Origin of the sequence: Acidovorax bellezanensis, assembly GCF_025421555.1 — a bacterium.
Classification (GTDB): Bacteria; Pseudomonadota; Gammaproteobacteria; order Burkholderiales; family Burkholderiaceae_C; genus Comamonas; species Comamonas bellezanensis.
Map to the genome: position 1 here is coordinate 517,089 of NZ_JAODYH010000001.1, position 56,429 is coordinate 573,517.

A 56,429-nucleotide genomic window follows, 5' to 3' on the forward strand; every position below is an offset into this window, starting at 1 on the left:
CCAGCCCGCTTCCCTCGAATCTGGCCCCCTACTAGCCCCCACGGCCGGTGCGGCACAGCGCGTTCTGGTGTTCGATGCCTGCCATGTCGGCGTGGTGCTGCGGGCGGTGTTGTTCGTGCAAAGCGTGGTCGCCACGGCCACGCTTTTTGGCGCTTCTTCGGCCCTGGATTGGCTGCTGCGCATGGCCTGGGTCACGGGCGGCGCGCTGCCGGGCACGCTGCTGTGGCTGATCGCGGCCTGCGGCCTCAAGCGCCTGCTGCAGCGCTTGAAGCCCCAGGCCCAGTATGCCGCCGGCATGCTGCTGGGCGCGCTGTGCGGCCTCTATGCCTGCGCCATGCTGTGGCTGGTGGGCGATGGGCTCTCCGCGCCCTGGCTGGCCAGCGCGGTGAGCGGCGCGCTGCTGGCCGCCCTGCTGGTCACGGCCTTGCTGCTGCGCGCGCGCGCACGCACGCCGGCCGCCACCACCGCCCGGCTGGCGGAGTTGCAATCGCGCATTCGCCCGCATTTTCTGTTCAACACGCTCAACAGCGCGATCGCGCTGGTGCGCGCCGAGCCCGCCAAGGCAGAAGCCCTGCTCGAAGACCTCAGCGACCTGTTCCGCTACGCGCTGGCCGACCCCCAGGGCAGCGCCACGCTGGACGAGGAAATCACGCTGGCCCAGCGCTACCTGGCGATCGAGCAGGTGCGCTTCGGCACGCGCCTGCAACTGCAGTGGCAGCTCGACCCCGCGGCCGGCGCCGCCCGACTGCCGCCGCTGCTGCTGCAGCCGCTGGTGGAAAACGCCATCCGCCATGGGGTGGAGCCCAGCGCGCCGGGTGGCACGCTGCAGATCACCACGCAACTGCGCCACCACCGGGTGCTGATCACCATCGTCAACAGCCTGCCGCCGGCCAGCGGACCGTCCACGCACGGCCACGGCATGGCGCTGCGCAATGTGCGCGAACGCCTGGGCCTGTTGCACGATCTGCAGGCCGAATTCAGCGCCGGCAGCCGCCAGGGCAGCTATGTCGTGCGCATCGCCCTGCCGCTGGAGAACCCTGCGTGAACGCCCCCTTGCACATCCTGCTGGTCGATGACGAAGCCCTGGCCCGCAGCCGCCTGCAGACGCTGTTGGCCGATGCGGCTGCTGCGGCCGGTGCCGGGACCGCGCCGGGCGAACCGGCCCTGCCGCCGCTGGTCGTGCAGCAAGCCGACTGCGCCGATGCGGCCTGGGCGCTGCTGCAGACGCAGCCCATCGCCCTGGTGCTGCTCGACATCCATATGCCGGGCCTGGACGGCCTGTCGCTGGCCGCGCGCATGCGCAGCCTGCCGCGGCCGCCAGCCCTGGTGTTCGTCACCGCCGACGGCCTGCACGCCGTCAACGCCTTCGAGCTGGATGCGCTGGACTATCTGACCAAGCCGGTGCGCCTGGCCCGGCTGCAGCAAACCCTGGCCAAGGTGCTGCGGCTGCACAAGCCTGTCCCCGCCGACGAGCCCCCCACGCCAGCCGCCGCGCTGCTGATCCTGGACCGCGGCCGCACCGAGCGCGTGCTGCTCACCGAAGTGCTGTACTTCAAGGCCGAGCTGAAATACGTGACCGTGCGCACCGCCGCGCAAAGCTACATCCTCGACAGCGCGCTCAACGAACTGGAGACCCAGCACGCCGCGCACTTCCTGCGCATCCACCGCAATGCCCTGGTCGCACGCCGGGCCCTGCGCGCGCTGGAAAAATATTTCGACCCCGAAGAAGGCGAAGGCTGGGCCGTGCGCCTGCATGGCATCCACGAACCGCTGGCCGTGTCACGCCGCCAGCTCGCCGGCGTGCGCGCGGCGCTGCGCGACTCGACAGATCCATAACGCCCGCTCCAGTGCTTGAAACCGGCGCGCCCCAGCTCAGGGGCAGCGAGCAAGGGCCGCCCCGCAGCGAGGCTGCCGTCCCCCTCCACCGAAGGATGAGAGGGGGAAGCGGCGTGAGCCGCTCAGGGGGTGCTCTTAGTGTGAATGCGCCATGCCGCTGACCAGGGTCACCAACACCATGCCGCCCACCAGCCAGGCCACCTGGGCCACGGTCTCGCGCGCTGTCAGGCGTTTTTGCAGTTGGGGAATCAGGTCGGCCAGCGCCACATAGACAAAGCTGCTCGATGCCAGCACCAGGAAATACGGCAGCCAGTCCTGCAACTGACCGACGAGGAAATAGCCGGCGATGCCGCCCAGGGCCGTGACGGCGCCCGCCAGCGAGACCTTGACCAGCGCCACGCGGCGGTTGGCGCTGGAATGGCCCAGCACCACCAGATCGCCGATGTGGTGCGGCACTTCGTGGGCCAGCACGGAAGCGGCCGCGATCACGCCCAGCCGCATGTCGGCCAGAAAGGCCGAGGCAATCAGCACGCCGTCGCCAAAGCAGTGCACGCTGTCGCCCGTGAGCACGGCCCAGCCGCCGCCGGGCTTGCCGTGGCTGTGAACGGGTTCACGCCCGTGTTCATGCCCATGGCCTGCATGCTGGTCATGGCCGTGCTCATGGCCGTGGTGCCACAGTTCGGCCTTGCTGAGCAGAAAGAAGAACACCACGCCGATCAGCAGGGTGAGAAACAGGTCCTGGGCGCTGGCTTCGCTGTTGAACGCTTCGGGCAGCAGGTGCATGAAGGCCGTAGCCAGCAAGGCCCCAGCAGCCAGGCTCAGCAGACGCTGGGGCATCATGCCGCCGTTCTTTCCCGAAACTCCTACGCCCATAAGTAGCGCAGCCACCCACACACTGCCAATACCGGCGGCCAGGGTGGCCAGAATGATTGCTATCAATGTCATAGCTATTTTTGCTTTATCGATGGGCCCAAAAGGCCGATCCACCGCATTTTCGCAGAAGACGCGTTTGCCGGCCGGAACGGACACAAAAGTGCCGCCGGCATGGCGCCTGCGGGCCGGTTGCAGTCAGTGCTTTATGGTGCCAGGCACCACCCGCAGCCCATGCCACTGGCGTGCCCCAGCAAGGGGGCAGCGAGGAAGGGCCGCACCTGGGCGGCCCCCCCGCACCGAGGCTGCCGTCCCTGGCCGGGCGCCCCCTCCACCGAAGGATGAGAGGGGGAAGACGGGGCGCGCCTAGCGCGCAGCGGCTCAGGGGGTGCTTTATTTCAGTGCGCCTGATCCCAGTTCAGGCCCACGCCGACTTCCGCCAGCAACGGGACCTTGAGCTCGGCGACGCCGGCCATCAGGCGCGGGATCTCGGTCCTGAGCCAGGCTTCGTCTTCCTGCGGCAGCTCGAACACCAGTTCATCGTGCACCTGCATGATGACCTTGATCGCTGGCTTGTGCGCGTCCAGCTCGGCCTGCACCGCCACCATCGCCATCTTGATCAGGTCGGCGGCCGTGCCCTGCATGGGCGCATTGATCGCCTGGCGTTCGGCGCCCTTCTTGCGCGGGCCGTTGCCGCCGTTGATATCGGGCAGATACAGGCGCCGGCCCAGAACGGTCTCGACATAGCCATGGGCGCGCGCGAACTCCACGGTCTCGTCCATGTAGCGCTTGACGCCGGGATAGCGCTGGAAATAGCGGTCGATATAGGCGGCGGCGGCCTTGGTCTCTATGCCCAGGTTCTTGGCCAGGCCGAAGCTGCTCATGCCGTAGATCAGACCGAAGTTGATCACCTTGGCATAGCGGCGCTGCTCGCTGCTGACCTGGTCCACGTCGACCGCGAACACTTCGGCGGCCGTGGCCCGGTGCACGTCGCGGCCTTCCTGGAAAGCCAGCAGCAGCGACTCGTCGCCCGACAGGTGGGCCATGATACGCAGTTCGATCTGCGAATAGTCGGCGCTGGCGATCAAGCGGCCCGCGGGCGCGATGAAGGCTTCGCGCACACGCCGGCCTTCGGGCGTGCGGATGGGAATGTTCTGCAGATTCGGGTCGTTGCTCGACAGCCGGCCCGTGACAGCCACGGCCTGGGCGTAGTGGGTGTGGACCCGGCCCGTGGTCGGCTGCGCCAGCTGGGCCAGCTTGTCGGTATACGTTCCCTTGAGCTTGGACAGGCTGCGGTGCTCAAGCAGCTTGGCCGGCAGCGGGTAGTCGGCGGCGAGCTTTTCCAGCACTTCCTCGTCGGTGCTGCGCGCGCCGGTGGCGGTCTTCTTCACCACGGGCATGCCCAGCTTGTCGAAGAAGATTTCACCCAGTTGCTTGGGGCTGGCCAGGTTGAACGGCTGGCCAGCGATCTCGTAGGCTTCGTTTTCCAGCTGCACGATGCGCTGGCCCAGCTCGTTGCTTTGCTTGGCCAGCGTGGCCGCGTCGATCAGCACGCCGTTGCGCTCGATGCGAAACAGCGCTTCGCTGGTCTGCAGCTCCAGTTCGTAGACGCCGCGCAGCGCCGGCAGGGCTTGCAGCTGCGGCCACAGCACGCGGTGCACGTCCAGCGTCTGGTCCGAGTCTTCGCAGGAATAGGCCGCGGCCTTGTCGACCGGCACCTGGGCGAACGGGATCTGGTGCACGCCCTTGCCGCACAGGTCTTCGTAGCTGATGCCCGTGCGCTGGGTGTGGCGCAGCGCCAGGCTGGACAGGCCGTGCGGGCGATGGACTTCGAGCACATAGCTTTGCAGCATGGTGTCGTGCGCATAGCCTTGCACATGGATGCCGTGGTTGGCGAACACATGGCGGTCGTACTTGATGTGCTGGCCCAGCTTGGGACGGCTGGCGTCTTCCAGCCAGGGCTTGAGGCGCGCCAGCACTTCCTCCAGAGGCAGCTGCTCGGGCGCATCGGGGCCCGCATGCGCCAGGGGAATATAGGCGGCGGCACCCGGCTCCACGCTGAAGCTGATGCCCACGATCTGGGCGCGTATTTCGTCCAGCGACGTGGTTTCGGTATCCAGCGCCGTCAGCTCGGCCGCCTGTATCCTGGCCAGCCAGGCATCGAAGCTGGCCCAGGTCAGGATCACGTCATAGCGCAGATGGGATTGCTGGGCCGCTTCGGCCTCGGCCGTGGCCTCGGCCGACTCCTGCAACTCCGCGAACATGTCGCCCGTGTCCTGGTCGGCGCGCGGCTTGGCGGCCTTGGGCTTGGCCGCGGCTTCGGTCTTGGGCGCGGGCTCGGCTTTGCCGTTCGCCAGGGCCATCGCCAGGCCCTTGAAGCCGTAGTCCATGTAGAAATCGTGCAGCGCCGCGTTTTCCGGCTCGCGCCAGGCCAGGCCGTCGAGCGACGGCAGGCCCACCACATGCTCGACCAGATCGCAGTCGGTCTTGATGGTCACCAGCTGGCGGCCCGTGGGCAGCCAGTCGCGGCTGTCGCGCAGGTTCTGCCCGGCCACGCCCTTGATTTCATCGGCACGCGCCAGCAAGGCGTCGAGCGAACCGTATTCGTTGAGCCACTTGGCGGCGGTCTTGGGACCGACCTTGGGCACGCCGGGCACGTTGTCCACGGTGTCGCCGACCAGGGTCTGGAAATCGACCATCAGCGCAGGCGGCACGCCAAACTCGGCCGTCACGCCGGCCACGTCGCGCACCTTGCCGTTCATGGTGTCGATGATGGTGATGTGCTCATTGACCAGCTGGCTCAAGTCCTTGTCGCCGCTGGAAACCACCACCTTCACGCCCTGCTGCGCCGCGGCATGGGCCAGGGTGCCGATCACATCGTCGGCTTCCACCCCTTTGACGGCCAGCACCGGCCAGCCCAGCATGCGCACCACGGCGTGGATGGGCTCGATCTGCGCGCGCAAATCGTCGGGCATGGGCGAACGCTGCGCCTTGTACTCGGGATAGATGGCGTCGCGGAAGGTCGGCCCGCTGGTATCGAACACGCAGACCGCGTAATCGGCCGGCACTTCTTTTTTCAGGGCCTGCAGCATGTTGATCATGCCGCGGATCGCGCCAGTGGCGGCACTCGACGGGTCGCCGGGCTTTGCCCGCAGGTCGGGCATGGCGTGGTAGGCGCGGTAGAGATAGCTGGAGCCATCTACCAGCACCAGGGTCTTGGAATTGCTCATGCCAGGATTGTGCACGGGCCCTAGCCCCTGTCATCCATTGATTTCCCCACGCGATCCGATTTATGACAAGCCCTACAATCTCCTTATGCGCGCCGCCCCACTCCTCCTCCTCATCAGCTTGGCTGCCAGCCCGGTGCTGGCCCAGAATCCCCCTGCCAATGCCGTCCAGGCCGCGCCCAGCGCGCCCGAACAGCGCGCGCCACAGGGTGACAAGAACAACCAGCGCGTGGAACGCATCCGCGTGGAGGACGAAGGCAGCCGCGTCGATGAAGTGCGCATTGGCGGTCAAACGCAAAGCATCACCGTCACGCCCAAGGTCGGCGACATGCCCGCCTACGAAGTCCAGCCCAGTGACGGTGCGCGCAACCGCAACCGCAACAGCTCGGACACCACGGGCCCGCGGGTGTGGAACATACGCAAGTTCTGAGCCTCCCAACGCTCCCCCCTTTCTTCCTCTTCTTTCCTGCGCCGCCCTCGGGGCGCGCACTTCGCCATGGCCGTTTTTACCGAAGTCTCCGATAAAGAGGCGCGCGATCTGCTGCGCCACCTGCCGCTGGGCCAGTTCCAGAGCCTGCGCGGCATCCAGGGCGGCATTGAAAACACCAACTACTTCCTGACGACCGATCAGGGTGAGTGGGTGCTCACACTCTTCGAGCGCCTGACGGCCGAGCAACTGCCGTTTTATCTGCACCTGATGAAGCACCTGGCGCACGCCGGCATTCCCGTGCCCGACCCGCAGGCGCACAAGCAAAGCGGCGACATCCTGCTGCGCGTGTGCGGCAAGCCCGCGGCCGTGGTCAACCGCCTGCGCGGCAGCAGCCAGCTCGCGCCCGCACCCGTGCACTGCGCGGCCGTCGGCGAAATGCTGGCGCGCATGCACCTGGCCGCTCGCGACTTCAACCGCCAGCAGCCCAATCTGCGCGGCCTGCCCTGGTGGAATGAAACCGCGCCCGTGGTGCTGCCCCATCTGGACAGCGACCTGGTCGATCTGCTGCAGTCCGAACTCGCCTACCAGAACCATGTCGCGGCCTCCTCGGCCTATGCGGCGCTGCCGCGCGGCCCCATCCACGCCGACCTGTTCCGCGACAACGTGATGTTCGACGGCGAGCAGCTCACGGGCTTTTTCGACTTCTACTTCGCGGGCATAGACAGCTGGCTGTTCGACCTGGCGGTCTGTCTCAACGACTGGTGCATAGACCACGCCACGGGAGCCCACGACGCGGCGCGTGCCCAGGCCATGATCGCCGCCTACCAGAGCGTGCGGCCGCTCACGGCTGCCGAGCGCCAGCTGCTCAATGCCCAGCTGCGCGCGGGCGCACTGCGCTTCTGGATTTCGCGCCTGTGGGACTTTTACCTGCCGCGCGAAGCCGCGCTGCTCACGCCCCACGATCCAGCCCATTTCGAACGCGTGCTGCGCCAGCGCATCGCGCATCCGCTGCAATTGGCTTGAGACAGGCCGCGGGATTTCAGCGCCAGGCAATGCAGACCTGGGTGCGGGCTGACGGCGGCCTGCAGCCAGCCTGGGCTGCCGTCCTGGAGCCGTGATCCTGCCCTTGTGTTCAGAGGTCAAAAAAGCCTGCGTTACAGTAACGCTATTGGCGCCTTCACGCGCCTGCTTCTGCTCCCCCAGGACTTTGACCATTTCATGAAACTCCAGATTGTTCCCGCCAGCACCGGCGTCCTATGGGTCAAGCTCGGCATCCAGACATTCTGGCGCCAGCCCATGGCACTGGCCGCGCTGTTCTTCCTGGCCATGGCCTGCATGTCGCTGGTCACGATTGTTCCCTTCGTCGGCCCGGCCCTGGCCCTGGCCTTGCTGCCCTGCTCTTCGCTGGCGATGATGGTCGCGGCCGCCGAAGCCACCCAGGGCCGCTTTCCCAACCCGTCCCTGCTGCTGGTGGCCTTTCGCTCCGGTACCGAGCGCAGGCGCGCCATGCTCACGCTGGGCGTGCTGTATGCCGTCAGCTTCCTGGCCATCATGGGCCTGTCGGCACTGATAGACGGCGGCACCTTTGCCAACGTCTATCTGGGTGGCGAGCCCATGGGCCGCGAAATCGCCGAAGACCCGGACTTCCAGACCGCCATGTGGTTCTCGATGGCGCTGTACATCCCGCTGTCGCTGATGTTCTGGCACGCGCCCGGGCTGATCCACTGGCATGGCATTCCTCCGGTCAAAGCCCTGTTTTTCAGCGGCATCGCCTGCCTGCGCAACTGGCGCGCCTATCTGGTGTTCGGCATCTGCTGGATGACGGTCTTTCTGGGCACCGGCCTGGTGCTGGCCCTGGTGACCGGCGTGCTGGCCAGCCTGATCGGCGCCATTGCTGGCGGCATCATGGTCGGGGCGGCCATGGTGCTGGCGGCCATGTTCTTCACTTCGGTGGTGTTCACTTTCCGCGACAGTTTTTCCGCTCCCGACGGGTCTGCGGAAGATCCCCTGGACCTGCCCGAGTAAGAACTGCGCACGCTCCTACACAACCCGGCCTATTGCGCCGGGTTTTTTGTTTTTCAAATGCCTGTCACATTGTGTTTCTAGTATTCGCTGCAGGAAGCGGGCAAGCCGACCGCTCCACCGCTTGGCGGACCGACCTGCCCTTTTGGCACGCGGCCTGCTCTTCGCAGCCATCTTCTGGAAAATACAATGTCCCACACGACGACGCCCACCCGCCGCAAAGCCCTGCAATTTCTGGCCGGCATCCCCATGCTGCCCCTTGGCGCCGGCGCCACGACCGCGCTGCTGACCGCCTGCGGCGGCGATGACGAGAGCAACAACAACCCCGTCGTCAAGCCACCCGTCAGCAAGAACTACGTGTCGGCCACCTTCACCTCGATGGCCGCCCCCACGCTGGCCAACCCCGCCGCCATGGCCACCATGACCGTGGGCTCGCAGCTCAAAGTGAAATTCGACGACAACAGCGAACAAAGCTACGACCTGGGCTACCAGCCCTTCTTCACCACCGGCGACATGGTCAGCGACGGCAAGGGCGGCCAGCTGCTCGCCGGCGGTTACTACGACATCTACAACAACAAGATCATCGACAAGACGGTGCCCGGCAGCGAGCGCCATTTCTTCTCCGACTCGCCCGACGGCACTTCGCTGCTGACCGTGCCTAACGCCAAGGTCGACGGCGTCAAGGGCAAGCCCGTGTTCGCCGTGGTGCAGTTCGAATACGCCACCTGGGCCCAGGACGGCAAGACCGACATGTACGGCAAGCTGCCCTCGCCCATCGCCGTGCTCACGCTGGACCAGGACCAGACCACGGGCAAGCTCAGCCTCGTGAAGTACCACAACGTCGACACCTCCAAGGTCCACGGTCTGTGGATCACCTGCGGCGCCAGCCTCTCGCCATGGGGCACGCACCTGTCGAGCGAAGAGTACGAACCCGATGCGTTCGCATCCTCCAACGCCCAGCTGCAGGCTTTCAGCCAGAACCTGTACGGCGACCCAGCCAAGGCCAACCCCTACCACTACGGCCACATGCCCGAAGTGACCGTGAACCCCGACGGCACGGCCAGCATCAAGAAGCATTACTGCATGGGTCGCATCTCGCACGAGCTGGTCCAGGTCATGCCCGACCAGCGCACGGCACTGATGGGTGACGACGCCACCAACAGCGGCTACTTCGTCTTCGTGGCCGACCGTGAAAAAGACCTGTCCTCGGGCACGCTGTACGCCGCCAAGGTCGGCGCGGGCTTCTCCGTCGACCCGGCCGCCAACAGCGCCGCGCCACTGAGCTGGATCAAGCTCGGCTCGGCCACCAGCGCCGAAATCGAACTCCTGGCCAACACGCTCAAGCCTTCCGACATCATGGAAGTGGTGACCGCGGATCCCGCCGATGTCACTTTCACCAAGATCGTCTTCAGCGGCAAGGTCCAGTGGATCCGCATCAAGCCCGGCATGGAAAAGGCCGCAGCCTTCCTCGAAACCCACCGCTACGCCGCCTTTGTCGGCGCCAGCATGGGCTTCACCAAGATGGAAGGCACGACCGTCAACATCAAGGACAAGGTCGCCTACTCGGCACTGCAGAACGTGCAGTCCTCGATGGTCGCGGGCCACGTCGCCAACGTGCCAAGCGTCTCGGTGCCCAAGCAATTGCTGGCCGGCGTGGTCATGGCGCTGAACCTCAAGGGTGGCCAGAAGGACACCGCCAGCGGTGCCATCAACAGCGAATGGATGCCCGTGGACACCAAGCCCCTGCTGGCCGGCGAGGACATCCCCGCCGACGCACTGGGCAACACCGGCAACCCCAACAAGATCTGCAACCCCGACAACCTCAAGTTCTCGGAAAAGATGCGCACCCTGTTCATCGGCGAGGACAGCGGCCAGCACGTGAACAACTTCCTGTGGGCCTACAACATCGACACCAAGACGCTGTCGCGCCTGATGTCCATCCCCGCAGGCGGCGAATCCACGGGCCTGCATGCCGTGGACGAGATCAACGGCTGGACCTACATCGCCAGCAACTTCCAGCACGCCGGTGACTGGGGCGGCATCCACAACGTGGTCAAGGACACGCTGGATCCGCTGATCAAGGCCAACTACAAGGGCAAGTTCGCCGCCGCCGTGGGCTACCTGACGGCCACGCCCTCGCAGATGAAGCTGGGCTGATCGCAGCCCTGCTGACCGCAGCCCGGCTGATCGCAGCCCGGCTGATCCCCTTCATGCATGCCAACGGCATGCCTTTGCATCCCCAAAGGCGAGACCCATGTCTCGCCTTTTTTGCGTCCTGCCGCAACGCGGCCATGGGCCCAGGAAAACAACAAGCTCCCGATGTAACAAGGCCGTCATACCCCCTGGCTAGGCTCAGGGCACGTCGACACAACACCACCAAAAACACAAGACGTATTCACCCAATACTCAAAGGATTGAAATGTCTTATTTGACGGATGCAGCTCGCGCCGCCTCACGCGAAGCCCATGGCGAAGTCACGGTTCCTGGCCAGATGTTCGACGCCATCGTCGCCGCCAATCCGGCGCGCCGTACGCTGTTCAAGAACACCATGGCCTTGTCCATGCTGTCGATCTTTGGCGCCAGCGCTCTGACCGCCTGTGGTGGTGACAACGACAATACGCCCCCTGCGCCCGACGGCGGCGGCACGGGCGGCGGCAACAATGGCGGCGGCAGCGAAGTCCCTGCCGGTCCGGATTACTCCGTGACCTTCACGCCCCTGGGCAACAAGATCGTGGCCGACACCGTCACCGTGCCCCAAGGCTACGTGGCGGAAATCCTCTACTCGGCCGGCGACCAGTGCGTCATCGGCTCGGTCGGCTACAGCGGCCTCCCCCAGGTGCATCCCGCCACCGAACTGCAGGCCGGCTCGCAGCACGACGGCATGCACTACTTCGCGATCCCGGGCGTCGACCCCAACAAGCGCGGCCTGCTGGCCATCAACCACGAAAACCTGGATTCCAAGATCCTGGGCTTCACCGGCGGCAAGTACAGCGCGGCCACGGCGACCGACGTAGAAAAGAAAACCGCCCTGTCCACGGTCGGCGTCTCGGTCATCGAAGTCGAGCGCGATGCCAGCGGCAAGTGGTCGGTCAAACCGTCGGCCTACAACAAGCGCTACTCGGGCAACACCGAATACAAGGTCAGCGGCCCGGCGGCAGCGGTGGTCGGCGCGTCCGTCATCGGCACGCTGAACAACTGCGCCAGCGGCCCCACCCCTTGGGGCACCTACCTGACCTGCGAAGAAAGCACCGACAACTACCTGGACCCGACGCAGGCGGAAGAAGGCTACGGCTGGGTCGTGGAAATCGACCCCCTCAACCAGATGGGCACGCCCACCAAGCGCACCGCCATGGGTCGTTTCGATCACGAAAACACCGCCTACATGCTCGATGACGCCAACCGCGTGGCGTTCTACATGGGCGACGACGGCACGCCCGGCTGCATCTACAAGTTCGTGCCCCGCAAGGCCTATGACCCCGCCAACCGCGCCGCCAACTTCGGTCTGCTGGACGACGGCACGCTGTATGTGGCCCGCTTCAACGGCGATGGCACGGGCAACTGGATAGAACTCACGCAAGGCAAGAACGGTCTGGTCGCGGGTGCCACCGATCCGGGCAACTTCACCCAGCTGGCCACCGGCACCGTCATTTCCGGCACGCTGGTGGACTTCAACACCCAAGCCGACGTGCTGATCAAGACCAAAGCCGCTGCGCGCGTGGCCGGCGGCACGCTGATGGACCGCCCGGAGTGGATCACGGTGGGTGGCGACAAAACCATCTACTGCACCCTGACGAACAACAGCAGCCGCAAGCGCACCGATGCCGCGAATCCGCGCACCAGCAACCGGCACGGCCATATCGTGCGCTGGACCGAAACCGGCAACTCGCCGCTGGCAACGACGTTCAACTGGTCGCTGCTGCTGCTGGCCGGCGATCCGTCGATCGCCGCCGCGAACGAGAAGGGCAACATCGTCGGTCACACCTTCTCCAGCCCGGACGGAATCCGCGTCGACCCGCAAAACCGCCTGTGGGTACAAACCGATGCCGGCACGGGCAGCAGCACCACCAGCATCTTCGGCAACAACTCGATGTACTACGTCGACCAGGCCACCGGCGAATCCAAGCGCTTCCTGGTCGGTCCGGTGGGATGCGAGATCACCGGCATCGGCTACACACCCGATCTGACGGCGTTCTTCATCAACATCCAGCACCCCGAAGGCGCATGGTCGACGACCGCCGGCTGGCCCGCGCGCTCGGCCACCGTGGTGGTGCGTCGCACCGATGGCAAGCCGGTAGGCGCCTGATCACCAAGGCAGCGGCCTAGCCGTTGCCAGGTACACGGGAGGGGTTCGGCGAACCCCTCTCCCGCTTGCGCCAGTCACTGCTTGCGGCGCAGCGCCGCCAGGTGGGCCCGGTCGTCGGCGCTGGAAAACAGCACCGCCAGCACAATCCCCACCGCCGCGCCCAGCATGGTCTCCATGACCCGCTCGACGGGCAGACTGCCCGACAGCGGCGCGGGCGAAGCCAGCACGGTCATCAGCAGCGCCATCGGCGTCACGGTGATCTGCCCCAGCGCATAGTTGATGCCGATGATCACTTCGGTGGTGAACTGGAACAGCACGATGGCCAGCACCATGGCCCACAGCGGCGGATGCTGGGCCAGGATCAGCCAGACCAGGCAGGCCCCGACCAGGGTGCCGACCATGCGCTGCAAGGCCCGGCTCATGGTCACATGCAGATTGCTGCCCTGCATCACGGCCGTCGCACCGATGGCCGCCCAGGCCGGATGATGCCAGCCGGCTGCCCAGGCAATCCCCCCCGCCAGTGCCGCACCCGCGGTGATGCGCCCGGCCGCGATCCACTGGTGGGACGCTGGCGGAACAAGGGTCGGCGGCAGTCGCAGCTGAAGCAACTCCTGCGAGCGCAGACCGTCCGTGAGCCAGCACACCAGCCAGGCGACCAGGCCGCCCGCGGCGGTGGCCAGCATGCGCGCAGCCATGGTCTGCCAATGGTCCACGGGGTGCAGGGCCGCGCCGGCCGCGAAGACGATGATCACCGCGCCCGGCAGGCCAATACTCCAACGGCTCACGACCACCGTGCAGGCACCGGCGACCAGCGCCAGCACCAGCACCAGCGCCCAGTCCGGCGCGCCGAACAGCGAAGCCACCGAAGGAAAGAACACGCCCAGCGTCAGCAGCCCCGCGCAGATGGCCACGATGCGGCGGCGCCGCGGCAAGGGGGCGAAGCGTCCGAACAGCGAGGCCAGCGCGCCCAGCGCCGGAAAGCCCACCAGCTCGGGCCAGGGCGACAGCAGCGTCAGCACCACGGCGCACAGCACCGCCAGACTGCACTGCGCGCCGGCAATCAGCGCAATCCTCAGCGACACCGGCGGCGCCAGGGCCACACTGTCCTGCAACTGGCTGCGATCGAACAGATGCAGGGCCGCCCGCGCCATCGAAGCCCCGGTCCCGCCGGCGGCAGCTGCCTTGTCCTTGTCGTCGCTCATGGCATGCCTTGCATCAACGAAATGCCAACACTAGTCGACGATGGTGAGCTTGGCAATCGCCAGCGCCAGCCATTTGGTGCCATGGCGCGGGAAGTTCACCTGGGCGCGCGCGTCGTCGCCCGTGCCTTCGATGGCCAGCACCTTGCCTTCGCCGAACTTGTTGTGGAACACGGCGATGCCCGCACGCAGGCCATGGCTGGGCGCGGCCTTTTGCGGCGGCACGGGGGGGCTGGCAAAGGTTTCCGTCTTGGCGCCAAAGCCGCCGCGGCTGCCGCCGTAACCACCACCGCCATAACCTCCCGAGGACTGCGGCGTGAACGTGCCGAAGCCCTGCTGCTTGGGCGTGATCCACTTGAGCGCCTCTTCGGGCAGTTCGTCGAAGAAGCGGCTCTTCATGTGAAAGCGCGTCTGGCCGTGCAGCATGCGCGTCTGCGAATGGCTCAGGTACAGGCGCTTGCGCGCACGTGTGATCGCCACGTACATCAGGCGGCGTTCTTCTTCCAGGCCGCCGCTGTCGCTCATCGCGTTCTCGTGGGGGAACAGGCCTTCTTCCATGCCGCCGATGAACACCGCGTCGAACTCCAGGCCCTTGGATGCATGCACCGTCATCAACTGCACCGCGTCCTGGCCGGCCTGGGCCTGGTTGTCGCCGGCTTCGAGCGCCGCGTGCGTCAGGAAGGCCACCAGCGGCGACAGGGTCTCGCCGGTATCGATGTCGATGATGCCCGCGGCCGGCTGCGATCCAGGCAGCACCTGGTCGAGCATGGGTTGCGTGGGATCGATGCCCTGGCTCACCGGGCTCTGGCGCAGGGCCTGGCCGTGCTCGTCCAGCGGCAAGGCCACGGCATCGCGGCCAAAGCCTTCCTGGGTCACGAAGCTTTCGCCCGCGTTCACCAGTTCCTGCAAGTTCTCTATGCGGTCCGCGCCTTCCTTTTCGTTGCGGTAATGCTCGAGCAGGCCGCTTTCCTCGAGCACGGCCTCGATGATCAGCCGCAGATTCTTGCCCTGGGTCTGCTCGCGCAGCACTTCGATCTTGGCGACGAAAGCGCCCAGATTCGCGCCCGCCTTGCCGGGCACGGCCGTCACGGCGTCGCTGAGCGAGCAGCCCGCCGAGCGCGCCGCATCCTGCAGCACTTCCACGGTGCGCGCACCAATGCCGCGCGGCGGGAAGTTCACCGCGCGCATGAAGCTGGTGTTGTCGTGCGGGTTCTCCAGCAGGCGCAGATAGGCCAGCGCATGCTTGATTTCCGCGCGCTCGAAAAAGCGCAGGCCGCCATACACGCGATAGGCCACGCCGGCGTTGAACAGCGCGGTTTCTATGACGCGGCTTTGCGCATTGCTGCGGTACAGGATGGCGATCTGCTGGCGCTCGAAGCCGTCGTTCTTCACCAGCTGACGGATCTCCTCGACCATCCACTGCGCTTCGGCCAGGTCGTTGTGGGCCTCGTAGACGCGCACCGGCTCGCCCGGGCCCTGCGTGGTGCGCAGGTTCTTGCCCAGGCGGCGGCTGTTGTGGCTGATCAGTGCATTCGCCGAGTCCAGGATATTGCTGAAACTGCGGTAGTTCTGCTCGAGCTTGATCTGGCGCTGCACGTCGAACTCGCGCACGAAGTCCGCCATATTGCCCACGCGCGCGCCGCGGAATGCGTAAATGCTCTGGTCGTCGTCACCCACGGCGATCACCGAGCCCTGGGTGCGCATCTGGCCGCCGACTTCGTCGCCCGCGAGCTGCTTGAGCCAGGCGTATTGCAGGCGGTTGGTGTCCTGAAACTCGTCGACCAGAATGTGCTGAAAGCGCCGCTGGTAATGCGCGCGCAGATGCGGCTGATCGCGCAGCAGCTCGAAGCTGCGCAGCATCAGCTCGCCGAAATCGACCACGCCTTCGCGCTGGCATTGCTCTTCGTAGAGCTGGTAGAACTCGACCTTCTTGCGCGTATCGGGGTCCTTGACGGCGACATCGCCGGGCCGCTGGCCCTCTTCCTTGCAGCCTGCGATGAAGTACTGCAGTTGCTTGGGCGGAAAGCGCTCGTCGTCCACCCCGTGCTGTTTGCACAGCCGCTTGACGGCCGACAGCTGGTCCTGCATGTCCAGGATCTGGAAGGCCTGGGGCAGACCCGCCGCCTGGTGGTGGGCGCGCAGCAGGCGATTGCACAGGCCGTGGAAAGTGCCTATCCACATGCCGCGCACGTTCACCGGCAGCATGGCCGACAACCGCGCCGTCATTTCCTTGGCCGCCTTGTTGGTGAAAGTCACGGCCAGGATGCCGGCCGGCGTGGCCTGCCCGGTCTGCAACAGCCAGGCAATGCGCGTGGTCAGCACCCGGGTCTTGCCCGATCCCGCGCCGGCCAGGATCAGCGCATGGCCTGCGGGCAGGGTCACGGCCGCCAGTTGCTCCTCATTGAGGTCGGCAAGCAAGGGGGAGGCGGGCGCAGCGACGGGCGCGCTGCTGGAAAGCAGGTCAAGAGGAAACATGCGTCGATTGTAGAAAGCCCGCCAGGCTCCGGGGCACATCGCCACCAAAAGCCTTGCGCCAGCGGCCAACACATCTGGCATGGCTTCCAGGGGCATTCCCCCGACGCGGACAGAGCGGGTAGAATCAATCACCGGGCCCAAGTTTCTTGTGGTCCGGTTTTTTTTGCCTGCTCCGCGCGGGCCAGGGAGGGCGCCGCGTGCGCCAGCGCCCGCAAACCGGCCTCCAAGCCAAGCGCCCCATCGCCGCAGAAATCGTTCTGCAGCGACCCTTTATGGAGCTTGGAATCTCATGGAAATTTTCGACTACGACAACATTCTTCTGCTTCCCCGCAAGTGCTCGGTGGAAAGCCGTTCGGAGTGTGATGCCAGCGTGACGCTGGGCAGTCGTTCGTTTCGCATCCCGGCCGTTCCGGCCAACATGAAGACTGTCGTCGACGAATCCATCTGCACCTGGCTGGCGCAGAACGGCTACTTCTACGTGATGCACCGGTTTGACCTGGACAACCTGCGCTTCGTCCAGGACATGCATGCCAAGGGCTGCTTCGCCTCGATCTCGCTGGGCGTCAAGCAGGCCGACTACGCCACCGTCGACCGCTTCGTCGCCGAAGGCCTGGTGCCCGAGTACATCACCATCGACATCGCCCACGGCCATGCCGACAGCGTGAAGAACATGCTGGCCTACCTGAAGGAAAAGATGCCGCAGTCCTTCGTGATCGCCGGCAACGTCGGCACGCCCGAAGCCGTGATCGACCTGGAAAACTGGGGCGCAGACGCCACCAAGGTCGGCATCGGCCCGGGCAAGGTCTGCATCACCAAGCTCAAGACCGGCTTCGGCACGGGCGGCTGGCAGCTGTCGGCGCTCAAGTGGTGCGCGCGCGTGGCCACCAAGCCCATCATTGCCGACGGGGGCATTCGCAGCCACGGCGACATCGCCAAGAGCGTGCGCTTTGGCGCCAGCATGGTCATGATCGGCTCGCTGTTTGCCGGCCACGAAGAATCGCCTGGCACCACCGTGGTGGTCGACGGCGAGACCTTCAAGGAGTACTACGGCTCGGCTTCGGACTTCAACAAGGGCGAGTACAAGCACGTCGAAGGCAAGCGCATCCTCGAACCCGTCAAGGGCAAGCTGGCCGACACGCTGATCGAAATGGAGCAGGACATCCAGAGCTCGATCAGCTACTCCGGCGGCAAGAAGCTGATGGACATCCGCAAGGTCAACTATGTGACCCTGGGCGGCGACAACGCGGGTGAACACCTGCTGATGTAAGAGTCCGCACAAGGCCTGCTGCAAGCTCGGTGACAGCTTCCAGGCCCACTCCGGGGCGATGATAGAGCCCCGGGGTTTTCCCATGCCCCATCACCTCTTAGGATGCTTGGCGACATGCGCACCACCCCCCTGAAAATTGCTGTTCTAGGCATTGGCATGATGGGCCTGCCCATGGCCCGCCGCCTGTGCCAGGCCGGCCACGAAGTCCATGCCTGGAACCGCACCCACGCCCGCGCAGAACCCCTGGCCGCCGACGGTGCCCGGCTCCATGACAGCGCCGCCGCTGCCGTGGCCACGGCCGACATCACCCTGAGCCTGCTGGAAAACGGCCCGGCCGTGGAAGACGTGCTGTTTGCCCAGGGCGTGGCCGCAGCCATGTTGCCCGGCAGCCTGTTCATCGACATGGCCTCGATCCAGCCCAGCGAAGCCCGCGACCATGCGGCGCGGCTGGGCGAGCGTGGCGTGGCCCATGTCGACGCGCCCGTGTCGGGCGGCACCGTCGGCGCGCAAGCCGGCACGCTGGCCATCATGGCGGGCGGCAAAACCGCCGATTTCGACCGCGCGCAAACGGTCTTTGCCTGCCTGGGCCATGCCACCCATGTCGGCCCGCACGGCGCCGGCCAGCTCGCCAAACTGGCCAACCAGATGATTGTCGGCATCACCATAGGCGCCGTCGCCGAAGCCTTGCTGATGGCCTCCAAGGGCGGCGCCGACATGGCCAAGGTGCACGAAGCCATCAGCGGCGGCTTTGCCCAAAGCCGCATCCTGCAATTGCACGGCCAACGCATGCTGGAGCGCGATTTCGCCCCGCGGGGACGCATGACGGTGCAGCTCAAGGACATGCGCAACGCCCTTTCCACGGCCAAGGAAATCGGCTTCGATGCGCCCATCACCGGCCTGTTCGAACAGCTCTACGCCGAAAGCATTGCCCACGGACTGGGCGATCTGGACCACAGCGGCCTGTTCGTCGAACTGGCCAGCCGCAACGCCATGGCCTAACTTTTTTCCTGCAACCCATCAAAAAATGGTGCATAATCCAGCTCTCGCTTGCAACGCAAGAGAGAAAGTGGGTTCTTAGCTCAGCTGGTAGAGCAGCGGACTCTTAATCCGTAGGTCGAGTGTTCGAATCACTCAGGACCCACCACTTTTTTCAGCGCATTGATTGAAAAATCATTGCAAAACGTTTTGGATGTCCAAAGCCTGCCTCCAAGCAGGCTTTGATCTTTCAAGATGGGTTCTTAGCTCAGCTGGTAGAGCAGCGGACTCTTAATCCGTAGGTCGAGTGTTCGAATCACTCAGGACCCACCACTTTCAATTCAGTGGTCTAACAAAATAATTGGGTTCTTAGCTCAGCTGGTAGAGCAGCGGACTCTTAATCCGTAGGTCGAGTGTTCGAATCACTCAGGACCCACCAATCCAAAAAGCCCACTTCGCAAGAAGTGGGCTTTTTCTTTGCCCCATCCCAAGCCACGCTCCCGCAGGAGACTGCGGGCAAGCGCAGGGGGTCACTAGAATACAGAGCTTGTTGGCGCCACAGGCCTGCATTCTTCCGCCCGCCACCACCACCCTCTCGCCACCCCACCATGCACCCCCAAGCCAAAGAACTCTGGCACGCACCGCGCTGGACCCTGTCCGTCCTGCTGGCCCTGCTGGGCATGCTCGGTCCGTTCTCCATCGACACCTATCTGCCCGCGTTCGCCGGCATCGCCAAGGCCTTGGGGGCCACGCCCGTGGAAATGCAGCAAACGCTGTCGGCCTACCTGTTCGGCTTTGCGTTCATGAGCCTGTTCCACGGCGCGCTGGCCGACAGCTTTGGCCGCCGCCCCGTGGTGCTGTGGGGACTGGCCGTTTTCACGCTGGCATCGGCCGGCTGCGCACTGTCGCAGAACATCAGCCAGCTGGTGTTTTTCCGCGCGCTGCAAGGCCTGTCCACGGGCGCCGGCATCGTGGTCTCGCGCGCCGTGATCCGCGACATGTTTTCACCCGCCGAAGCCCAGAAGGTGATGAGCCAGGTGACGATCTTCTTCGGCGCCGCCCCGGCCATCGCGCCGCTGACCGGCGGCTGGCTGCTGGTGCTTGCGGGCTGGCACAGCATTTTCTGGTTCCTGGCGCTGATCGGCGTGCTGCTGTGGGGCATCAACTACCGGCTGCTGCCCGAAACCCTGCACCCCGAACTGCGCCAGCCTTTCGAGACCCGGCATTTGCTGCGCGGCTACTGGCAGCTGGGATCCAGCCCGCGCTTCGTGCTGCTGGCCCTGGCCAGCGGCGTGCCGTTCAACGGCATGTTTCTTTACGTCATGGCCGCGCCGGCATTTCTGGGCGACCTCCTGGGGCTCGCCCCCACGCAGTTCTTCTGGCTGTTCCTGCTGGTCATTTCAGGCATCATGACCGGCGCCTGGCTCAGCGGCCGCCTGGCCGGCCGCATCCCACCCAAGCGGCAGATACGCCACGGCTTCATGATCATGCTGCCGGTATCCCTGCTCAATGTGCTGGCCAGCGCCCTGCTGCCCGCCCACGTCAGCTGGGCCCTGCTGCCCATAGGGCTGTTTGCGCTGGGCTGGGCGCTGATGGTGCCGGTGGTGACCTTGCTGGTGCTGGACCTGTACCCCGAACGCCGCGGCATGGCATCCTCGCTGCAAGCCTTTGTCGGTGCAGTCGCCAACGGCCTGGTCGCCGGCCTGCTCGCCCCGCTGGTCATGCACTCCACCTTCTGGCTGGCAGTCGCCTCCCTGAGCTTGATGCTGGTCGGACTAGGCTCCTGGGTCTACCTGCACTGGCGCTGGCCCGATATCGGGCGGCACAGCGCTGAATAAAGGCCCCCACGCTTGCTCGCTACGCGTAGCTGCGCTGCCCCCCAAGGGGGCCGTCCGCCGCCTTGGGGCGGCCCGGCGGCGGCGGGCATGCTCTAGCAGCGCACTCCGCAGGCGTTGCCGACCCAAGGCAGCCATCCATCCGTTGCAGGCACCCCAACGCAAAACGCACTGCCAGGGCAGTGCGTTTTTTCATCAAGGAAGCCGCCAGAGACTCACACTCCGGCGCCACCCAGATCAGGCTTGGAGCTGGCTCTTGCCGGCATTGCGGGCTTGCATGAGCTTGCCCAGTCCCACCACCACCACCACGCCCGCCGCGGCAGCAGCGTAATGCAGCCAGGGGTGGGCCATGGTGTAGCCGCGCAGCAGATTGTCATTGACGATGGTTTCACCACCGACCCAGCCAATCAGCGCAGCACCCAGGGTCACGATGACGGGGAAGCGCTCCATGAGCTTGATCATCAGCGTCGAGCCAAAGACCACCAAGGGAATGCTGATGGCCAAGCCCAGGATCAACAGAACCATATTGCCTTGCGCTGTTGCAGCCACGGCAATCACGTTGTCCAGGCTCATCACCAGGTCGGCGATCAGGATGGTGCGAATGGCAGCCATCATCGAGCCCGTGCCCTTGCTTTCGCCGTCACCATCTTCTTCGCCGGTCAGCAGCTGGTAGCCGATCCACAGCAGCAACACGCCGCCGATCACTTGCAGGAACGACAGCTCCAGCAGCTTGGCGGCCACCACCGTCAGCGCGATACGCAAGACCACGGCAGCGCCGGAGCCGAACATGACGGCTTTCTTCTGCTGCTCGGGAGGGAGCGAACGGGCTGCCAGGGCAATGACAACTGCGTTGTCGCCGGACAGAATGATATTGATCCAGATGATCTTGACGAGGCCGATCCAAAAGTCGGCTGTGCTGAGAAATTCCATTGCTACTCCACTGTTATGAATACAAAACGCCGCATGGACGCGGCGCTTCTTTTTATGAGTAGCGGCAGTGTAGGGCGGAAAGCATCCGCTTGCCGTCCGTAATACTGCGTAAATTTCTACGTAATACTACGCGCCGCACCTACAAGCAGACGTAAAAAAACCGGCCCAAAAGGGCCGGTTGATTCATGCGCAGCGCTGCAGATCAGCGGGCTGGGCGTGCGGGACGCTTGCGGGCGTCATGCGGAGTGAACGAAGGCTTGCCGCCAGGACCGCCGGCAGGCTTGCCAGCGTAGGCAGGACGTGCGCCGTATTCACGTGCCGGAGCACGGTCACCGCCGCCGAAGCCGCCGCGATCACCGCCGCGGTTGTCAGCAAATGCGGGCTTGCGGGGAGCAAAGCCTTCGCCATCACGGCGAGGAGCACCACCAAAGCCTTCGCCACGAGGAGCAAAGCCACGGTCGTCACGGGGAGCAGCAGCGCGGGGGGCGCCAAAGCCGCCGGCGCCACGGTCACCGCCGCCACCGAAGCCGCCGCGATCACCACCACGATCGCCGCCGCCGAAGCCGCCACGATCACCACCACGGTCGCCGCCGCCGAAGCCGCCGCGATCACCGCCGCCGCCGAAGCCGCCACGGTCGCCGCCACCGCCGAAGCTGCGACCGCGATCACCGCCGCCGAAGCCGCCACCGCCGCCGCCGAAGCTGCGACCGCCGCCACCGCCGCCGCCGAAGCCACCGCTGCGGCCACGTGGGGAGTAATCACGACCGCCGCCACCGCCGCCACGACCGGCATCGGAGCGACCGCCCTGGGGCGCCCGCTGCGTAGGCTCCAGACCAGGCACCACTTCCGAAGTGAACTGCTGGCGGGTGAAAGCTTCGATGTCGAAAATGCGGCGACGATCGCGGAATTCCGCAAACGTCACGGCCAGACCCGAGCGACCGGCACGACCGGTACGGCCAATGCGGTGGGTGTAGTCTTCGGCCTTCATGGGAAGACCGTAGTTGAACACGTGGGTGATGGTGGGCACGTCGATACCGCGTGCGGCCACATCGGTAGCCACCAGGATTTGCACCTGGCCGCCACGCAGTGCCTGCAGGCGGCGATTGCGCAAGCCTTGGCTCAGCGCGCCGTGCAATGCAACAGCCGAGAAGCCTTCTTGCTGCAGATCGGTAGCCAGACCGTCGCACTCCACCTGGGTGGAAGCGAACACGATGGCTTGGTTGATCGTGGTGTCACGCAGCCAGTGGTCCAGCAGCTTGCGCTTGTGCTGGGCGTTGTCAGCCCAGAACAGCACCTGCTTGATGCTGGAGTGCTTTTCTTGCGGCGAGTCGATCTGGATCTTCTTGACGCCAGCGCCGTTGTCATGCATCACACGCATGGCCAGCTGCTGAATGCGCGACGCGAACGTGGCGCTGAACATCATGGTCTGCTGGCGCTGGGCCGTCATCTGATTGACTTCAGCCAGGTCGTCCGAGAAGCCCAGGTCGAGCATGCGGTCAGCTTCGTCAACGACCAGGAACTGGACCTTGTCGAGCTTGATCTGCATGGAACGCTGCAGGTCCAGCAGACGGCCAGGCGTGGCCACCACCAGATTGGCGTTTTGCAGCTTGGCAATTTGCAGCTGGTAAGGGATACCGCCGACCACATTGGCAACGCGCAGACCACGGCAATGCTTGACCAGCTCGATGGCGTCTTGCGCCACCTGTTGGGCCAGCTCACGCGTGGGGCACAGGATCAGGGCGCCAGGAGCGGCAGCCTTGAAGTTGCGGGGGTTGGTCGGGTCCTTGCGCTTGCGCTTGGGAGCTGGCTCGCCATTGGCGGCAGCTTCAGCCACGGCACGCTCGAATTCGGCGCGGCCTTCGGCTTCCATTTCGGCTTGCTGTTCCAGCAGCGTGTGCAGCACAGGCAGCAGGAAAGCAGCAGTCTTGCCCGAACCGGTCTGGCTCGACACCATCAGGTCCACGAAGGCAGTGGCGTTCGCGCCCTTGTTCATGGCCAGAGGAATGGCCTTGGCTTGCACAGCGGTAGGCTGGGTGTAGCCCAGATCGGCAACGGCCTGCACCAGTTCAGGAGCCAGTCCCAGCAGCACAAAGCCATTGGGCTTTTGTTCCACTTCAACTTCAGGCAGGTCAGCGTCGGTTTCGGCGATGATGGATGCGGCGTCTGCAACGATGGCAGCGTCGTCAGCAGCAGGATGCGCTGCGTTCAAAATGGAATGGTCCAAAGAAGATTCTGCAGCGGCGACGGCGCCCTGCTCAATAATGTTGTCGTTCATTTGTTTCTCACGCTGAAGCGCCACCGACAAGGTATCTGCGGTGCTTCAATGACGGTTAAAAAACATCAACCGTCAAACGAGGCCGGCTCAGAGATGAGGCGGCTGGGCATAAATTGCTTTGCCGTGCATGGTGCACGGATCAAAAGCGGGGCCCGGTGAGTGATGGGAGATGCGCAAATTACCCCAAGGGGTAGGGGCAAGCTGCGAATTATGACACGAAGCCCCAGGTAAAGGCAAACGAACCCCAGGGATTACCCGACGTTGGCCAAGGCCATCTTCTGATTCAGTGGCCCATGGCGCCGTTCGCATCATTCACAGCCTGGGAACCTGACGCGCTCCAGGCCAGGGACACCAAGCAAGGGCCGCCCCGCAGCGACGGTGTCGTCCCCCAGCGAGGGACGACCCCTGCCGCGCAGGCCGCTCAGGGGGTGCTTCCAATCACGCCGCCTGCAGCTCCAGGGCCAGGAAATGCGCGCGGTAGTGGATCAGTTCATCGATGGACTCATGCACGTCAGCCAGCGCCGTGTGGCGTTGCGCTTTCTTGAACGATGCGCAGACGGCGGGCTTCCAGCGGCGCGCCAGTTCCTTGAAGGTGCTCACATCCACGTTTCTATAGTGGAAAAACGCTTCGAGCTTGGGCATGTAATTGACCAGGAAGCGCCGATCCTGGCCGATGCTGTTGCCGCACAGCGGCACCTTGCCCTTGGGCACGTAGCGCGACAGAAAGGCAATCAGCTCGCGCTCGGCCTGGGCTTCGGTCACTTCCGACGCCTTGACGCGCTCGATCAGGCCGCTGCGCCCGTGCGTGCCCTTGTTCCAGGCATCCATGCCATTGAGCAACTCGTCACTCTGGTGGATGGCGAAGACCGGACCTTCGATGCGAATCGACAGGTCGGAGTTGGTGACCACCACGGCAATCTCGATCACCCTGTCGGTCTCGGGCTTGAGCCCGGTCATTTCACAGTCAAGCCAGACGAGATTTAAATCGGATTTCGCGAGCACGGGAGGGTTGGAGCAGAGGGCGTCAGACATGGCGCAAATTGTCGCCTACACTGCGCTGACATGCTTTCCCACGACCCCTTTTCACCCTCGCTGCTACTGACTCTGGGCTTTGCCGCCGCGCTGACCCTGCAATTGCTGGTACGCCTGTGGCTGGTGTCGCGCCAGGTGCGCCACGTGGCCCGCCACCGGGCCCAGGTGCCCGCGGCGTTCGCCCAGCACATTTCACTGCAAGCCCACCAGAAGGCCGCCGACTACACGCTGGCCAAGTCCCGCACCGGCCTGCTGGACCTGGGCTTGTCCACCGCCATGCTGCTGGCCTGGACCTTGCTCGGCGGCCTGGACGCCCTGAACCAGGTCCTGCTCGAATGGCTGGGCCAGGGCCTGCACCAGCAGCTCGCCCTGCTCGCCGCCTTTTCCCTGATCTCCGGCCTCGCCGGTCTGCCGCTGTCGCTGTACCAGACCTTTGTCGTCGAACAGCGCTTTGGCTTCAACAAGCTCACTGCGCGCCTGTGGCTCATGGACCTGCTCAAGTCGTCGCTGGTGGCGGCCGTGATCGGCCTGCCGCTGGCCGCCCTCATCCTGTGGCTCATGGCTTCGGCCGGGGCGCTGTGGTGGCTGTGGGCCTGGGGCGTCTGGGCCGGCTTCAACCTGCTGCTGATGTGGCTCTACCCGACCTTGATCGCCCCGCTGTTCAACCGCTTCGAGCCCCTCAAGGACGAGACCATCCGCGAACGCGTGACGGCGCTGATGCAGCGCTGCGGCTTCGCGGCCAAAGGCCTGTTCGTGATGGACGGCAGCCGCCGCTCGGCCCATGCCAATGCCTACTTCACCGGCTTCGGCGCGGCCAAGCGGGTAGTGTTCTACGACACCCTGCTCAAGCAGCTATCGCCCGCCGAAGTCGAAGCCGTGCTGGCCCACGAACTGGGCCACTTCAAGCACCGCCACATCGCCAAACGGCTGGTCGCGCTGTTCGCGCTGAGCCTGGCCGGCCTGGCGCTGCTGGGCTGGCTGTCGCAGCAGCTGTGGTTCTACACCGGCCTGGGCGTACGCCCCAGCCTGGACATGGTGCTGGCGAGCAGCAGCGGCATGGCCGGCAACGAAGCACTGGCCCTGCTGCTGTTCCTGCTGGTCGCGCCGGTCTTCAGCTTCTTTCTGGCGCCGGTGATGTCGTATTTCTCGCGCCGCGATGAATTCCAGGCCGACGCCTACGCCGCGAGCCAGGCCGACGGCAGCCAGCTGGCCTCGGCCCTGCTGACGCTGTACCAGGACAACGCTGCTACGCTCACCCCCGACCCGGCCTACGTCGCCTTCCACTATTCGCACCCACCGGCCATAGAGCGCCTTGCGCGCCTGCCGGCGCCCGCTCCCGCACTGGCCCCCACCGCACCATGACTACTTCTCCACTCAAGCAACAGGACTGGTCCGCCCAGCCACGCCGCGCCCTTTCGGCCACCCAGCTGGTGTCCCAGCTCGCCCAGACCGAAGGCTGGAAACTGTCCGGCGACGGCCAGGCCGTGGCCATAGAAAAGACGTTCTCCTTTGTGAACTATTACGAAACCATGGCCTTCGTCAATGCCGTGGCGCTGATCGCCCACCAGCAAGACCACCACCCGGAGCTGCTGGTGCAATACAACCGTTGCACGGTTCGCCTCAACACCCACGACGTGGGCGGCATTTCAGCCACGGACTTCGATTGCGCGCGCCGCATCGATGCCTTGCTCGCATGACCGAATCCACCGCCCGCCCCGAAGGCCTGGTTGTGGCCAGCCACGGCCGCCATTGCGTGATCGAAGCACCCGACGGCTCGCGCCGCATCTGCCATCCACGCGGCAAGAAAAGCCAGGCCGTGGTCGGCGACCATGTGCGCTGGATCATGCCGGCCGCCGGCCAGGGCGATGAAGGCACGATTGAAAAAGTCCTGCCCCGCCGCAACCTGTTCTACCGCCAGGACGAGATCCGCACCAAGTCGTTCGCGGCCAACATCGACCAGGTACTGATCCTGATCGCCGCCGACCCGGTGTTCTCCGAAAGCCAGCTCGCGCGCGCGCTGATCGCCGCCGAAGCCTCGCACATCACGCCGCTGATCGCCCTCAACAAGAGCGATCTGGTCGAGCCCTTTGCCCGCGCCTGGGAACGCCTGCTGCCCTACCGCCGCATGCGCCACGGCAGCGACCAACCCAATTACGGCGTGCTGCCGCTGTCGCTCACCGAGTCCAGCGAAACCGACCGCGCGGCGCTGATGCAGCACCTCAAGGGCAAGGCCACGCTGGTGCTCGGCCCTTCAGGCTCGGGCAAGAGCACGCTGATCAATCTGCTGGTGCCGGGCGCACGCGCGCAGACCGGCGAAATCTCCCAGGCACTGAATTCAGGCAAGCACACCACGACCAGCACCACCTGGTACTGGGTCGATGAAGAGCGCGAGACCGCACTGCTCGACTCACCGGGCTTCCAGGAATTCGGCCTGCACCACATAGGCCCCATGGACCTGGCACGCTGCATGCCCGACATCGGCGCGCGCGCGGCCGACTGCAAGTTCTACAACTGCACCCACCTGCACGAACCCGGCTGCGCCGTGATGGCCGAAGTCGACGCCAAGGACAGCCCCCACCACATCAGCGCCAACCGCTACCGCATCTACCGCGATCTGTTCGAGGAACTGAGCGTGGGGCCGAAGTACTGAGTTCGGTTTTCGACCACAAAAAAACCCCGCAATGCGGGGTTTTTTTGATGGTGCCAGAGCGCAACTTCAGCCCAGCAGCCGCGCCAGCGTCAACAAGGCCAGCAGCAGCAGCCAGACCACCACCGAGCGCCAGACCAGCCCCACCACGCTGCGCAGGTGGCTCAGCTCGGGAGCCCGGCCAGGCGTGGAGTCGCTGTCATCGACATCGGCCTCGCCGTCAAAGCCCGACACGATGGGCGCATCTTCGCGGGCCTTGAGGGCTTCGCCGCCAAGCCGGACGTTGATTGCGCCGGCCGTCGCGGCCAGCAGCACGCCGTCGTTGTCGTTGGGAAAGCGCTGGGCATGGAAGCGCCAGCCGTCAATGGCTTCCTCGAAGCTGCCCACCACCGCAAAGCTCAAGGCCGTCAGCCGCGCGGGCAGCCAGTCAATCCACATCCAGGCCTGGCGCGCGGCGCTTTGCAGGCGCTCGCTCACCGGCTGGGCGCCCATATAGCCCTTGCGCGACCAGTAGCGCGAGACAAACTCCGCCGAGCGGTACAGGACCGCGCCCATGGGACCCAGGCCCAGCGCCGCCAGCACCGAGTACCAGAACAGCACGCCAAACACATGGCGGTGCGCGGCCAACACCGAATATTCGATCACGTGGCGCACCACCTGGCTGCGCGGCACTTCGGTCGTGTCCACCTGCTGCCACTGCGCCAGCTCTTCGCGCGCCGTGTATTCGTCCCCGGCATCCAGCGCATCGCGGATGCGCGTGAAGTGGTGGCTGAACTGGCGAAAGCCCAGCGTCACATACAGCACGGCCACGTTCCAGACCAGGGCCAGCGGCCAGCCCACGGCCCACATCAGCAGGCAATGCACGCCCAGCACCAGCAGCGCGGGCGCCAGCACCGCCAGGCACCAGGCTACCCAGCCGTGGTGGGACTTGCCGGCATCAAAGTTGCGACGTACGGAGACCGCCCAGGCACGCAATCCGGCATGGACGACGTTGCTGCGGGCCAGCGGGCGTGCCTGCTCGATCAGCAAGGCAAACAGGATGGCGAAGAAACTCATGCCAACATCATACTTTGCATGCATGACACATGCGCAAGCCACCGCCGCCACGGTCCATTGCGCGCTCACCATGCCCGCGAGGTATGTAACTGGCGCGCCCCAGCCCAGGGGCAGCGAGGAAGGGCCGCCCCGCACCGAGGCTGCCGTCCCCCTTAGGGGGAAGCGGAGGTCCGCCTCTGCGGCGCAGCCGCACAGGGGGGGGCTTCAAGCCCTCATGAATCGGTAGAAGTTGCGCAGCATGCCTGCCGTCGCGCCCCAGATGTAGTGCTGCTTGTCGCCCGCCTGATAGGGCATGGAAAACCATTCACGCAGACCTTCGGGCCTTTGCAGCGCATGGCGTTGGTGGTGGGCCGGGTCGAGCACAAAGGCCAGCGGCACTTCGAACAGATCGGCCACTTCATGGGGATTGGGCTGGTAGCGGACCTGGGGCTGCACCAGGGCGACCACCGGCGTCACGACAAAACCGGTGCCGGTGACATAGGGCGGCAGGCTGCCCAGCACTTCCGCCAGCGCCGGGTCCAGGCCGACTTCTTCCTGCGCCTCGCGCAAGGCCGTGGCAGCGGCATCCACATCCTCGGGGTCGCGCTTGCCGCCGGGAAACGCCACCTGCCCCGAATGCGTGGACAAGTGCTGGGTGCGCTCGGTCAGCAGCAGCATGGGTTCGTCGCGCAACACGATGGCGATCAGCACGGCGGCTTCGGCCGATGCATGGCCCGTGCCGATGCGCTCGCGCTCGATTTCAGGCGACCACAGCGGCGGAGCGGCAAAGCGGTGGCGCAAGGCGTCTGCCGTCAGCGCGCTGGCCGGCACGGCCGGCAGGTGGGCGTCCACGCCCAGCACGGGCACCGTGCGGGGATCAAAGCCCGGCGCCAGGGCGGCGGGACGGGGTGAGGACTGGGCCTGATGGATGACGGAAGAGGTGTGCACAGCAAACAATGGGCGTAAAAATGCCCCCTAACTGCTTTTCAACTTGGGGCGGCCCGGCCATAAAAAAAGCCGCTACAGCGAACTGTAGCGGCTTTTTTGGCGAAACGTTGAGGCGTTTTGGCGAAACGCCTAAGCGTCTCAAGCGGCCGTTGCGGGCGCCACTGCGGCTGCAGCAGGAGCTGCTGCCGTCTTGCGAGCTGGCAGCTTTTCCTTGATACGTGCCGACTTGCCGCTGCGCTCGCGCAGGTAGTACAGCTTGGCACGACGCACATCACCACGGCGCTTGACTTCAATGCCGGCGATCAGCGGGCTGTAGGTTTGGAACGTACGTTCCACGCCTTCGCCGCTGGAGATCTTGCGAACAGTGAAGCCGCTGTTGAGGCCGCGGTTGCGCTTGGCAATCACGACGCCTTCGTAGGCCTGCACACGCTTGCGCGCGCCTTCAACCACGTTCACGCTCACGATGACGGTGTCACCGGGGGAGAACACGGGGATGGTCTTGTTCAAGCGGGCGATTTCTTCCTGCTCAAGAGTCTGAATCAGATTCATGGTTACATCCAACGATCTTGTCCGCGCCACAATTGGCAAGCGCCGGGATTGGCACTGTATGGCTGCACGCGTTGCCACGAAGGCTCCATGCGTGCAGCGGCCGGCAGAGGATCGACAGCCCCCGATTATAGCCCGGACGCTTTTTTCGCCAAAACCGCCTCATCCTTGCGGGTCAAGTGGCCGGCCTCGCGCGCCTTTTCCAGCAGGTCCGGCCGGTGGCGGGCCGTGATCTCCAGACTCTGGTCCCGCCGCCAGCGCTCGATGTGCGCGTGGTGGCCCGACAACAGAATCGCCGGCACTTCCTGGCCCTGCCAGCTTTCGGGGCGGGTGTAATGCGGGCAATCGAGCAAGCCGTTGAGGCTGGGGTTGAAGCTGTCGAGCTGGTGGCTGCCTTCGTCGTTGAGCACGCCGGGTTGCAGCCGCGTGACCGCGTCCAGCAGCGCCATGGCCGCGATCTCGCCGCCCGACAACACGAAGTCGCCCAGGCTGATCTGCGCGGACACATGGGTGTCGATGAAGCGCTGGTCTATGCCCTCGTAGCGTCCGCACAGCAAGATCGCACCCGGGCTTTGCGCCCAGCGCTCGACGGCCGTATGGTTGAGCGTCTGGCCCACGGGCGAGAACAGCACCAGCGGCACCTGCTCGGCCGGATCTTCGGCGCGGTCGGCGCGGATCGCATCCAGACAGGCCTGCAGCGGCTCGACCATCATCACCATGCCGGGGCCGCCGCCAAACGGGCGGTCGTCAACCCGGCGGTAATTGCCTTCGGCGTAGTCGCGTGGATTCCACAGCCGCACCGCGACCTGGCCCGACGCATAGGCGCGGCGCGTGACGCCGCTGGCCAGGAACGGCGCGAACAGTTCCGGAAACAAGGTAATGATGTCAAAGCGCACGGCTACAGACCTTCCTCTGCCGTGCAAATCGCGGCAGCGCAAACAATGGTCGGGCCATCAGTAATCCGTTTGCCAATCGACGGTGATCCGGCGTTCGGTCAATTCGACCTTGTCCACATAGGCCGATACGAAGGGGATCATGCGCTCCAGCGCTTTGCCCTCTTCCTCGTAGGCGATCACCAGCACGGTCTGCGGCCCGGTGGACATCAAGTCCTTGACCTGACCCAGGACCACGCCTTCGCGGTTGACCACATCCAGGCCCAGCAGATCCACCCAGTAGTACTCGTCTTCCGCGGCTTGGGGAAACGCGGTGCGCGAGACAAAAATGCGCGCGCCCTTGAGCGACTGGGCCGCATCGCGGTCGTTCACGCCGTCCACCGTGGCCACCAGCGAGCCCGAATGCTCGCGCGACTGCTTGACTTCCAGCAGCACGGTGCCGGTGAAAGTGCGCGCGCCGCGCTCCGACGGTTGCAAGAACCACTGCTTGGACGTCAGCAGCACTTCAGGGTCGGCGCTGAACGCCTGCACCTTGAACCAGCCCTTGACGCCCCAGGCTTCCCCAATGCGGCCGACCTCGACGGCATCGGCGGGCAATTGGGCAGGTTGGAAAACAGGAAGAAGGGCCATGGTGCAGACAGGAGAAAAATTAAGCAATAAAAAAAGGCGGGTTCCGTCAGCATAAGCAAACGGAACCCGCCTTCAGGGAAGCGTCAGATTAAGCAGCTGCCTTGGAGGCTTGCTTGATCAGGCGGTCCACCGTAGGCGACGATTGTGCGCCCACGCTCTTCCAGTACGTCAGACGGTCTTGTGCAATGCGCAGACCTTCTTCGCCGCCACGTGCCGTGGGGTTGTAGAAACCCAGACGCTCGATGAAAGCGCCGTCACGACGTGTGCGCTTGTCAGCCACAACGATGTTGTAGAACGGGCGGGCTTTGGAGCCGCCGCGGGAAAGTCGAATGACGACCATGATTTATCCTTTGGGTGGTTGCAGCAACTGCTGCAATGTTTTTGCTACGTTTGAGACACGCGACATGGCCACCCGGCCAGCGACACGCAGCAAAGCTCACGATTATATCGACTTCTTTGACATATGCCTAATATCCGCCCCAGCACCGTTGCCGACATCCCCGCCATCACCGCCATTTACCGCCACCACGTGCTCCACGGCACCGGCACTTTCGAAGTCGATCCGCCCAGCGAGCAGGACATGCTCGCACGCCGCGCCGATGTGCTCGCGCGCGGCCTGCCCTATCTGGTGGCCGAAGGAGAAGACGGGCAGATCCTGGGCTTCACCTACGCCAACTGGTTCAAGCCCCGGCCAGCCTACCGCTTCTCGGCCGAAGACTCGATCTACATCGCCGACTCGGCCCGCGGCCAGGGCCTGGGCCGCAAGCTGCTGGATGCGCTGAGCCAGCAGGCCGAGGCCGCGGGCGTGCGCAAGCTGCTGGCGGTGATCGGTGACTCGGCCAATGCCGGCTCCATCGGCGTGCACCGCGCGGCGGGCTTCACCGAGATCGGCGTGATGCGCTCGGTCGGCTGGAAGTTCGACCGCTGGCTGGACATCGTGCTGATGGAGAAATCCCTGGGCGACGGCGACACCACGCCGCCCGTGGCGCCCCAGTAGTCTCCCGCTAGGCGCCCCCGGCTTTCGTGCGAATAATGGGGGCATGAAAAGCAAGACCCTGGCCGCCTGGTTGGCCTTTATCGGCGGGCCTTTGGGCCTGCACCGTTTTTACCTTTACGGCCTCGGCGACTTGCTCGGCTGGCTGCTGCCCTTGCCCACGGCGCTGGGCATCTACGGCATTCAGCGCGTCCAGGCCCTGGGCCAGGACGACCAGCTCAGCTGGTTGCTGATCCCCTTGCTGGGCTTCACCCTCGCCGGCTGCGCGCTGCGCGCCATCCTCTACGGCCTCACGCCGGTCGAGATCTGGAATGCCCGCTTCAACCCACGTGCTCCCACCGATGCGCGCCCCGGCCGCACCCACTGGGGCACGATATTTGCCATTGCCATGTCGCTGATGCTCGGCGCCACCGTGCTCATGGCCAGCCTGGCCTACAGCTTCCAGCACTATTTCGAGTTCCAGATCGAGGAAGCGCGCAAGATTTCGCAACCGCTGGATTGACCCATGAAAAAAGCCGTCGCCCCAGAGGGGTCGACGGCTTTTGCATGGATGCAGAAGCTGATCAGAAGATCTGCAGGCTGATCCAGTAAGCAATCGCTGCCACAAAAGCGCTGGCCGGAATCGTCAGCACCCAGGCCCAGATGATGTTGCCGGCCACACCCCAACGCACGGCGCTGGCGCGCTGGGTCGAGCCCACACCGACGATGGCGCCGGTGATGGTGTGCGTGGTCGACACGGGCACGCCCATGGCCGTCGCGATGAACAGCGTCAGGGCGCCGCCGCTTTCGGCGCAGAAACCGCCCACGGGCTTGAGCTTGGTGATCTTCTGGCCCATGGTCTTCACGATGCGCCAGCCACCGAACATGGTGCCCAGGCCGATGGCGATGTAGCAGCTGATGATGGTCCAGGTCGGCGGTGCCGAGTCAGTCACATTGGCGTAGCCCGTGGCGATCAGCAGCAACCAGATGATGCCGATGGTCTTTTGCGCATCGTTGCCGCCGTGGCCCAGGCTGTAGGCGCCGGCCGAAACCAGCTGCAGGCGGCGGAACCACTTGTCCACCTTGTTGGGCCTTGCCCGCCGGCAAATCCAGGCGACCAGCACCATCATCAGCGAACCCAGCAGGTAACCCAGCAGGGGCGACACGAAAATGAAGGCCACGGTCTTCCAGATGCCGCTGGCGATCAGCGCGCCCGAGCCCGCCTTGGAAATCACCGCGCCCACGATGCCGCCAATCAGCGCATGCGAGGAGCTGCTGGGGATGCCGTAGTACCAGGTGATCAAATTCCAGGCGATGGCGCCCACGAGCGCGCCGAACACCACATGGGTGTCGACGATGCCCGGCTGCACAATGCCCTTGCCCACGGTGGCGGCCACGCTCAGGTGAAAGACAAAAATAGCGACCACATTGAAAAATGCGGCGAACACCACGGCCTGCGCTGGCTTGAGCACGCCGGTGGAGACAACGGTGGCAATCGAGTTGGCAGCATCGTGGAAGCCGTTCATGAAATCGAACAGCAAAGCCAACACCACCAGCAAGACCACCACCCAGAGGGCGGCTTGTACGGTTTCCATTACGTCAAGACTCCGCGCCGGATCAGGAATTCTCGAGGACGATGCCCTCGATCAGATTGGCCACATCTTCACACTTGTCGGTGATGGTTTCCAGCAGCTCGTAGATCGCCTTGAGCTTGATCACTTCGCGCACATCGGGCTCTTCGCGGAACAGCTTGCTCATGGCCGCGCGCATCACGCGGTCGGCGTCGGACTCGAGGCGGTCGATTTCCTCACAGGTCTTGAGCGCGGCTTCGGCCGTGTTGGCGTCGGAGATGCGGTCCAGCATCTTGACGGCATCGCGCACACGCTCGCAGCACTTGACGCTCAGATCCGTCAGGCGCGTGATTTCTTCCGTCATATGACGCACGTCATACAGCGCCATGGTCTCTGCCGAGTCCTGGATCAGGTCGGCCACGTCGTCCATGGTGTTGATCAGGGAGTGAATTTGCTCACGGTCCAGCGGCGTGATGAAGGTCTTGTGCAAGGCCTTGTTCACATCATGCGTCACCCGGTCGGCTGCGCGCTCGGCGTTGTCCACGTCCTGGTTGTACTTGTCACGCAGGTGGGGATCGTTGTAGTTCGCAACCAGCTGCGAGAACGCATGCGCCGCTTCGACGATGCGGTCGGCGTGCTGGTTGAACATTTCGAAAAAATTACCTTCGCGCGGCAAAAGCTTGGCAAATATCATGGGAGTTCCTTACCAGGAGTTCTGATTGGGACGCTGGCGACACATGACAGTCACACGCAAGAATGCTGGGAAAAGTGTGCCGGCGTAAACCGGGCGAAGTGTACTCTGGCCGTCGCATATCCCAGGCCATCGGCCACGCCGACAACGGCCTGGGCCGCCGGCAAACGCCGGGCCGCGCATGGCCGGGTCCGCAAAACCACGGCCGGCTGCGGCCCGCGCCGCTGTGTGCAAAAACGCAACATACCTGCAAAAAAATCCGCCCGGATACCCGGGTGGCGCCTGGTAAAAACCCTAAACGCGGCCGACTGTCACCCAAGCCCGTTGGGCGCGGGATTCCGGCAATCAAAAAGTCACACCACGGCGGCGACCCGAACGGGTCTCGGCTCAGTCCTGCGCTTTCTTCTGCCGCGCCGCGGTGTTGAGGGCGCGCAGTTCATCGAGCTTCTGGCCGATCTTGATTTCCAGTCCGCGCGGCGCGGGCTGGTAAAAGCCCGGAGCGTCCATGCCGTCGGGCAGGTAGCTCTCGCCCGCCGCAAACGCGCCGTCTTCATCGTGCGCGTAGCGGTAGCCCTTGCCCCAGTCCATCTGCTTCATGAGCTTGGTCGGCGCGTTGCGCAGGTGCATGGGCACGGGACGGGTGGAGTCGGCCTTCACCAGCGCCTTGGCCTGGTTGTAGGCTTTGTAGACCGCATTCGATTTGGGCGCCACCGCCAGATAGATCACGCACTCGGCCAGGGCCAGCTCGCCTTCGGGACTGCCCAGGCGCTCGTAGACTTCGGTCGCGTCCAGCGCCAGGCGCAGCGCACGCGGATCGGCCAGGCCGATGTCTTCGGCCGCCATGCGCACCAAGCGCCGCGCCATGTACAGCGGGTCCGCACCACCGTCGAGCATGCGCACCAGCCAGTACAGCGCCGCGTCCGGGTCGGAGCCGCGCACCGACTTGTGCAGCGCGCTGATCGTGTCGTAGAACTGCTCGCCACCCTTGTCGTAGCGGCGCATGCGCTCGCCCAGCAGCTGGACCAGCCATTCATCGCTGATTTCAGCGCGCTGCTCCTGCGCCGCCGCCATGTCCAGCGTCTCCAGCGTATTGAGCAGGCGGCGGGCATCGCCATCGGCATAGGCCACCAGGCGCTCCAGCGCGGCGTCCTCAATCGCCGGCAGCGCATTCTGGGCCTGGGCCAAGGCCACGATCTGCTTGAGGTCCTCGGTGTTCAGCGGCTGCAGCACATACACCGCGGCGCGCGACAGCAGCGCCGAGTTGACTTCGAACGAGGGGTTTTCGGTGGTCGCGCCGATGAACGTGAACAGGCCGCTTTCCACATGCGGCAGGAAGGCATCCTGCTGACTCTTGTTGAAACGGTGCACTTCATCGACGAACACGATGGTGCGCTGCTGCATCAGCCCGTCACGCGCGATCTGCGCCTGTTCGACGGCTTCGCGGATGTCCTTGACCCCGCCCAGCACGGCGCTGATGGAAATGAACTGCGCATCGAAGGCATCGGCCATGAGCCGCGCGATGGTGGTCTTGCCCACGCCGGGCGGCCCCCAGAGAATGCAGCTGTGCGGACGGCCCGACTCGAATGCCAGGCGCAGCGGCATGCCAGGCCCGAGCACATGCTGCTGGCCTATGACTTCGCCCAGCGTGCGCGGACGCAGCCGCTCGGCCAGGGGTTGTTGGTGGGAAAGAGTGATTTTGGAAGCAGCAGCGTGGACCATGGCAGTCGGGTAAGCGCCAACAGGGCGCACTGCAAAGCTTAGCCGCTTGGCGCGGCCCCGGCGCGCAAACCCGTGGCGATGCCCCCAAACCGTGCGCGGTCTGCAGCCAATTCCCGCGGATTTGCGCCCGCCGCCCAGAGCCCAGGCCGCAAACCCTACACCGGGCGTGAGACCTTGCTTACAACGTCCCGCGCGGCATCCCCCTAAAATTCGCCCCTTTCACGTACACCCGCGCTGCGCTGCTTCGCCAGCGCGCGCCGCCCAGGCCCGTCGCACACCACCCACGGCCGGCCCGGGCCCACTTCCCTTTCCCGATCTATGCAGACCCTCCAAACGCGCGATCTGATCGCCCTAGGCTTCATGACTTTTGCGCTATTTCTCGGCGCTGGCAACATCATCTTCCCCCCCATGGTCGGCCTGGCCGCGGGCGAGCACCTCTGGAGCGCAGCCCTGGGCTTCCTGCTCACCGGCGTGGGACTGCCGCTGCTGACCGTAGTGGCGCTGGCGCGCGTGGGTGGCGGCATCGATGCCATCACCGCCCCCATGGGCCGCATCGCCGGCCTGCTGCTGGGCGTCGCCGTCTACCTGACCATAGGCCCGCTGTTCGCCACGCCGCGTACCGCCACCGTCTCGTTCGAGATGGGCGTGGCGCCGTTCACCGGCCATGGCTCGGGCGCGTTGCTGGCTTACTCCGCGGTCTATTTCGGACTGGTCATGCTGCTGGCGCTGTACCCGGGCAAGTTGATCGACACCATAGGCAAGCTCATCACGCCGGTGCTGATCCTCGCACTGGTGGTGCTGGGCGGCGCGGCCTTTGTGCTGCCGGCCGGCAGCCTGCTGGCCAGCGCCGCTCCTTCGTCGCCCGCCGCACTGGCCGCTGGCTTTGTCCAGGGCTACCAGACCATGGATGCGCTGGGTGCACTGGTGTTCGGCATCGTGATCGTCACCGCCATCAAGGACACCGGCATCACGGACGCCCGCCTGCAGACCCGCTATGCGGTGATTGCCGGCGTGATCGCCGCCATCGGCCTGGGCCTGGTCTATGTCTCGCTGATGTATCTGGGCGCGCACAGCGGCTCCATGGTGCCGGACGCCACCACCGGCGTGCAAGTCCTGACCACCTACGTGCAGCACACTTTCGGCGCTCCGGGCAGCCTGCTGCTGGCCGGCGTCATCCTGCTGGCCTGCCTGACCACGGGCGTGGGCCTGGTCAGCGCTTGCAGCGTCTACTTCAGCCGCATCGTGCCCGGCATCTCCTACCGCACCATGGTGGTGATCCTGAGCCTGGTCAGCATGCTGATCTCCAACCAGGGCCTGGAGCAGTTGATCGTCGTGGCCGTGCCGGTGCTTGAAGCCATCTACCCCATGGCCATTGCCCTGGTCGCGATGAGCCTGCTGTCGTCCCAGTGGAAGTCGGCACCGCGCGTGTTCATGCCGGTGATGCTGGTCGCGCTGGTCTTCGGCCTGCTCAACGCCGCCCACTCCATCCATCCGACCGGCTGGACCTCGGCCTGGCTGCTGCAACTGCCCGGCGCCGCCATGGGACTGGGCTGGCTGCTGCCCGTGGCGGCCACCCTGCTGGCCTGCGCCCTGCTCGACCGCCTGCAGCCCGTGCGCGCCTGAAGCCGCCGCAACAAAAAAAGCCTTGCAACGTCACCGCTGCAAGGCTTTTTCATTGAGGAAGTCAGGCGCTGTTCAGGGCGCGAGCACGTCGGCGCCCTTGGGGGCTACAAATTTGAACATCTCCGCCGGCAGGCTGGCACTGGTTTTCAGGCCGGTGAAGCGGATCAGCGAGCGCTGGCCGAAGCTATCGAGCATGTCGATGGCCGCCAGTTGATCGCCGGCAAAGCCCACGCGCACGCTTTGCAGCTGGCCGTCCTTGGCCTTGGGCAAGGCCAGCACCCACTGCATGCCGTCCTGGTCAGGCGCGGACTGCAGATCGAAGTCGGCGCGCAGCGCCTGCACATTGGCGGCCGATGCCAGGATTGCCGCGGGCGTGGCATCCAGCACCTGGGCCTGCGGACGGCGGGTGACCTGGTTCAGGTCGGCGTCGTACAGCCACAGCGTCTTGCCGTCGGCCACGATCAACTGCTCGAAAGGCTTGCGGTACTCGAACTTGAAGCGCCCCGGGCGCTGGAAGGCGAACTCGCCGCTCGATGTCTTGCTGCGCGCGGCCTGGCCGTCCTTGCCCGGCAACGTCACGGTCTGGGTGAATTCGGCCCGGCCGGCTTGCGCGCCCTGCATGAAAGCTTCCAGGCTTTTGAGCCCGTCGGCGCTGGCCAGTTGGGCACAGGCGGCCAACAAAATACTCGTCACTAATCGCTTCATAGACTCTCCATCCGGGGGTGTTGCCAGCCCACAGGCTTACTCATTGCGTGCGGGCACCAGCACTTCGCGCTGTCCGCTGGTCGTCAGCGAACTGACCAGACCGGCTTTTTCCATATCTTCCAGCAAACGCGCCGAGCGGTTGTAACCAATGCGCAGCTTGCGTTGCACATACGAGATGCTGGCCTTGCGGTCCTTGAGGACCACTTCCACTGCTTGGTCGTACATGGGGTCTTTTTCGCCGTTTTCACCCCCCTCGCCACCGACTTCGCCATCTCCATCCACGGTGCCGCCTTCGAGCACGCCTTCGATGTAGTCCGGCTCGCCCTGTTCCTTGAGGTAGCTGACGACCCGGTGCACCTCTTCGTCGCTGACAAAGGCGCCGTGCACACGAATGGGCAGGCCGGTACCGCTGGCCATGTAAAGCATGTCCCCCATGCCCAGCAAGGCTTCGGCGCCCATCTGGTCGAGCACGGTGCGGCTGTCGATCTTGCTGCTGACCTGGAAAGCAATCCGGGTCGGGATGTTGGCCTTGATCAGGCCGGTGATCACGTCCACGCTGGGGCGCTGGGTAGCCAGGATCAGGTGGATGCCCGCGGCCCGTGCCTTTTGCGCCAGGCGCGCGATCAGCTCTTCGATCTTCTTGCCTACGACCATCATCAAGTCGGCCAGCTCGTCGATCACGATGACGATGTGCGGCAGGCGATCAAGCGGCTCGGGCGATTCTGGCGTCAGGCTGAAAGGGTTGTAGATGAAGCTTTCCTTGGCCTTGGCTTCATCGATTTTTGCGTTGTAGCCCGCGAGGTTGCGCACGCCCAGCTTGCTCATCAGCTTGTAGCGGCGCTCCATCTCGGCCACGCACCAGGTCAGGCCGTTGGCCGCCTGCTTCATGTCGGTGACCACCGGGCACAGCAGATGGGGAATGCCTTCGTAGACCGACATTTCCAGCATCTTGGGGTCGATCATCAGCAATCGCACATCCCGCGCTTCGGCCTTGTAGAGCAGCGACAGGATCATGGCGTTGATGCCCACCGACTTGCCCGAGCCGGTGGTGCCGGCCACCAGCACGTGCGGCATCTTGGCCAGGTCGGCGACCACGGGGTTGCCCACGATGTCCTTGCCCAGACCCATGGTCAGCATGCTCTTGGCGTCGTTGTAGACCTTGGAGCCCAGCACTTCGGACAGGCGGATGGACTGGCGCTTGGCATTGGGCAGCTCCAGCGCCATGAAATTCTTGCCGGGGATGGTTTCCACCACCCGCACCGACACCAGCGACAGCGAGCGCGCCAGGTCCTTGCCCAGGCCCACCACCTGCGAGCCCTTGACGCCGGTCGCGGGCTCGATTTCGTAGCGCGTGATCACCGGGCCGGGCATGGCCGCCACGACCCGCACTTCCACGCCGAAATCCTTGAGCTTCTTCTCGATCATCCGGCTGGTCATTTCCAGCGTGTCGGCCGAGACGGTTTCCTGGCGCTGCAGCGCGGCGTCGAGCAGATCGACCTGCGGCAGCTTGGTGTCGGGCAGTTCGTGGAACAGGGGTTTTTGCTTTTCCTTGATCACGCGCTCGCTGGGAGCGGCCGCCGACTCGAACACCGGCTCGATGATCTTCACGGGCTTGGGATGACTTTCCACGCTTTCCGTGCGCTCTTCTTCCACGTCCTCTTCACGGGCCCGGGCGGCCTTGCGGCCCACGGCCACATCCTTGGCCTTTTCGCGCTGGGCCCGGCTGACGCGGACCATGGAATCGATGCGTCCGCCCAGGCGCTCTGCGAGCTGCCCCCAGGAAAAGCCGAACACCAGCGACGCGCCCAGCACCAGCAGCACAATTCCGGCCAGGGCCGAGCCGGTAAAGCCCAGCCACTGCATGCCATGGAGCCCGCACAGATAGCCCACCACGCCGCCGGCGTGGCCGGGCAGCAGGGATTCAAAACGGTACATGCGCGACCATTCCAGCGCCGTGCTGGCCAACACCAACAGCGCCAGGCCGCCCCAGAAACGAACGCGCCGGCGCCACAGCGGCTCGGCCGGCTCCACGCCGCCACGCGTCCAGCGCAACAGCGAGCCCAGCCAGTTCATGACCGCGGCCAGCACCAGCCACCAGACGGAAAAACCAAAGCCGAAGTAACTGGTGTCCGCCAGCCAGGCGCCCGAGCGCCCGACCCAGTTGTTCACCCAGGGTCCCTGGACCGAGCCCGAAGTCGACCAGGCTGCGTCCTGCGGCGAGTAGCTCAGCAGGGCCAGCAGCAGAAACACCAGCGCCAACAGCCCCACAATGAGGCTGACTTCGTGGCCAAAGCGGGCCAGTCCGGCACGGGGGGCTGATTTGCCCGAAGAATTCAGGGCATTCAATGAGTAAGTCATACGCAGGCGGGAGCTTACCGCACCGCCCGCCTGCGCACAGGAAATGGCCGTCGCCCAGCGGCCACACACTTGCAACAAGACGTTCCCGAATGCAGTGGCTTGATGATTTTTTACAATGTCGGTGATTGATCGCCTGCCAGGACGGGAACCCTGTGCGCAAGGGATACTCCATCTATCCGTCCTATTGATGAACCTCCGCATGCCCGCTGTCGGCATGCCTTTTCGTGATTGCATCCATGTCTACTACCCAACACGCCCACGTTCTGATCCTCGGTTCCGGCCCTGCCGGCTATTCCGCAGCCATCTATGCCGCCCGCGCGAACCTCAAGCCCCTGCTGGTGACCGGCATGGCCCAAGGCGGCCAACTGATGACGACGACCGACGTGGACAACTGGCCCGCCGATGTGATGGGCGTGCAAGGACCCGAACTGATGCAGCGCTTCCAGGAGCATGCCGAGCGCTTCCAGACGCAAATCGTTTTCGACCACATCAACAAAGTGGATTTCAGCAAGCGCCCGTTCACGCTGACCGGCGACTCCGGCACCTACACCTGTGACGCGCTGATCATCGCCACCGGCGCCTCCGCCAAATACCTGGGCCTGCCTTCCGAACAGGCCTTCATGGGCCGCGGCGTCTCGGGCTGCGCCACCTGCGACGGCTTCTTCTACCGCGACCAGCCGGTCTGCGTGGTCGGCGGCGGCAACACCGCCGTCGAAGAAGCCCTGTACCTGTCCAACATCGCCAGCAAGGTCACGCTGGTGCACCGCCGCGACAAGTTCAAGGCCGAGCCCATCCTGGTGGACAAGCTGCACGAGAAGGTCAAGACCGGCAAGATCGAACTCAAGACCCATTTCACGCTGGACGAAGTGCTGGGCGACCAGTCGGGCGTGAACGGCATCCGCCTCAAGAGCACGCAGGACGGCCACACCGAAGACATCGCCCTGCAAGGCTGCTTCATCGCCATCGGCCACTCGCCCAACACCGAGATCTTCCAGGGCCAGCTGGAAATGGAAAACGGCTACATCGTGACCCAGGGCGGCCTCAAGGGCTTTGCCACGCAGACCAGCGTGCCCGGCGTGTTCGCCGCCGGCGACGTGCAGGACCATGTCTACCGCCAGGCCATCACCAGCGCCGGCACGGGCTGCATGGCCGCGCTCGATGCCCAGCGTTTTCTTGAACAGGAATAAGGTTTTTCCAGCCTTCCCTATAATCGCAGGCTTTGCTGAATTTGAGCGCCTCCCCGCAAGGGTTGTGCACCGGCTTGCCGGGAGTTCCAGCACGGGTTACCGCCACCCGAATTCTGGCGAGGTGAGGTCATAGGCACAAGCTGCTCTGCAGTGTTTCGGTGTCTATGGCTGTTAAAACTATCGGAGTGTCCTCATGGCACGCGTATGTGATGTAACGGGCAAGAAGCCCATGGTGGGAAACAATGTTTCCCACGCCAACAACAAGACCAAGCGTCGTTTCTTGCCTAACCTGCAATACCGTCGTTTCTGGGTGGAAACCGAGAACCGTTGGGTGCGCCTGCGCGTTTCCGGCGCCGCTCTGCGTCTGATCGACAAGAACGGTATCGACTCCGTGCTCGCAGACCTGCGTGCTCGTGGCCAAGCCTAATTCCCTGAAGGAGAAATACCATGGCATCTAAAGGCGGACGCGACAAGATCAAGCTGGAATCCACTGCGGGTACCGGTCACTTCTACACCACCACCAAGAACAAAAAGACAATGCCTGAAAAGATGTTGATCATGAAGTTCGACCCCAAGGCTCGCAAGCATGTCGAGTACAAGGAAATGAAGCTCAAGTAAGCGCTGACGAGTCTGCTTGCCACTTCGGCAACAGAAGCTCGCGCTGACAAAAGGGACACCTCGGTGTCCCTTTTTTTGTGCCCGCAGCATTCCCGATCTGGAGAAAAAATCAAGGATGCTGCCCTGATCCTTGATTTTGTTGCAACAATACAGCAGTAAGTGCACACTGTCTCTGCATCTGAAAAAATCAGCGATGCATGGAATCCATGCGTTTGTCGAGTACCTTCGGAGTGCAGATGAGACGCTACATCATCCTGAAATACATCTACCAGCGGCCCATAGGCAAGCGCGATCTGGACACCGGGGTGCTTTCCCTGGAAAAAGTGCTCCCAGCCATTTCCACCGACACGCTGCCCGAACATATGGTCGCCGAACTCAAGTCCGACCCCCAGGTGCAACTGGTCGTGCCCACCATGCCCACACGTCTGATCAGCCCTGTGGAATCCAAACCGGTGGAGCAACTGATGGTGCTGCCGGCCGCCAACTGGGGCATCAAGGCCGTCCGGGCGGACAGAAGCCAATATGACGGCTCCGGCGTCACGGTGGCCGTGCTCGACACGGGCATCGACCGCGATCACCCGGCGTTTGCGGGCATGACCTTGATCGAAAAGGACTTCAGCGACCACGGCAACGGCGATCGCCACGGCCATGGCACGCACTGTGCCGGCACCATCTTTGGCCGCGATGAAGCGCAGCAGCGCGTGGGCATTGCGCGCGGCGTGAGCCGGGCACTGATAGGCAAGGTGCTGGGCGATGATGGGGCGGGCCAGTCCGAGATGATTTTTCACGCCCTCAACTGGGCCATGGAAGAGCGCGCCGACATCATCTCCATGTCGCTGGGTTTCGATTTCCCGGGAATGGTCTCCCGCCTCACGGCCGACGGCTGGCCGCTGGACCTGGCCACGTCCACGGCGCTCGAAGCCTACGGCGGCAATCTGCGCATGTTCGACGCCATCATGGCCGTGCTCAGGGCCCAGGCAGCCTTTGGCGTGGCGCCGCTGGTGATCGCCGCGGCCGGCAACGAAAGCCGGCGCGCCATCCGGCGCGAATACCGCATCGCCACCTCGCTGCCGGCCGCCGCCAATGACGTCATCTCGGTGGCCGCCGTCGGCCGCACCGACCACAAATACGAGGTGGCCGACTTCTCCAACATCCAGGCCCGGCTGGCAGCGCCCGGCGTGGACATCACTTCGGCCTGGCCGGGCGGCGGCCTGCGCACCATCAGCGGCACCAGCATGGCCTGCCCCCACGTGGCGGGCGTCGCGGCCCTGTGGTGGCAGTTCCTGCGCCAGGCCGGCATCCAGCCCACGGCCCGGAACGTGGCCGCACGGCTGATCTCCAATGCGCGCAAGGATGTGTTCGTCGCCAATACCGATGAGGCCGATATCGGCCAGGGCCTGGTGACCTCCCCTTGACCTACGGACGCACGGCGCGCAGCGCCATGGAAAACTCCTTCAAGGCCTGAATTCCGCTGGCTTCGGCCTTGCGGCACCAGGCCTGCAGATCGGCCGTGAGCTGCTCGCGGCTGTGCGATGTGTTGAGCCACAGCTGGCGCAACTCCTCGCGCATGGTCAGCATCTGGTCGATGACCGGATGGGCGGCGCGCACCTGGGCAATCTGCGAGCGCGCGCGCTGGGGCAGCCGCTCCTGGTCGCGCACCAGCCAGCGCCGCACCGCCTGCAACAGGAACACTTCCTCACGCGCCGCACGGCGCGCCTTCAGACGCTGGACTTCGTCACGGCAGGCCGCGCGCAACTCGCCCGCGTAGCGCGCCATGACTTCGTAGCGGTTGGCAATCAAGGCCTGCAGCGTGGCCTCATCGGCTTGCGCCCGCACTTCGCCCTGCTGCCAGCGCGGCGCCAGCCGCTTGACCCGGGCCCAGCCCAGGCGCTGCAACAGCCAGATATAGCCCCAGCCGATATCGAATTCATAGCGCTTGACCGAGAACTTGGCAGCCGTCGGATAGGTGTGGTGGTTGTTGTGCAGCTCTTCGCCGCCGATGATCAGGCCCCAGGGCGAGAGATTGCGGCTCGCGTCCTGGACTTCGAAATTGCGATAACCCCAGTAGTGGCCGATGCCGTTGACCACGCCCGCAGCCCAGAAAGGAATCCAGGCCATTTGCACGGCCCAGAGGGCCAGGCCTGCGGCGCCGAACAGCACCAGGTTGAAGATCAGCAACAGGGAGATGCCCAAGCCCGGGAAACGGCTGTACAGCCTGCGCTCCAACCAGTCGTCGGGTGTGCCCTGGCCATAGACACGCAGGGTCTCGGCATTCGCCGATTCCGCGCGGTACAGCTCGGCGCCACGCCACAGCACGGTGCGCAGGCCGCGCTGCTGCGGGCTGTGCGGGTCATCGGGTGTTTCACACTTGGCGTGGTGCTTGCGGTGGATGGCGACCCACTCCCGCGTCACCATGCCCGTGGACAGCCACAGCCAGAAACGGAAGAAATGCGCAGGCACCGGGCCCAGCTCCAGCGCGCGGTGGGTCTGGCAACGGTGCAGGAAGACCGTCACGCCGACAATGGTCAGGTGGGTGGTGACCAGCGCCACCAGCGCCAGTTGCCACCAGGAAAGCCGCAACAGTCCGTGGCCAAGCCACTCCAAAGCTGCAGTCCATAAAGCGCTATCGGGATACCACATGGCCACCTCAAAGAGAAACACCGCCTGAAAAAGCGGTGTTTCATTTTAGGGCGGGATACCTGGAAGATGCAGGATGATTACCTGCACTTACAGGCAACTCGGACCTTATGACTGCTTCTTGACCCAGACGGCGGCGAAGAAACCGTCGGTCTGGTGCAGGTGGGGCCACATGCGCAGGTAGCGACCACCCGACTCGCCGCCGCTGCACAGGCTGCTCGCCGCTGCGACCTTGAGCTGTTCCAGCAGTTCGGCGGCATCCAGCGGCTCGAAGTCGGGATGGGCCGCGCTGAAAGCTTCGGCAATCGCTTCGTTTTCCTCGGGCAGGATGGAGCAGGTCGCATAGACCAGGCGTCCGCCCGCCTTCACCAGGCGGGCCGCGCTGTCGAGAATGGCGGTCTGCTTGGCCGTGAGCTCGACAATCGCTTCTTCCGACAGACGCCACTTGAGGTCGGGGTTGCGGCGCAAAGTGCCCAGTCCCGAACAAGGGGCGTCGACCAGCACGCGGTCGATCTTGCCCGACAGGCGCTTGACGCGCTCATCGCGCTCGTGGGCGATGGCTGCGGGGTGCACGTTCGACAGTCCGCTGCGCGCCAGGCGTGGCTTGAGCGCTTCCAGGCGATGGCCCGACACGTCAAACGCATACAGTCGTCCGGTGCTGCGCATGCTCGCGCCCAGGGCCAGGGTCTTGCCGCCGGCACCGGCGCAAAAGTCCACCACCATTTCGCCGCGCTTGGCGTCGACCAGCAGGGCCAGCAGTTGCGAGCCTTCATCCTGCACTTCGATGGCGCCGCGCATGAACGCGTCGTAGCGGGTCAGCGCAGGCTTGCCGTCAACGCGCAGACCCCAAGGGGAAAACGGCGTGGGCACGGAACGGATGCCGGCCTTGGTCAGCTCTTTTTGCACATCGGAGCGCTTGTCTTTCAAGGCGTTGACGCGCAGATCCAGCGGAGCGGTCTGCTCCATGCTGTTCGCCAGCGGCCAGAAGCCGTCGCCCAGCTGGGCCTTGAGCGGCTCGACCAGCCACGCGGGCAGGTTGTGCCTATGGGGCTCCATCAGGTCTTCGGGCTTGATCGCATCGCATTGCTCAAGCCAGGCGAGTTCCTGGTCGTTCAGCGCGGATTTGAGAAAGTCGCGCGGGCCGTGATAGCCCAGGATCGCCAGGCGGCGCTCGCGCGGACCGCTGCCCGAACGCGCAAGGCTTTCGAACAGCAATTTCTTGCGCAGCACGGTGTAAGCCGTTTCCGCCAGGGCGGCGCGCTCGCGCTGGCCCAGGCCGCGGTTTTCACGGAAAAAGCGGGACACCACGGCATCGGCCGGGTGTTCAAATGTCAGGGTGCGCTTGACCAGTTCGGAGCAAGCATCAAGGAGGGCGTTGGGATGCATGGGGGCGATTGTCCCATTTGCGGAGTTCCCCCTGCCTTCGCTGGCATCTGCGCGCACCCGCGGACGCGGCTATCCTGCCCTTCTTTTGTGCTTTTTTCTCTTTCTCACATGCCTACCGACACCGATCTGTCTCCCCTGCAACCCACGCCCCCGGGCCTGTACCGCCACTACAAGGGCGGCCTGTACCAGGTGCTGGACATGGTCCGCCACAGCGAAACCCTGGAGCCCATGACGCTGTACCGCGCGCTGTACGGCGAACGCGGCCTGTGGGTACGACCCGCGGCCATGTTCCAGGAAAGCGTGGAGATCGACGGCCTGCGCCAGCCGCGCTTCGCACGCCTGGGTGACTATTCGCCCGAAGCCGAGCAAGCCGCCCGGCAGTGAGCCTTCAGGCCTGGCTTTTCAACCAATTGGCTACAGCCAGCGGATAGATAACATGTTCCTGCACCAGCACGCGCGCGGCCAGCGTCTGGGCCGTGTCGTCTGGCAGCACCGGCACCACCGCCTGCTCCAGGATGGGGCCGACATCGAGTTCGGCCGTCACCTGGTGCACGGTGGTGCCCGCGAACTTGCAGCCGGCATCTATCGCCCGCTGGTGCGTGTGCAGACCGGTAAAGGCCGGCAGCAGCGAAGGATGGATATTGACCAGCCGACCCGCATAATGGCCTACGAACGCCGGAGTCAGGATGCGCATGAAGCCGGCCAGCACCACCAGCGCGGGCTGGTATTGGTCTATGACGGCCATCAGCTGGGCGTCGAAAGCTTCGCGGCTGGCAAAGGCCTTGTGGTCCAGCACGGCCGTGGCGATGCCTTGCTGGCGGGCAAATTCCAGGCCTTTGGCCTCGGCCTTGTTGCTGACCACGGCGGCGACGCGCGCATTCAAAGTTCCGGCCCAGTCCTGTTGCTGGGCCGCCTGCACGATGGCCGCCATGTTGGAGCCACCGCCAGAGATCAAAATCACGATGTTTTTCATTGCCACCGATTGTCTCATCCATGCCCTTTGACCCACGCTCCACTCCCCTGAATCCCGTCCAGGCCCGTGTGCTTGCCACGCTGATGGAAAAAGCGCGCACGGTGCCGGACAGCTATCCGCTGTCGCTCAACACCTTGCTCAATGGCTGCAACCAGAAAAGCAGCCGCGAGCCGGTGATGGAGATCAGCGAGAGCGATGCCCAGGAGGCGCTGGACGGACTGCTGTTGCGCAGCCTGGTCTCGCCCGTCAGCGGCAGCCGCACCCAGCGCTGGGAACACAATTTCCCGCGCGGCGTGGGCGTGCCCGAGCAGTCGGCCGTGCTGCTGGCGCTGCTGCTGCTGCGCGGCCCCCAGACCGCGGGCGAACTGCGCCTGAACGCCGAACGCTGGCACCGCTTTGCCGACATTTCCTCGGTCGAAGCGTTTCTGGACGAGCTGCAGGAGCGCAGCGAAGAAAAAGGCGGGCCGCTGGTGGTCCTGCTGCCGCGCGCTCCCGGCGCGCGCGAGCCGCGCTGGGCTACGTTGCTGTGCGGACCGGTGGACATCTCGGCCTTGCCCGTGGGCGGCAGCGCTTTTGCCCCGCGCGCCAGCAGCAGCGGTGCCGAGCAACGCATCGCCGCGCTCGAATCCCAGGTGCAGCAGTTGCAGGCCAGGCTCGATGCGCTGTGCCAGCAGTTGGGCGTGGATCTCGCACCGGACAACGCAGCGCCTGCCGACTGACAGGCCAGGTGTCCCCCGTCGGACAGCTCAAAAAAGCACGTTCGTGCTATAAAACCTGATAACTCAGGAGACACGAGCATGGATCTCGCATTTACCCCCGAAGAGCAGGCCTTTCGCGAAGAAGTTCGCGCCTGGGTCCGCAGCCATCTTCCCGAGGACATCGCGCACAAAGTGCGCAATGCATTGCGCCTGTCGCGCGACGACCTGCAGCGCTGGGCCAAGATTCTGGGCAGCCGCGGCTGGCTGGGCCACGGCTGGCCCAAGGCCTTTGGCGGCCCGGGCTGGAGCTCGGTGCAAAAACACCTGTTTGAAGAAGAATGCGCACGCGCCTGCGCGCCGCGCGTGATTCCTTTCGGCCCCGTGATGGTCGCGCCCGTGATCATGGCCTTCGGCACGCCCGAGCAGCAAAAGCGCTTTCTGCCCGGCATCGCCAGCGGTGAAGTCTGGTGGAGCCAGGGTTATAGCGAGCCGGGTTCGGGCTCTGACCTGGCTTCGGTCAAGACCCGCGCCGAGCGCCAGGGTGACCACTACCTGGTCAACGGCCAGAAGACCTGGACCACCCTGGGCCAGTACGGCGAATGGATTTTCTGCCTGGTGCGCACCAGCACCGAAGGCAAGCCACAGACCGGCATCTCCTTTTTGCTGATCGACATGAAGTCGCCAGGCGTCACCGTGCGCCCGATCAAGCTGCTGGACGGCGAAAGCGAAGTCAACGAAGTGTTCTTCGACAACGTGAAAGTCCCCGCGGAGAACCTGATTGGCGAAGAAAACCAGGGCTGGACCTATGCCAAGCACCTGCTGTCGCATGAGCGCACCAATATCGCCGACGTGAACCGCGCCAAGCGCGAACTCGAACGCCTCAAGCGCATCGCCAAGGCCGAAGGCGTCTGGGAAGACCAGCGCTTTCGCGACCAGATCGCGCTGCTCGAAGTCGATGTGATCGCGCTGGAAATGATGGTCTTGCGCGTGCTGTCGGCCGAAACCTCAGGCAAGAACCCGCTGGACATCGCCGGCCTGCTGAAGATCAAGGGCAGCGAAATCCAGCAGCGCTACAGCGAGCTGATGATGCTGGCCGCGGGCCCGTTCAGCCTGCCCTTCATCGAGGAAGCCATGGAAGCCGGCTGGCAAGGCGACCAGAGCGCGGGCGCGCTCGGCGGCTTCCCCGGCGGCGAGGTAGCCAACGCACCTCTGGCTTCGACTTACTTCAACATGCGCAAGACCACCATCTACGGCGGCAGCAATGAAGTGCAGCGCAACATCGTTGCACAAACTGTTTTTGGTTGAGGAGACATCATGGATTTCAACTTTTCCGAAGACCAGCAGCAATTGCGCGAGGCAGTGCGCCGCTGGGTGAGCAAGGCCTATACGTTTGAGCGCCGTCGCCAGATCGTGGCCGAAGGCGGTTTTTCACGCGCCGCCTATACCGAACTGGCCGAGCTGGGCCTCACGGCCCTGGCCGTGCCCGAAGCCCATGGCGGCATGGGCTTCGGCCCCATCGACGTCATGGTCGCCATGGAAGAGCTGGGCCGGGGCATTGTGCTCGAGCCCCTGACCCAGGCCGTGGTCGCCAGCGCCGTGTTCAGCCAGTACGCTCCCGCCGCCGAGCAGGCACAGTGGCTGCCGCGCGTGGCCAGCGGCGAAGCGCTGGTCGTGCTCGCCCATCAGGAGCGCAAGGCGCGCTACCGGCTGGATGTCTGCAGCGCCACGGCCGCCAAGACCGGCAGCGGCTATGCACTCAACGCGCTCAAAAGCCTGGTGCCCGTGGGCGACCAGGCCGATGCCTTCCTGGTGCCTGCCCAGCTGGACGGACAGATCGCGCTGTTCCTGGTGGAACGCGGCGCCAGCGGCCTGAGCACCCGTGGCTACGGCACGCAGGACGGCAGCCGTGCCGCCGAACTGCAGTGCGTGGATACGCCGGCCACGCTGCTGACACAGCATGGCCTGGCGGCGCTGACCCTGGCCACCGACGTGGCCAACGCCGCGCTGTGCGCCGAGGCCGTGGGCGCGATGGAGCAGACCCTGGCCATCACGGTCGACTACATGAACCAGCGCAAGCAGTTCGGCGTGGTGATCGCGAGCTTCCAGGCCCTGCGCCACCGCGTGGCCGACATGAAGATGCAGCTGGAACTGGCCCGCTCCATGAGCTATTACGCCAGCCTCAAGCTCAACGCCCCGGCCGCGGAACGCCACCTGGCCGTATCCCGCGCCCGCGTGCAGCTGGGCCAGTCCCTGCGTTTTGTCGGCCAGCAGGCCGTGCAATTGCACGGTGGCATCGGCGTCACCGACGAATACATCGTCAGCCACTACTTCAAGCACCTGACCCAGATCGAAATGGGCTATGGCGACAGCCTGCACCACCTGGGCGAAGTCTCGGCCCATATGCAGGACACGGCCGGAGTGTTTTCTTAACACCCCCTGAGCCGCTTCGCGTCTTCCCCCTCTCAACCTTCGGTGGAGGGGGACGGCAGCCTCGGTGCGGGGCGGCCCTTCCTCGCTGCCCCATTGCTGGGGGCGCCAGTTGCGTGGGCTGCAGCAGCTGCCTCAGGTCAGCTGGTAATTGACGGGCTTGAGGGGCTCGGGCACGTTGGGGTCGTTCAAGGACTCGAGCAGGCTGATCTCTATGCCGCGGCAAATGGTGTCCAGCGGCAAGTCGTTGCTTTCCAGGCCGAACGGCTCTTCCAGCTCGTCACCCAGCGCGTCCAGACCGAAGAAGGTATAGGCGACGATGGCCACGACGAACGGCGTCATGAAGCCGGTGATGTCGACCAGGCCGAACGGCAGCAAGAAGCAATACATGTACGCCGTGCGGTGCAGCAGCAGCGCATAGGAAAACGGCATGGGCGTGTGGCGGATGCGCTCGCACGAGGCGGCGGCGCCGAGCATTTCGGTCAAGGTGGTGTCGAAGCGCGTAGCCAGGCAGGGATCGATTTCACCGCGACGCACGCAGTCGCCCAGTTCCTGGCCCATGGTCATCATCAGCGCATCGGCGCGCTTGGAAGCGGGCTTGTGGCGCAGCACTTCCCATTCCTGGGCCGTGACCCAGCGCTGCACATCGGCGCTGTCCGACTGGTCGCGCAATTGCAGGCGCAGTGCGTGGGCGTAGGCAATCGTGCGGTGGATCATGCGCACGCGCACATCACTCTCGCGTTGGGTCGAATCGACCGGCAGGGGCAAATGGATCATGCCCAGGCACTGGCGTGCCAGGGTACGCGCCTGGATCACCAGCTCGCCCCACAGTTTACGGCCTTCCCAGTAGCGGTCGTAGGCCGTGTTGTTGCGAAAGCCCAGAAAAATCGCCAGCGGCAGGCCGATCAACGTGAAGGGAATCGGCGTGAGCGTGATCTTCACGGAAAACAGGTTGCCGTGCGCCAAGGTCACCAGAATGGCCAGCAGGGTGTTGATGGCCAGGCTCAGACGGATGCGCTGCAGCACCGAGCCCCGCAAAACCAGAAAAAGCCGGAAACCAGCCGGGCGCTCGCGGACGATCATTGCAGGGGACAGTCAAAAAAAGAACGGATACTAGAATGCAATCTCCAAGGCTCACGCCGTCGGAAATTTTGCACAGCCGCGCATTATCGGCGCAGAGCATAAGGCCATGCTTGCGTCGATAGTTAGAGAACGCGCGGTGGCCAGACCAAACAGGAAGCGCAATGGGAATGGAAAATTCTGCCTTGAAGCATTTGTCAGGGCTGAGCTTGCTCTGTCTGCTGGCCTTGGGGATCTCCGCGATCAACCCCTTCGACCGCACCACCTGGTGGCTGGAAGTCGCGCCGGTGCTGATCGCCCTGCCGATTCTCTGGGACACGCGCAGGCGTTTTCCGCTGACGCCCCTGCTTTACGCCTGCATAGGCTTGCACGCGCTGGTGTTGATCATTGGCGGCACTTACTCCTATGCCAGGGTGCCTTTTGGCTTCGAGCTGCAATCCTGGCTGGGTCTGTCACGCAACCCCTACGACAAGATAGGCCACTTCACCCAGGGTTTCGTGCCGGCCCTGGTGGCGCGCGAAATCCTGGTGCGCGGCGGCTATGTGCAAGGCAAGAAAATGCTGGCCTTCGTGGTGATTTGCATCGTCCTGGCCATCAGCGCCAGCTACGAGCTGATCGAATGGGGCGCAGCGCTGGCCCTGGGCCAGGGCGCCGACGAGTTTCTCGGCACCCAAGGCGATCCGTGGGACACGCAATCGGACATGGCCTTTGCCTTGCTGGGGGGGATCGTCGCGCTCTGGGGCCTGTCGCGGTGGCAGGACCGCCAGATTGCGCAGCTACCGGATGCAACAAGCCCCTGAATCCGCGGCAGGGACCAGGGGCTGCACCGCCCCATCGGCCCCTGCGCGCGTCGCTTCTCAAGCGGAGGTCATGGCCCGCTGCATCAGCTCGATTCCCGCGAGGAAATCGTCGATGTCCATGGCTTCATGGGGATTGTGCGAGCCGTTCTCGTTGCGGATGAAGACCATCGCCGAGGGCACGCCGGCATTCGCAAACACCGCCGCATCATGGCCGGCGCCGCTGGCAATGCGTTCTGGCTTCTCGCCTTGGACGGCGGCGGCCTCCAGGCGCTGCAGCCAGCCGGCATCCATCGTGGCCGGTTCGGTGAACAGGCGCTCGTCGAACTCGAAGCGCACATGGCGCGCGCGCTCGATGGCCGCGCACTCCTCGCGCATCAAGGCGTAGAAGCGCTCCAGCGTCTGCGTGTCCTGGCTGCGTACTTCGAAGCTGAACGCCACTTCGCCCGGAATGACCGAGACCGCATGCGATTGCGCCGAAGTGGAGCAGATGCCGGTGGTCATCACCATGTCCATGCCCATTTGCAGCAGCACGCGCCAGTGCTCGTCCATGCGCGACAGCAGCTCGGCCACGGCCAGCAGCGCATCCTTGCGCAACCAGCGCGGCACGGCGCCCGAGTGGCCGGACTCGCCAATGCAGCGGATCAGGTTGTGGCGCACATTGCCGCGGATGCCCGTGACCAATGCCACGGGCCAGCCGCGGTTGACCATGACCGGTCCCTGCTCGATATGCACTTCGAGGTAGGCGGCAATATCCGCCGTATCGACCAGCGCCTCGCCGCGCGCGATGGCGGCCACATCCGCGCCGCAGCGCACCATGGCTTCGCTCAAGGTATCCACGCCATCGCGGCGGGGCCGTGCCAGGGTGGCCGCGGGCAGCTTGCCCAGCAGGGACAGCGAGCCCAGATAGGCCTTGCCGTACCAGGCACTTTCCTCGCCACGCAGCGCCAGCACGCGCACCGGCGCAGCGTCTTCATGGCGGCCGCGCAGGCCCAGCAAAATCAGGATGCCGGCAACGATGCCGGCCAGGCCGTCGAAATTTCCGCCCTGCGGCACGGAATCGGCGTGCGAGCCTATCACCAGGAACGGCGCAGCGCGCTCGTCCTCGGGCAGGCTCAGCCACAGGTTGCCGGCGCGGTCGCTCTCGCAGCGCAGATCCAGCTCTTGCGCGCGCTCGGTGAGGATGCGCAGCGCGGTGTTTTCGCCCGCGCCATAGCTCTCGCGCGTCACGCCCAGGCCGTCGCGCGTGGCTTCGCGGATTTCGCCCAGCAGCGACAGCGCCAGCGCGCGCGGTTCGGTCACGGTAGTGCAGGCCATCATGCTCCGGTCCCTCCGTTGCGCAGCGACCAGGCCACGGGCGACGCCGTGAAGTCGGCCAGCGTGGCCTCTTGGGCGCTGCTCAGCTGACCGCTGGCCAGCAAGGCCTGGTGCAGCTGCTTCCAGGTCGCCAGCGCGTGCAAGGACAGGCCATGCTCGGCCAGCGTGCTGGCCTCCTGCGCGTAGAGCGCATAGTCAAGCAACACCAGCACGTCTTCCACCACCGGCCCCGCGCGGCGCAAGGCCGCCACGGTACCGGCCTTGGAACGGCCGTCGGTGGTCACATCGTCGACCAGCAGCACTTTCGCGTCGGCCGGCAGCCGGCCTTCGAGCTGGGCCGTGATGTCCCAGCCCACGGGGCGCTTGCGCAGATAAAGCATGGGCAGCTCCAGCCGCTCGGCCAGCCATGCCGCAAAGGCAATGCCCGAGCTTTCCGTGCCCACGATGGCATTGATGCCGCGCGCGGCGATCAAGGGCTGCATGCAGCGCGCCGCGATGTCCATGATGGAACTGCGCAGCGCCACATCCGACATCAGCACTTGCGCATCCACATAGACCGGACTGGCCCAGCCGGACGTGTAGAAAAATGGCTGGTGCGAGGCGATGCGCACTGCACCCAGCCCCACCAAGGCCTGGGCAACGCGGGGTGCGTCGGAATCGGAAAGAAGCATGAGCGTGTCCGTGGGCAAAACGCCGATGGTAAGAACCTAGGCGCTTCACCAGAAGTGGCTAAAATTCCTCGAGCCGTTCCCAACCGCGATGGCTCGCGCCGCATGCCCATGTCCGACTTCACCTCCTCACGCAGCTTTCTGCGCCAGATAGACCTCGCCTCGCTCGACCTGTTCGTGCTGATCTGCGAGGGGGGCAGCATTGCGCGCGCCGCCGAGCATGGCGGCATGGTGGCCTCGGCCGTGAGCAAGCGCATCGCCGAACTCGAATCGCTGGCACGCACGCCGCTGCTGCTGCGCCACGCGCGCGGCGTGCGCCCCACGCCCGCCGGGGAATTGCTGCTCGAACATGCGCGCGCCATCCTGCTGGGCGTGGAACACCTGCGCGACGATTTGATTGAATACGCGCGCGGCGTGCGCGGCCTGGTGCGGCTCAGCGCCAATGCCTCGGCCGTGGAGCAGTTCCTGCCCGAACACATTGCCTTGTTCGCGCAGCACCACCCCGACATCCGCATCGACCTGCGCCAGGCCACGAGCCGCAATGTGGCCCGCGCGGTACGCGACCATATCGCCGACCTGGGCGTGTGCAGCCCCTGCGAGGAAGCCGAGGGACTGGAATCCATGCCCTACCGGCGCGAGCGCATGGTGTTGATCATGCCGGGCAGCCATCCGCTGGCACGCCATGCCCAACTGGCCTACGAAGAAGCGCTGGACTATGCGCAGGTCGGGCTGCGCGACAGCTCCGTCGTCCAGGAAATGCTCGACCGCCAGGCGCGCTCGGGCCGGCGCATGCTGCGCCAGCGCATCGAAGTCGACAGCCTGAGCGCCATGTGCCGGATGATCGAATGCGGGCTGGGCGTGGGCGTGATGCCCGAAGGCGCGTACCAGCGGCTGGGCGAGACGCGCGAATTGCACGCCGTGCCGCTGACCGATGCCTGGGCCGAACGCACGCTCAATCTGTATGCGACCCGCTTTGCCGACCTGCCCGCGCCCGCGCGGCACTTCGCCGCGGCGCTGGTACAGGAAGAGCGCGACACCTAAACCACAGCATCCACCTCATGCCCCAGCAGCATGCGCGAGGTTTTGGGCAGATGCGCGGTCAGAAACTCCATCTGGTCGGCCAGGATGCGGCGGTTGCGCAAGATGAAGTCTTCCCACAGGCTGGGCACATAGGGCGCGTAGAGCAGCGGCATGCGCGCCTGCTCTGGCGTGCGCGCGCCCTTGCGGTGGTTGCAGGGGCGGCAGGCCGTGACCACGTTCATCCAGTGGTCCTGGCCGCGCGCGGCCTGGGGCAGTATGTGTTCGCGCGTCAAATCGCTGTCGGGAAAAAGCTGGCCGCAATAGGCGCAGACGCAGCGGTCGCGCGCGAACAGCTTGCTGTTGGTGAGGCCGGGCTTGAGTGCGTGCGGGTTGATCGCGGGCATGCCGCGCGTACCGATGATGCTGTTGACGTGGATCACCGACTGCAGACCGGTGCGCGCATTGTGGCCGCCGTGAAAACAGGCGATCGCGCCGCCCGACTCCCAGCGCACGGCATCGGAGGCGTAGTACAGCACCGCCTGCTCGAGCGTGATCCAGGACTGTGGCAGCCCTTGGGCGGACAATTTCAGCACCTTCACAGCACGC

Annotated in this window: 51 protein-coding genes and 3 tRNA genes (1 of these 54 only partly in view); 29 read left to right on the forward strand and 25 right to left on the reverse strand. The window is 65.0% G+C overall.

The genetic code is table 11. The features are described 5' to 3' along the window. A protein-coding gene (locus N0K08_RS02325; protein ID WP_261498372.1) for a sensor histidine kinase crosses the window boundary here: on the forward strand, positions 1-1,045 show its 3' portion. The gene continues 26 nt to the left of window position 1, outside the view; only the last 1,045 of its 1,071 coding nucleotides appear in the window; its start codon lies off the left edge, out of view; the stop codon is at positions 1,043-1,045. Between the two features lie 8 nt (positions 1,046-1,053). Continuing rightward, a complete protein-coding gene (locus N0K08_RS02330; RefSeq protein ID WP_261498478.1) occupies positions 1,054-1,836 on the forward strand; it encodes a LytR/AlgR family response regulator transcription factor in 783 nt (260 codons plus the stop codon). A 135-nt stretch (positions 1,837-1,971) separates the two neighbouring features. Here the strand turns inward: N0K08_RS02330 and N0K08_RS02335 are convergent, their stop codons facing one another. Further along, complete coding sequence (locus tag N0K08_RS02335) at positions 1,972-2,781, reverse strand: ZIP family metal transporter (RefSeq protein WP_261498373.1); 810 nt, start codon at positions 2,779-2,781, stop codon at positions 1,972-1,974. Between the two features lie 323 nt (positions 2,782-3,104). Beyond that, the gene (gene polA, locus N0K08_RS02340; RefSeq protein WP_261498374.1) at positions 3,105-5,936 is read right to left on the reverse strand and encodes a DNA polymerase I; all 2,832 of its coding nucleotides are present in this window, start codon (positions 5,934-5,936) and stop codon (positions 3,105-3,107) included. Positions 5,937-6,021: 85 nt separating this feature from the next. Between polA and N0K08_RS02345 the strand changes: the two genes are divergently transcribed. The 5 genes from N0K08_RS02345 to N0K08_RS02365 all read left to right on the forward strand — a co-directional run bounded on the left by N0K08_RS02345 (position 6,022) and on the right by N0K08_RS02365 (position 12,688). Further along, positions 6,022-6,363, forward strand: coding sequence for a DUF2782 domain-containing protein (locus N0K08_RS02345; RefSeq protein ID WP_261498375.1), 342 nt, complete (start codon positions 6,022-6,024; stop codon positions 6,361-6,363). Between the two features lie 66 nt (positions 6,364-6,429). Continuing rightward, complete coding sequence (locus N0K08_RS02350) at positions 6,430-7,386, forward strand: homoserine kinase (protein ID WP_261498376.1); 957 nt, start codon at positions 6,430-6,432, stop codon at positions 7,384-7,386. Positions 7,387-7,581: 195 nt separating this feature from the next. Beyond that, positions 7,582-8,388 carry a BPSS1780 family membrane protein gene (locus N0K08_RS02355; RefSeq protein ID WP_261498377.1) on the forward strand — a complete coding sequence of 269 codons (807 nt, stop codon included), beginning with the start codon at positions 7,582-7,584 and terminating at the stop codon, positions 8,386-8,388. Positions 8,389-8,574: 186 nt separating this feature from the next. After that, positions 8,575-10,542 carry a PhoX family protein gene (locus N0K08_RS02360; RefSeq protein WP_261498378.1) on the forward strand — a complete coding sequence of 656 codons (1,968 nt, stop codon included), beginning with the start codon at positions 8,575-8,577 and terminating at the stop codon, positions 10,540-10,542. Between the two features lie 262 nt (positions 10,543-10,804). After that, positions 10,805-12,688, forward strand: coding sequence for a PhoX family protein (locus N0K08_RS02365; RefSeq protein ID WP_261498379.1), 1,884 nt, complete (start codon positions 10,805-10,807; stop codon positions 12,686-12,688). A gap of 74 nt (positions 12,689-12,762) precedes the next feature. Here N0K08_RS02365 and N0K08_RS02370 read toward each other — a convergent pair whose 3' ends face one another. After that, a complete protein-coding gene (locus tag N0K08_RS02370; RefSeq protein WP_261498380.1) occupies positions 12,763-13,890 on the reverse strand; it encodes an FUSC family protein in 1,128 nt (375 codons plus the stop codon). Between the two features lie 30 nt (positions 13,891-13,920). Then, positions 13,921-16,362, reverse strand: coding sequence for a UvrD-helicase domain-containing protein (locus N0K08_RS02375; protein WP_261498381.1), 2,442 nt, complete (start codon positions 16,360-16,362; stop codon positions 13,921-13,923). Positions 16,363-16,651: 289 nt separating this feature from the next. On the opposite strand from N0K08_RS02375, the gene N0K08_RS02380 reads away from it, so the two are divergent. The 6 genes from N0K08_RS02380 to N0K08_RS02405 all read left to right on the forward strand — a co-directional run bounded on the left by N0K08_RS02380 (position 16,652) and on the right by N0K08_RS02405 (position 20,442). Continuing rightward, positions 16,652-17,629 carry a GMP reductase gene (locus N0K08_RS02380; RefSeq protein WP_261498382.1) on the forward strand — a complete coding sequence of 326 codons (978 nt, stop codon included), beginning with the start codon at positions 16,652-16,654 and terminating at the stop codon, positions 17,627-17,629. Positions 17,630-17,743: 114 nt separating this feature from the next. Next, positions 17,744-18,628: an NAD(P)-dependent oxidoreductase gene (locus N0K08_RS02385; protein WP_261498383.1), complete on the forward strand. Its 885-nt coding sequence runs from the start codon at positions 17,744-17,746 to the stop codon at positions 18,626-18,628. Positions 18,629-18,697: 69 nt separating this feature from the next. After that, positions 18,698-18,773: transfer RNA gene (locus N0K08_RS02390), tRNA-Lys, on the forward strand. An 88-nt stretch (positions 18,774-18,861) separates the two neighbouring features. Then, positions 18,862-18,937 (forward strand) — tRNA-Lys (locus N0K08_RS02395). 30 nt (positions 18,938-18,967) lie between these two features. Continuing rightward, a tRNA-Lys gene (locus tag N0K08_RS02400) sits at positions 18,968-19,043 on the forward strand. Positions 19,044-19,212: 169 nt separating this feature from the next. Then, positions 19,213-20,442, forward strand: coding sequence for a multidrug effflux MFS transporter (locus N0K08_RS02405; RefSeq protein WP_261498384.1), 1,230 nt, complete (start codon positions 19,213-19,215; stop codon positions 20,440-20,442). Between the two features lie 234 nt (positions 20,443-20,676). Here N0K08_RS02405 and N0K08_RS02410 read toward each other — a convergent pair whose 3' ends face one another. The 3 genes from N0K08_RS02410 to orn all read right to left on the reverse strand — a co-directional run bounded on the left by N0K08_RS02410 (position 20,677) and on the right by orn (position 24,676). Continuing rightward, positions 20,677-21,369, reverse strand: coding sequence for a TerC family protein (locus tag N0K08_RS02410; protein ID WP_261498385.1), 693 nt, complete (start codon positions 21,367-21,369; stop codon positions 20,677-20,679). 202 nt (positions 21,370-21,571) lie between these two features. Further along, the gene (locus N0K08_RS02415) at positions 21,572-23,644 is read right to left on the reverse strand and encodes a DEAD/DEAH box helicase (RefSeq protein ID WP_261498386.1); all 2,073 of its coding nucleotides are present in this window, start codon (positions 23,642-23,644) and stop codon (positions 21,572-21,574) included. Between the two features lie 438 nt (positions 23,645-24,082). Beyond that, positions 24,083-24,676, reverse strand: coding sequence for an oligoribonuclease (gene orn / locus N0K08_RS02420; RefSeq protein WP_261498387.1), 594 nt, complete (start codon positions 24,674-24,676; stop codon positions 24,083-24,085). 30 nt (positions 24,677-24,706) lie between these two features. Between orn and N0K08_RS02425 the strand changes: the two genes are divergently transcribed. Genes N0K08_RS02425 through rsgA form a run of 3 tightly spaced genes read left to right on the forward strand, consistent with a single transcriptional unit; the run spans position 24,707 to position 27,326 of the window. Continuing rightward, entirely contained in the window at positions 24,707-26,038 is a 1,332-nt protein-coding gene (locus N0K08_RS02425) for a M48 family metallopeptidase (RefSeq protein ID WP_261498388.1), read from the forward strand. After that, complete coding sequence (locus tag N0K08_RS02430; protein ID WP_261498389.1) at positions 26,035-26,373, forward strand: 4a-hydroxytetrahydrobiopterin dehydratase; 339 nt, start codon at positions 26,035-26,037, stop codon at positions 26,371-26,373. The genes N0K08_RS02425 and N0K08_RS02430 overlap by 4 nt, the downstream gene beginning before the upstream one ends. Continuing rightward, positions 26,370-27,326 (forward strand): ribosome small subunit-dependent GTPase A, encoded by a 957-nt coding sequence (rsgA, locus tag N0K08_RS02435; protein WP_261498390.1) that lies wholly within the window; start codon positions 26,370-26,372, stop codon positions 27,324-27,326. Before N0K08_RS02430 ends, rsgA begins: the two co-directional genes overlap by 4 nt. Before the next feature lie 66 nt (positions 27,327-27,392). Here rsgA and N0K08_RS02440 read toward each other — a convergent pair whose 3' ends face one another. The 6 genes from N0K08_RS02440 to rpsP form a co-directional block, all read right to left on the reverse strand. Further along, entirely contained in the window at positions 27,393-28,379 is a 987-nt protein-coding gene (locus tag N0K08_RS02440) for a CobD/CbiB family protein (protein ID WP_261498391.1), read from the reverse strand. A gap of 204 nt (positions 28,380-28,583) precedes the next feature. Then, a complete protein-coding gene (locus tag N0K08_RS02445; RefSeq protein WP_261498392.1) occupies positions 28,584-29,306 on the reverse strand; it encodes a CoA pyrophosphatase in 723 nt (240 codons plus the stop codon). 138 nt (positions 29,307-29,444) lie between these two features. Then, on the reverse strand, positions 29,445-29,855 hold the full coding sequence (gene rplS / locus N0K08_RS02450) for a 50S ribosomal protein L19 (protein ID WP_261498393.1): 411 nt from the start codon (positions 29,853-29,855) through the stop codon (positions 29,445-29,447). Positions 29,856-29,980: 125 nt separating this feature from the next. Continuing rightward, entirely contained in the window at positions 29,981-30,748 is a 768-nt protein-coding gene (gene trmD / locus N0K08_RS02455) for a tRNA (guanosine(37)-N1)-methyltransferase TrmD (RefSeq protein ID WP_261498394.1), read from the reverse strand. Positions 30,749-30,805: 57 nt separating this feature from the next. Further along, positions 30,806-31,375 carry a ribosome maturation factor RimM gene (gene rimM, locus N0K08_RS02460; protein ID WP_261498395.1) on the reverse strand — a complete coding sequence of 190 codons (570 nt, stop codon included), beginning with the start codon at positions 31,373-31,375 and terminating at the stop codon, positions 30,806-30,808. 88 nt (positions 31,376-31,463) lie between these two features. After that, entirely contained in the window at positions 31,464-31,715 is a 252-nt protein-coding gene (rpsP, locus tag N0K08_RS02465) for a 30S ribosomal protein S16 (protein WP_159910627.1), read from the reverse strand. 123 nt (positions 31,716-31,838) lie between these two features. On the opposite strand from rpsP, the gene N0K08_RS02470 reads away from it, so the two are divergent. Both N0K08_RS02470 and N0K08_RS02475 read left to right on the forward strand, forming a co-directional pair. Then, the gene (locus tag N0K08_RS02470; protein ID WP_261498396.1) at positions 31,839-32,372 is read left to right on the forward strand and encodes a GNAT family N-acetyltransferase; all 534 of its coding nucleotides are present in this window, start codon (positions 31,839-31,841) and stop codon (positions 32,370-32,372) included. A gap of 43 nt (positions 32,373-32,415) precedes the next feature. Beyond that, on the forward strand, positions 32,416-32,871 hold the full coding sequence (locus tag N0K08_RS02475) for a hypothetical protein (RefSeq protein ID WP_261498397.1): 456 nt from the start codon (positions 32,416-32,418) through the stop codon (positions 32,869-32,871). 61 nt (positions 32,872-32,932) lie between these two features. On the opposite strand, the gene N0K08_RS02480 is transcribed toward N0K08_RS02475, so the two are convergent. From N0K08_RS02480 to N0K08_RS02490, 3 genes are all read right to left on the reverse strand, one after another. Continuing rightward, complete coding sequence (locus N0K08_RS02480) at positions 32,933-33,943, reverse strand: inorganic phosphate transporter (RefSeq protein WP_261498398.1); 1,011 nt, start codon at positions 33,941-33,943, stop codon at positions 32,933-32,935. A gap of 22 nt (positions 33,944-33,965) precedes the next feature. Next, positions 33,966-34,613 carry a DUF47 domain-containing protein gene (locus N0K08_RS02485; protein WP_261498399.1) on the reverse strand — a complete coding sequence of 216 codons (648 nt, stop codon included), beginning with the start codon at positions 34,611-34,613 and terminating at the stop codon, positions 33,966-33,968. Between the two features lie 384 nt (positions 34,614-34,997). Next, positions 34,998-36,329, reverse strand: coding sequence for a replication-associated recombination protein A (locus N0K08_RS02490; protein WP_261498400.1), 1,332 nt, complete (start codon positions 36,327-36,329; stop codon positions 34,998-35,000). A 318-nt stretch (positions 36,330-36,647) separates the two neighbouring features. Between N0K08_RS02490 and brnQ the strand changes: the two genes are divergently transcribed. Beyond that, complete coding sequence (gene brnQ / locus N0K08_RS02495; RefSeq protein ID WP_261498401.1) at positions 36,648-37,952, forward strand: branched-chain amino acid transport system II carrier protein; 1,305 nt, start codon at positions 36,648-36,650, stop codon at positions 37,950-37,952. 72 nt (positions 37,953-38,024) lie between these two features. Here the strand turns inward: brnQ and lolA are convergent, their stop codons facing one another. Together lolA and N0K08_RS02505 are read right to left on the reverse strand one after the other, a co-directional pair. Then, positions 38,025-38,657 (reverse strand): outer membrane lipoprotein chaperone LolA, encoded by a 633-nt coding sequence (gene lolA / locus N0K08_RS02500; RefSeq protein WP_261498402.1) that lies wholly within the window; start codon positions 38,655-38,657, stop codon positions 38,025-38,027. A gap of 36 nt (positions 38,658-38,693) precedes the next feature. Then, positions 38,694-41,015 (reverse strand): DNA translocase FtsK, encoded by a 2,322-nt coding sequence (locus tag N0K08_RS02505; protein WP_261498403.1) that lies wholly within the window; start codon positions 41,013-41,015, stop codon positions 38,694-38,696. Positions 41,016-41,251: 236 nt separating this feature from the next. On the opposite strand from N0K08_RS02505, the gene trxB reads away from it, so the two are divergent. The 4 genes from trxB (at position 41,252) to N0K08_RS02525 (ending at position 44,235) form a co-directional block, all read left to right on the forward strand. After that, the gene (trxB, locus tag N0K08_RS02510) at positions 41,252-42,202 is read left to right on the forward strand and encodes a thioredoxin-disulfide reductase (RefSeq protein WP_261498404.1); all 951 of its coding nucleotides are present in this window, start codon (positions 41,252-41,254) and stop codon (positions 42,200-42,202) included. Positions 42,203-42,395: 193 nt separating this feature from the next. Then, complete coding sequence (gene rpmB, locus N0K08_RS02515; RefSeq protein ID WP_261498405.1) at positions 42,396-42,629, forward strand: 50S ribosomal protein L28; 234 nt, start codon at positions 42,396-42,398, stop codon at positions 42,627-42,629. Between the two features lie 20 nt (positions 42,630-42,649). Beyond that, positions 42,650-42,820 carry a 50S ribosomal protein L33 gene (gene rpmG / locus N0K08_RS02520; protein WP_008904999.1) on the forward strand — a complete coding sequence of 57 codons (171 nt, stop codon included), beginning with the start codon at positions 42,650-42,652 and terminating at the stop codon, positions 42,818-42,820. A gap of 236 nt (positions 42,821-43,056) precedes the next feature. Then, complete coding sequence (locus tag N0K08_RS02525) at positions 43,057-44,235, forward strand: S8 family peptidase (protein ID WP_261498406.1); 1,179 nt, start codon at positions 43,057-43,059, stop codon at positions 44,233-44,235. Position 44,236: 1 nt separating this feature from the next. Here N0K08_RS02525 and N0K08_RS02530 read toward each other — a convergent pair whose 3' ends face one another. Both N0K08_RS02530 and N0K08_RS02535 read right to left on the reverse strand, forming a co-directional pair. Continuing rightward, entirely contained in the window at positions 44,237-45,460 is a 1,224-nt protein-coding gene (locus N0K08_RS02530; RefSeq protein ID WP_261498407.1) for a DesA family fatty acid desaturase, read from the reverse strand. A gap of 105 nt (positions 45,461-45,565) precedes the next feature. Beyond that, positions 45,566-46,843: an RsmB/NOP family class I SAM-dependent RNA methyltransferase gene (locus N0K08_RS02535; protein WP_261498408.1), complete on the reverse strand. Its 1,278-nt coding sequence runs from the start codon at positions 46,841-46,843 to the stop codon at positions 45,566-45,568. Positions 46,844-46,951: 108 nt separating this feature from the next. Here N0K08_RS02535 and N0K08_RS02540 point away from each other — a divergent pair, with 108 nt between their 5' ends. Further along, a complete protein-coding gene (locus N0K08_RS02540; protein WP_261498409.1) occupies positions 46,952-47,227 on the forward strand; it encodes a DUF1653 domain-containing protein in 276 nt (91 codons plus the stop codon). 4 nt (positions 47,228-47,231) lie between these two features. On the opposite strand, the gene purN is transcribed toward N0K08_RS02540, so the two are convergent. Continuing rightward, entirely contained in the window at positions 47,232-47,816 is a 585-nt protein-coding gene (gene purN / locus N0K08_RS02545; RefSeq protein WP_261498410.1) for a phosphoribosylglycinamide formyltransferase, read from the reverse strand. A 20-nt stretch (positions 47,817-47,836) separates the two neighbouring features. Here purN and N0K08_RS02550 point away from each other — a divergent pair, with 20 nt between their 5' ends. The 3 genes from N0K08_RS02550 to N0K08_RS02560 all read left to right on the forward strand — a co-directional run bounded on the left by N0K08_RS02550 (position 47,837) and on the right by N0K08_RS02560 (position 50,944). Beyond that, positions 47,837-48,535 carry a YceH family protein gene (locus N0K08_RS02550; RefSeq protein WP_261498411.1) on the forward strand — a complete coding sequence of 233 codons (699 nt, stop codon included), beginning with the start codon at positions 47,837-47,839 and terminating at the stop codon, positions 48,533-48,535. Positions 48,536-48,613: 78 nt separating this feature from the next. Next, positions 48,614-49,819 carry an acyl-CoA dehydrogenase family protein gene (locus N0K08_RS02555; protein WP_261498412.1) on the forward strand — a complete coding sequence of 402 codons (1,206 nt, stop codon included), beginning with the start codon at positions 48,614-48,616 and terminating at the stop codon, positions 49,817-49,819. Positions 49,820-49,828: 9 nt separating this feature from the next. Beyond that, positions 49,829-50,944, forward strand: a complete 1,116-nt coding sequence (locus N0K08_RS02560; RefSeq protein ID WP_261498413.1) for an acyl-CoA dehydrogenase family protein — start codon at positions 49,829-49,831, stop codon at positions 50,942-50,944. A gap of 132 nt (positions 50,945-51,076) precedes the next feature. On the opposite strand, the gene N0K08_RS02565 is transcribed toward N0K08_RS02560, so the two are convergent. Next, on the reverse strand, positions 51,077-52,024 hold the full coding sequence (locus N0K08_RS02565; RefSeq protein ID WP_261498414.1) for a bestrophin family protein: 948 nt from the start codon (positions 52,022-52,024) through the stop codon (positions 51,077-51,079). Between the two features lie 167 nt (positions 52,025-52,191). Here N0K08_RS02565 and N0K08_RS02570 point away from each other — a divergent pair, with 167 nt between their 5' ends. Next, positions 52,192-52,821: a DUF2238 domain-containing protein gene (locus N0K08_RS02570; protein ID WP_261498415.1), complete on the forward strand. Its 630-nt coding sequence runs from the start codon at positions 52,192-52,194 to the stop codon at positions 52,819-52,821. 57 nt (positions 52,822-52,878) lie between these two features. Here the strand turns inward: N0K08_RS02570 and N0K08_RS02575 are convergent, their stop codons facing one another. Beyond that, entirely contained in the window at positions 52,879-54,138 is a 1,260-nt protein-coding gene (locus N0K08_RS02575) for a hydantoinase/carbamoylase family amidase (RefSeq protein ID WP_261498416.1), read from the reverse strand. Continuing rightward, positions 54,135-54,806, reverse strand: coding sequence for an orotate phosphoribosyltransferase (locus N0K08_RS02580; protein ID WP_261498417.1), 672 nt, complete (start codon positions 54,804-54,806; stop codon positions 54,135-54,137). The genes N0K08_RS02575 and N0K08_RS02580 overlap by 4 nt, the downstream gene beginning before the upstream one ends. Before the next feature lie 108 nt (positions 54,807-54,914). Between N0K08_RS02580 and N0K08_RS02585 the strand changes: the two genes are divergently transcribed. Continuing rightward, positions 54,915-55,844 (forward strand): LysR family transcriptional regulator, encoded by a 930-nt coding sequence (locus N0K08_RS02585; protein ID WP_408642892.1) that lies wholly within the window; start codon positions 54,915-54,917, stop codon positions 55,842-55,844. On the opposite strand, the gene N0K08_RS02590 is transcribed toward N0K08_RS02585, so the two are convergent. Continuing rightward, positions 55,841-56,422 carry an HNH endonuclease gene (locus N0K08_RS02590; protein ID WP_261498419.1) on the reverse strand — a complete coding sequence of 194 codons (582 nt, stop codon included), beginning with the start codon at positions 56,420-56,422 and terminating at the stop codon, positions 55,841-55,843. The two genes, N0K08_RS02585 and N0K08_RS02590, sit on opposite strands and share 4 nt — an antisense overlap. Between the last annotated feature and the right edge of the window lie 7 nt (positions 56,423-56,429).

Bases quoted from the DNA above. Each gene is read 5' to 3' on its own strand.
- N0K08_RS02335 (WP_261498373.1), bottom strand. From the start codon at position 2,781: ATGACATTGATAGCAATCATTCTGGCCACCCTGGCCGCCGGTATTGGC.
- polA (WP_261498374.1), bottom strand. From the start codon at position 5,936: ATGAGCAATTCCAAGACCCTGGTGCTGGTAGATGGCTCCAGCTATCTC.
- N0K08_RS02345 (WP_261498375.1), top strand. From the start codon at position 6,022: ATGCGCGCCGCCCCACTCCTCCTCCTCATCAGCTTGGCTGCCAGCCCG.
- N0K08_RS02350 (WP_261498376.1), top strand. From the start codon at position 6,430: ATGGCCGTTTTTACCGAAGTCTCCGATAAAGAGGCGCGCGATCTGCTG.
- N0K08_RS02355 (WP_261498377.1), top strand. From the start codon at position 7,582: ATGAAACTCCAGATTGTTCCCGCCAGCACCGGCGTCCTATGGGTCAAG.
- N0K08_RS02360 (WP_261498378.1), top strand. From the start codon at position 8,575: ATGTCCCACACGACGACGCCCACCCGCCGCAAAGCCCTGCAATTTCTG.
- N0K08_RS02365 (WP_261498379.1), top strand. From the start codon at position 10,805: ATGTCTTATTTGACGGATGCAGCTCGCGCCGCCTCACGCGAAGCCCAT.
- N0K08_RS02370 (WP_261498380.1), bottom strand. From the start codon at position 13,890: ATGAGCGACGACAAGGACAAGGCAGCTGCCGCCGGCGGGACCGGGGCT.
- N0K08_RS02375 (WP_261498381.1), bottom strand. From the start codon at position 16,362: ATGTTTCCTCTTGACCTGCTTTCCAGCAGCGCGCCCGTCGCTGCGCCC.
- N0K08_RS02380 (WP_261498382.1), top strand. From the start codon at position 16,652: ATGGAAATTTTCGACTACGACAACATTCTTCTGCTTCCCCGCAAGTGC.
- N0K08_RS02385 (WP_261498383.1), top strand. From the start codon at position 17,744: ATGCGCACCACCCCCCTGAAAATTGCTGTTCTAGGCATTGGCATGATG.
- N0K08_RS02405 (WP_261498384.1), top strand. From the start codon at position 19,213: ATGCACCCCCAAGCCAAAGAACTCTGGCACGCACCGCGCTGGACCCTG.
- N0K08_RS02410 (WP_261498385.1), bottom strand. From the start codon at position 21,369: ATGGAATTTCTCAGCACAGCCGACTTTTGGATCGGCCTCGTCAAGATC.
- N0K08_RS02415 (WP_261498386.1), bottom strand. From the start codon at position 23,644: ATGAACGACAACATTATTGAGCAGGGCGCCGTCGCCGCTGCAGAATCT.
- orn (WP_261498387.1), bottom strand. From the start codon at position 24,676: ATGTCTGACGCCCTCTGCTCCAACCCTCCCGTGCTCGCGAAATCCGAT.
- N0K08_RS02425 (WP_261498388.1), top strand. From the start codon at position 24,707: ATGCTTTCCCACGACCCCTTTTCACCCTCGCTGCTACTGACTCTGGGC.
- N0K08_RS02430 (WP_261498389.1), top strand. From the start codon at position 26,035: ATGACTACTTCTCCACTCAAGCAACAGGACTGGTCCGCCCAGCCACGC.
- rsgA (WP_261498390.1), top strand. From the start codon at position 26,370: ATGACCGAATCCACCGCCCGCCCCGAAGGCCTGGTTGTGGCCAGCCAC.
- N0K08_RS02440 (WP_261498391.1), bottom strand. From the start codon at position 28,379: ATGAGTTTCTTCGCCATCCTGTTTGCCTTGCTGATCGAGCAGGCACGC.
- rplS (WP_261498393.1), bottom strand. From the start codon at position 29,855: ATGAATCTGATTCAGACTCTTGAGCAGGAAGAAATCGCCCGCTTGAAC.
- rimM (WP_261498395.1), bottom strand. From the start codon at position 31,375: ATGGCCCTTCTTCCTGTTTTCCAACCTGCCCAATTGCCCGCCGATGCC.
- rpsP (WP_159910627.1), bottom strand. From the start codon at position 31,715: ATGGTCGTCATTCGACTTTCCCGCGGCGGCTCCAAAGCCCGCCCGTTC.
- N0K08_RS02470 (WP_261498396.1), top strand. From the start codon at position 31,839: ATGCCTAATATCCGCCCCAGCACCGTTGCCGACATCCCCGCCATCACC.
- N0K08_RS02475 (WP_261498397.1), top strand. From the start codon at position 32,416: ATGAAAAGCAAGACCCTGGCCGCCTGGTTGGCCTTTATCGGCGGGCCT.
- N0K08_RS02480 (WP_261498398.1), bottom strand. From the start codon at position 33,943: ATGGAAACCGTACAAGCCGCCCTCTGGGTGGTGGTCTTGCTGGTGGTG.
- N0K08_RS02485 (WP_261498399.1), bottom strand. From the start codon at position 34,613: ATGATATTTGCCAAGCTTTTGCCGCGCGAAGGTAATTTTTTCGAAATG.
- N0K08_RS02490 (WP_261498400.1), bottom strand. From the start codon at position 36,329: ATGGTCCACGCTGCTGCTTCCAAAATCACTCTTTCCCACCAACAACCC.
- brnQ (WP_261498401.1), top strand. From the start codon at position 36,648: ATGCAGACCCTCCAAACGCGCGATCTGATCGCCCTAGGCTTCATGACT.
- lolA (WP_261498402.1), bottom strand. From the start codon at position 38,657: ATGAAGCGATTAGTGACGAGTATTTTGTTGGCCGCCTGTGCCCAACTG.
- N0K08_RS02505 (WP_261498403.1), bottom strand. From the start codon at position 41,015: ATGACTTACTCATTGAATGCCCTGAATTCTTCGGGCAAATCAGCCCCC.
- trxB (WP_261498404.1), top strand. From the start codon at position 41,252: ATGTCTACTACCCAACACGCCCACGTTCTGATCCTCGGTTCCGGCCCT.
- rpmB (WP_261498405.1), top strand. From the start codon at position 42,396: ATGGCACGCGTATGTGATGTAACGGGCAAGAAGCCCATGGTGGGAAAC.
- rpmG (WP_008904999.1), top strand. From the start codon at position 42,650: ATGGCATCTAAAGGCGGACGCGACAAGATCAAGCTGGAATCCACTGCG.
- N0K08_RS02525 (WP_261498406.1), top strand. From the start codon at position 43,057: ATGAGACGCTACATCATCCTGAAATACATCTACCAGCGGCCCATAGGC.
- N0K08_RS02530 (WP_261498407.1), bottom strand. From the start codon at position 45,460: ATGTGGTATCCCGATAGCGCTTTATGGACTGCAGCTTTGGAGTGGCTT.
- N0K08_RS02535 (WP_261498408.1), bottom strand. From the start codon at position 46,843: ATGCATCCCAACGCCCTCCTTGATGCTTGCTCCGAACTGGTCAAGCGC.
- N0K08_RS02540 (WP_261498409.1), top strand. From the start codon at position 46,952: ATGCCTACCGACACCGATCTGTCTCCCCTGCAACCCACGCCCCCGGGC.
- purN (WP_261498410.1), bottom strand. From the start codon at position 47,816: ATGAAAAACATCGTGATTTTGATCTCTGGCGGTGGCTCCAACATGGCG.
- N0K08_RS02550 (WP_261498411.1), top strand. From the start codon at position 47,837: ATGCCCTTTGACCCACGCTCCACTCCCCTGAATCCCGTCCAGGCCCGT.
- N0K08_RS02555 (WP_261498412.1), top strand. From the start codon at position 48,614: ATGGATCTCGCATTTACCCCCGAAGAGCAGGCCTTTCGCGAAGAAGTT.
- N0K08_RS02560 (WP_261498413.1), top strand. From the start codon at position 49,829: ATGGATTTCAACTTTTCCGAAGACCAGCAGCAATTGCGCGAGGCAGTG.
- N0K08_RS02565 (WP_261498414.1), bottom strand. From the start codon at position 52,024: ATGATCGTCCGCGAGCGCCCGGCTGGTTTCCGGCTTTTTCTGGTTTTG.
- N0K08_RS02570 (WP_261498415.1), top strand. From the start codon at position 52,192: ATGGAAAATTCTGCCTTGAAGCATTTGTCAGGGCTGAGCTTGCTCTGT.
- N0K08_RS02575 (WP_261498416.1), bottom strand. From the start codon at position 54,138: ATGATGGCCTGCACTACCGTGACCGAACCGCGCGCGCTGGCGCTGTCG.
- N0K08_RS02580 (WP_261498417.1), bottom strand. From the start codon at position 54,806: ATGCTTCTTTCCGATTCCGACGCACCCCGCGTTGCCCAGGCCTTGGTG.
- N0K08_RS02585 (WP_408642892.1), top strand. From the start codon at position 54,915: ATGTCCGACTTCACCTCCTCACGCAGCTTTCTGCGCCAGATAGACCTC.